Source organism: Streptomyces sp. ISL-43 (assembly GCF_018614195.1).
In the GTDB taxonomy this organism is placed as follows: domain Bacteria; phylum Actinomycetota; class Actinomycetes; order Streptomycetales; family Streptomycetaceae; genus Streptomyces.
In genome coordinates this window covers 1-57,278 of the sequence record NZ_JAGGOT010000025.1, presented here as the reverse complement: position 1 = coordinate 57,278, position 57,278 = coordinate 1, and the positions used below count along the sequence as shown (strand labels likewise).

Below are 57,278 nucleotides of genomic sequence, written 5' to 3'. Positions count from 1 at the left end.
GCAGCGCGCCGCGCAGCCGGCGGGCCTCCTCGAGGTGCTCCGGCAGGCCCACCACGCCCACGCTGAAGCGCACCCCGGCGGCCGCCAGCTCCCGGCACTTGCCGAGGAACCGGTCGTACGGGGTCTGCCCCGGGTGGTACGTGCACCACAGCGCGAGCGTGTCCGGGTCGGCTTCGGCGGTCCAGCCGGTGCGGCCGCTCAGGTTGGTCTGGATCGCGACCCGGCGCACGTGCGGCAGGTGCGACAGCTCCACGAGGGCGCGCCGGTACCAGGAGCGGACCAGGCCCTCGCCCCACGGCGTGAACAGGACGGACAGCCGGTCGCCGGTGTTCCCGGCCGCCCAGGCGGCGAACCGTTCCAGCGCGGCCCGGTCGGCCGTCAGCTGCTCCCGGCTGTCCCGCCGCTTGGCGAACGGGCAGTACGGGCAGTCGTAGTCGCAGGAGGACAGCGGGCCCCGGTAGAGGACCGTCAGGTCCATCGGCGCCTGGGCCCCCGTCACTTGCGCTCGTAGGCGGCCATCGCGGCCCGCACGTCCGCGGAGAACAGCGCCGGGCCGGCCGCGTCCGAGTGCGCCAGCCCCTCCGGGGTCAGCCGCAGCAGCTCCGCGTCGTCCACGAGCCAGCCGCTCTCCCCGAAGGCCGCCAGCTCCGCCGGGAAGTCCTCCCGCGGATCGCTCCCGAACCGCTCGCGGTACTCGGCCACCGGCATGCCCCGCGCCTGGAGCAGCGACTGCAGCAGGTGCCGCCGCCGCGCCTCCTCCGCGTCGATCCACCGGCCGTGATCGGCGCGCGCGAAGTCCGCCTCCGGGCGCCGCACGTACGCGTCGATGATGCCGCGGATCTCGCCCATGCCGACCGCGTAGTCGAAGGAGTAGTGCAGCTCGGCCGTGTAGGAGCGTGCCCCGCAGCCCAGGCCGATCATGCCGTCCGTCTGGCAGGCGTAGTCCTCGGCGCCCTGCGCCGGTGCGTCCGCCCGGCGGAACATCCGCATCGACACCTGCTCGTACCCGGCGGCCAGCAGGTGGTCGCGCCCGGCCCGGTAGAGCCGCAGCCGCTGCTCGTCCCACCCGGCGGCCGAGGACTCGCCCGGCCGGCGCCCCAGGCCCGTCAGGGGGCGCACGTACAGCGGGTAGAGGTAGAGCTCCTCCGGCCGCCACGCGAGGGCCGCGTCCAGGGACTGGCGCCAGCTCGCCTCGGTCTGCCCGTCGATGCCGTAGATCAGATCGATGTTGAGCACCGGTATCGCCGCGTCCCGTATCAGCGACAGCGCCGCCTCCACGGTCGCGCGCTTCTGCGGCCGGACCGCCGAACGCGCCTCCTCGGCCACGAAGCTCTGCACGCCCAGGCTCAGCCGCGTCGTACCCCGGTCGGCGAGGACGGCCAGCCGGTCCGCAGTGACGGTGGACGGCGAGGCCTCCACCGACAGCGGGACCGACCGCAGATCGGCGCCCGCGCGCTTCTCCGCGATGTCGCAGAGCCGCTCCAGCTCCGACGCCGTCAGGAAGGTCGGCGTTCCGCCGCCGAAGGCCGCCGCCGCGAAACGCACCGGCTCCGCGGGGTCCAGCGCCTCGCGGACCGCCGTCGCCTGCCGTTCCAGCGCGTCGAGATAGGCGGTGGTCAGCCCCTCCGGCGCGCCGATCCGAGTGAAGAGGTTGCAGAATCCGCAGCGCACCTCGCAGAAGGGGACGTGGAGGTAGAGCGAGAGGGCGTCCTTGGGCTGATCCGCCCACAGCTCGCGCAGCGCGGGCCGCTCGGGCAGAGGGCGGTACGCCGTCTTGTGCGGGTAGGCGTACACGTAACTCTCGTACGGGGTGGTGGATTCCATCAGCCGGTCGGCTCCTCGTGGCTCAGGGAGAACTGCGCGTACGGGACCGTCCAGACCGCCTCGTGGGCGAGCCGGTGGCCGGTGTACCCGTCGTCCCCGTACGTCGTCCCGTGGTCGGAGCAGACGATCACGAAGCAGCGGCGCCGCGAGCGCATCGCGTCGAAGAGCCGCCCGACGTGCCGGTCCACGTACTCCAGCGCGGCCGCGTGCGTCTCCGAGGAGTCCCCGTTCGCCGCCGTCGCCCCGGGGGAGTGGAACCAGTTGGGCTGGTGCATAGCCGACACGTTCAGGAAGAGGAACAGCCGCCGGTCGCGCGGCAGTCCGGCCACGACGCGCTCGGCGCACGCCACCTGAGCCTCGAAGGACGTCGGCGACGCCACCCCGAACTCGGGCTCCCAGTGGCTCTCCTGGAACATTCCGGGCAGTACGGAGCCCAGCGCGGCGGCCTTGTTGAAGAAGCCGACGCCTCCCACGCACACGGTCCGGTAGCCGGCCCCGGCCAGCCCCGACACCAGGTCCGGGGTGTCGAACACCCACGTGCGCCCGGCGGTCGTCTCGCTGCCGGGGAACCGGGCCGCGAACAGCCGCGGATGCGGGCCGGGCCCTTCGGGCGTGGGCAGGAAGCCGGCGAACATCGCCTGGTGGGAGGCGTAGGTGAAGCTCCCCGGCGCGTGCCGCCGCTCCCAGGCCCCGCCGGGCAGGTGCGCCGCCAGGTTCGGGATCCTCCCTTCGGCGGCCAGCCGGGCGGCGACGTCGTGGCGCAGCGTGTCGAGGGTGACGAGCAGCAGGTCGTCGCGGCCGACGACCTCGTTCATGTCGGGGGTGGGCGGGGGCGTGCCGCTTCCCGGATCGCCGACGGCGGATGTGGCCGCGGCGGGCGCCGTACGCATCACTCCGCCACCGCGATGTAGCGGTGCACGACGTCGCCGTGGACGCGTGGGGCCTGGACGTCGCCGAGGTCCACCTCCACGCCGTGCGGGGACAGCGCCTCGCGGATCCGCACCCGGAACGGCTCGGTGACGTAGTGGTGGTGGAGGTCGAGCTTGGTGAGGTGGGTGAGCGGGCGGCCGGCCAGCAGGGCTTGGACGCCCTCGTCGCCCAGGACGCCCATGGAGAGGTCCAGGACCTCCAGCCGCTCCACGACAGGAGCGGTGGCGAGCGCCGCCGCGATGTCGTTCTGGATCTCGCTGTTGCGCAGCGCGAGCCGGCGCAGGGCCGGCAGCCGCTCGCCGCTCAGGAACGGTGCCAGGTCGGTGACTTCCGCGTCCCCGCCGTAGTCGGGCGTGCCCAGCCACAGGTCGAGCTCGGTGAGCGCGGGGAAATCGCTCTGCGCGACCCCGCGCACCACCTCCCCCGGCAGCCCGCCGGTCTCGATGCGCAGCACGCGCAGCGCGTCGTGTTTCAGGGGTGGGAAGACCAGGCCGTCGCCGCCGCGCACCCCGAACTCCTCCAGTGCGGGATACGCCCGGAGCAGCGGGCTCACGTCCGACTGCTGGATCCAGGAGATCTCGCACTCCTCGGCCGTGGCGTCGCCGACGAACAGGGCCCGCAGCGCGGGGAACCGCTCGGCGGCATCGACGAGTGCCACGATGATTTCGGCGTCGGGGCTGTCGTAGGCATCGGACCAGCCGCCCACGATCAGGGCCCGCACCTGCCGGGTGTCCACGGAGTCGGCGAACCGGGCGAAGGCCTGCGGCCATTCCTCATCGGCGTCGTAGACGTCCGCCGAGATCCGCCAGGCCACGGCCGCGGCCCCGGGTAGCGCGCGGGTGTCCTCCGGCCCCGGGAAGTCGAAGGCCGGCAGGCCGCCCAGCTCGCTCAGGTGGTCCCCGATGGTCATGTGCGCTGCTCCTGCCGGTGTGGCGGGTGATGGCCCCGCCGTGCGTGTCGTCCGACAACAGTTCTACCAACCGCCACCGACAACCACCGACGGGCCCGGCGGCAGGCCCGCACGGGGAAGGCGCGCCCGAGCCACGGCGCCCTCCAGGAACGGCGCGTCCACGATCCGGGCGTCGTCGGGCAGCTGCTGAGCCCTACGCGGCGTCCTGCCGGTCGGCCTCGGCCGCCTCGGCCGCCTCGTCCGCCCCGGCCGCCCCAGCCGTTCCGTCCCCGGTCGCCCCGTCCGTCCGGGACGCCAGCAGCAGGGCGATGTCGTCCGGCCGGTCGGCGGAGTTCCCCGCCTCGGCGACCAGCAGGTCCGCCGTCTCCGTCAGCGGGGCGGGACCTGCGCCCGCCAGCGCGGCCCGCAACCGCTCCACCCCTACGTCGATGTCCGTGCCCGGGATCTCCACGAGCCCGTCGGTGTACAGGGCGAGCACCGCCCCCGGCTCGATCCGGAACCGCGTCACCGGATAGTCGGCTTCGGCGTCGATGCCGAGCACGACGCCGCCCGGCAGGTCCAGCACCTCGGTCCGGCCGCCCGGATGCCGCAGCAGCGGCTGCGGGTGCCCGGCCCGGACGGCGAGGACGAGGCCCGTCGCCGGGTCGAGGAGTACGTAGCAGCAGCTCGCGAACTGGCCCGGGTCGAGGTCGATGAGCAGCTGGTTCGTGCCGCGGAACACCTGCTCCGGGGTGTTGCCGCTGAGCGCGAAGGCCCGTACGGCGCTGCGTAGTTGTCCCATGGTGGCGGCAGCCGCCACCCCGTGGCCCTGTACGTCGCCGATGACCAGCGCGAGGCGTCCGCCGCCCGCGTCGAGGACGTCGTACCAGTCGCCGCCGACGTCCATCCCGGCGGTGCCGGGCAGGTACCGCCCCACCGTGACCACGTGCTCGCGCACCGGCAGCCGGTGCGGCAGCAGCGCCGCCTGGAGCCCACGGGCCAGCGCGGCCTCGCTGTCGTAGCGCCGCGCCCGCTCCAGGGCCTGCGCGATCAGCCCGGCCAGCGCCGTGAGTACCGTACGCTCCTCCGGGCTGAAGCCGCGCGGCGCGTCGAAGCCGAGGATGCACGAGCCGACCGGCCGGCCGGAGGCGATCAGCGGGAGGAACGCGCGGGCCCCGACGTCGGCGTCCAGCGGGATCCCCGGGTAGGCGGAGGCCAGGTGCTGCATCGACTCGAAGAACAGCGGCCGGCCCGAGGTGAGGGTCTCCACCCCCGGCAGCCGGACGTCCAGCGCGACCCCGTCGAACCGGTTGAGGAAGCCCCTGGGGAAGCCCGTCTCCCAAGCCAGGTGCAGATGTCCCTCGTCCAACAGGTAGATCGCCAACTGGCGCCCGCCGAAGGCCGGGAGCAGTTCCTCGGTGACCACCGCCGACACCTGGCGGGCCGTCACCGCCTCGGTCAGCGCGATCGCGAGGGCCACCGGGCGGTACAGGGCCGAAGCCCGGTCGGCGGGCGAGCCGAGGCCGGGCGAGCCGAGGCCGGGCGCTCCGAGGCCGGGGGGCCCGAGCCCCCCGCCGGGTCGCACGACCGACTCGGGTGCGTACGCGGGTGGTTCGGCCGCGGAGACGGTGACGGTGATCCCGTCGGGACCGGGGTGCAGGCCCACCGACAGCCACTGCGGGGGCGGTTGCCGGCGGCGTCGGAAGGCCTGGAAGTGCACCGGCGTGGGGGACAGGTACACGGCCCGGAAATGGTCCTCGTACGCGGGCTGCCCGAGCCAGGGCAGCACCTCCCACAGCACCCGCCCGGTCAGGCCGGCCCCTTCGGCGCCTTCTGTGCCTTCGGCGCCGAGCAGGGTCTCGGCGCCGGAGCGGGCGGCGGAGTTGGCGAACACGATCACGCCCTGCCGGTCCACGGACAGGACGGCGTGGTCCAGCCGGTCCACGGCCGCGCGGGCACCGCCCGGCGATTCGCCTGCCGAGTCGCCCGCCTGGCCGCGTACGTGCCCCACCGGGTCGGGCGCGTCACCCGCGGAGCGCGGCCCGTCCCGCGCCGGGCCGGAGCCGGCCACGCACACCGGGTCGCCCTCCCACACCACCGGGGCCCCGCCCGCGGCGAGCGCGGACAGCTCCCCGGCCAGCCGGTGCGCCACCGCGCGCAGCCGCTCGCGGTCGCCCGCACCGACCGGGACCCCGGGGGTGGCCGGGCGCAGGACCACCAGCACGCCGTAGCGCTCTGCCCCGCGGGTCACCGGCTCGTACAGCGACCCGAAGGGGAACGGCAGCCCGGCCATCAGCTGGGGGAAGCGCCGCATCGCCGATTCCGCGTCGGGCAGGTGCACGGACTGACCGGAGCGGTACGCCTCGGCGACGGGGTACAGGCGGTTCACGTGCATCCGCCACCAGGGGCGGAACAGCGCCCCCGGGATCCCGGTCAAGGAAGCCATCCGCAACAGGCCCTCGGTGCCGGAGCGCAGGTAGACCCCGCCCGCGTACCCGCCGACGGCCCCCACGGCATCGAGAGCGGCCCGCGCGAGCACCCGGGCCGTGGCGTCCGTGAGGGGGCCGTCGGTATCCGGTCTCGCCGTCACCCCTCCAGGATGCGCCCGGGCGGACGGGTTCGCCCTCACACCTCAGGCCGACGGCCCGGTTCCGGCCGGCGCGCGGTCCCGGTAGCCCGCCACCACGGCGACCGCCGACACCGGCAGCACCGCGGCCGCCGTACGCAGTCCCGCCCCCATGGCGTCCGTGAAGGCCGTGACCTGGGCGGAATCGTGCGGCACCCCGTGGAAGCGGGAGGCCGGCACCGTGCCGACCACCGCGACCCCGAGGGCCGCGCCGATCTCGCGGGCCGCGGTGTTCAGGCCGGAGCCCAGCCCCGCCTGGTGCGCGGGCAGCTCGGCCACCACGGTCAGCGTCAGCGCGGGCGCGCACAGCCCGGTGCCGACCGACAGCACCAGCAGGTAGAGGGCGTACGGGGTGCCCGCGTCGGCGGTGGAGACCAGCAGCAGGCCGCCGCCGATCAGGCCGAGCCCGGCGCCGACGGGCAGCCGGGGCCCGGTCCGCTCCTGGAGCCGGGCGCCGTACTCGGGCACCAGGGCCATGCCGACGGTCAGCGGGACGATCGCGAAGCCCGTCTGGGCCGGGGAGAAGCCCTTGGCGCGGGGGCTGCGCGCCGGGGCGCTCGGCCCAGAACAGGGCCCGCCAGATCGGGTGGCGGGCCGGCGGCGGATGCCGGGGCGGGCGGCCGTCCGGTCGCGGCCCCCTGTCCCGTGTTCACCGTAGGGTTGGACCGACCTGCTTTCCAGTGCAAGTCATGCAAGGGGTCCATGCGCGTGACGCAATCCGGCGCCCCTGGGCTCGATCTGAACCTCCTCGTCGCCCTGGACGTCCTCGTCGAGGAGCCGAGCGTGTCCCGGGCGGCGGCCCGGCTGCACCTGTCCGAGCCCGCCATGAGCCGCACCCTCGGCCGGATCCGCAAGGCCCTCGGCGACCCCGCCCTGGTCCGGGCCCTGGCCGAGAGCCACATCGACGTGCCGGCGCTGCGCGAGGGCGTCGCCGACTTGGAACTCGGCATGATCGACACCCGTTCCCCGGAAGTGCGGATCGAGCACCTCGCCGACGAGCGCATGCCGGCCGTCGCGCGCTCCGGACACCCGCTGCTGCGGGGGCCCGTCACCGCGCGCCGGTTCGCCGCCGCCCGGCACCTGATCGTCTCCCGACGCGGCCGCCTGGAGGGCCCCGTGGACACCGCGCTCGCCGAACAGGGGATCACCCGGCAGGTGGTGGGCAGCGTCGGAACCTTCCCCGCCTCCCTCTTCGTGCTCCGTGAATCCGACCTCGTCGGGCTGATCACCAGTCAGGCCGAGTCACTCGCCACCGCATTGGGTCTGGAGGTCTTCGAAGTCCCCCTCGATCTACCGCCGTTGCCCTTCGGCATGGCCTGGCATCCGCGCCACGACGCCGACCCCGGCCATGCGTGGCTGCGCGACTGCGCCCGCGCGCTGATGCGGCCGGGCCAAGGCTTTCGCCGGAGCCAGGTACCCCGCTCAGTGCGGTGACGGCATCGGGTCCAGTGCGTTGCCGATGGTGCAGCCGCCCTCTCCGGGCATCCGCTGGATCCGGGGCGGCACCCACACCTTGGTGGCGCCGGGGCCCACACGGGCGAGAAGGCAGTCCTGCGCGTCGAAGTGGTTGCCCTTTACCGACAGGAGAACGCCGACCCGGTCGCCGTCCGCCTTCACCTCGATACGGATCGCCGGATGCAGGTCCAGGGCGGCGAGCGTACGGCGCACCTCGGCCTCGTCCACCCGGCCGCCCTCCGGCACCCGGGGGAGTTTCGCCTGGAGCTCCTCGTACGGCAGCCGAGGCGGTTCGGGCGGCGGGGCGAAGGTCAGCGGAGGGCCATCCGGGCAGTCCACGTCACGGGGATCCTCGCGCCACTCCGACTTGGGCGACACCCGCACCGCGAAACAGCGCCGCACGAAGACCTCCTCGGCGTCGAGCCATTCGTTGAACGCCGAGCCGGACGTGCGGACGACCACGTCGACGCCGTCCCCGTCATGTGTCGAGGTACCCGTCACCCGCAGTACCTCCACCCCGTCGATACCGGAAGCGGAGCGCCCGACCTCCTCCGCCGTGCGCGGACGCTGGCTGTGGAGCCGCTCGCCCGCCTTCCTGGCCACATCCCGTGCGGCGTCCGTCGCATCGTCCTCGGAGGACTGCACCACCCCGCAGCCGGCGGTGAACAGCAACAGCGGGGCGAGCAGCAGCAGTCGGCGCATGCGTTCACCTTTCCGGCGCCGCGCGCGGCGGGCAACTGTTCGCGTACTCAGACTGGCGTAGGTGATCGTACTCAGCCGGTGCGGCGATCAGACGTGGGTGCACCCCGTGAGGTTCCGGCGGCGGGCGTACGCCTCGATCTCGATCCTCATCCGGGGGTCGGCGAGGACCCACGGCGAAACCCACCGTGCCATCGCCGCCCCGGTCTCCGACCGCGCCGCCGAACGCACCACCCGCCGGCACGCCCGTCGCCGCCCTCACCATGACCGACGTGGCCGCCCGGAGCGCCCCGAACGCCGTAGGGACTGACCCGAACGCCTCCCCCGTCCGGGGGAGGTCCGGCCCCGGAACCGTCCTGCGGCCCCACCATCCGGGCAGGCTTGCGGACATGCGACAGCAGTACGACACGTCAACGCCCCCGCCGGCCTTCTCGGTCGCCGACGCCTTCACCCTGCGCACCGCGCTGGACGCCCTCGGCGGAGTCCGCGGCCTCGACACCCTCGACGCGGCCTGCGGGCACGGGTCCACCACCCGGCTGCTGGCCAGCGGCGGAGCCCGCCGGACGGTGGGCGTCGACAGCTGCCCCGAACGCATCCGGCAGGCCAGGCAGGGCGGGGGCGATGTCGAGTACGTCGTCGCCGAAGCCGCGGACATCGCGGCACTGGGCCCCTTCGACCTGGCCACCGCCGTCTACCTGTTCAACCAGGCCCACGACCGGACCGCCCTGCACGCCATGTTCCGGGCCGTGCGCGCCGGCCTGCGCCCCGGGGGACGGCTCCTCGCCATCGTGCCGAACCCGGGCGCCTTCCCGTACGCGGACTGGACGCCGTACGGGATCAGCGTCGTCGAGCGGGCTCCGGGCGGCGACGCGCCCCTGCTGCGGGCCCGGCTGGAGACCGATCCGCCCGTCCCCTTCGAATGCCGGGAATGGGCCCACGCCGACTTCGCGGAGGCCGCGGCCGACGCCGGCTTCACGACGGTCGCCTGGCAGCCGACCCGGACCCCGCCCGCGTGCGCGAACCGGGACGAGACGTACTGGGCCCGCTACCGCACGGCTCCGGTGGGCTCCCTGATGAACTGCGTGGCCTGACCGCCCGGACGCCGGCCGGCCGGCAGCGCGGCTGCCGCGAGGCGCGTTCGGCGGCGGCTCAGGCCTCAGCCGCCGCGGTGTGGATCAGCTCCACGATCCGGTCGCGGGCCGCCCTGCCCTCCGGGACGGGCAGCAGCGGGTACACGTGCGGGAGCCCCGGCTCCTCGTGGAACTCCACCTCCGCGCCGGCCGCCCGGGCCCGGCGCAGCAGTTCGCGGCTGTCGGTCGTCAGGACGTCCCGGGTGCCCGTGAACACCGTCAGGGGGGCCAGCCCCGCGAACGACCCGTGCAGCGGGCTCACCCGCGGATCGTCGACCGCCAGGTTGCCCGCGTACAGCCGCCCGGCCTCCCGCAGTCCCGGGCGGGCCAGCATCGGGTCGCCCGCCTCGATGGCCGCCTGGTCCGGGTGGCTCATGGAGACGTCCAGCCAGGGCGAGATCAGCACGATCCGGGAAGGCTGCGCCCCGCTACCGTCGCGCAGCCGCTGGGCCGCCGCCAGTGCCAGTCCGGCACCGGCGGAGTCCCCGATGAGCACCGTGCCGCCCGCGCCGCCGCCCGCGATCAGGCCGCTGAGCAGGTCGGCGGCGACCGGGACGGTCCGGTCGGCGGTCCCGCGCGGGGCCAGTATGTACGCCGGGACGACGACCCGGGCGTGGGCCTGCGTGACCAGCGTCCTGATCAACGACCAGTGCGGCCGGACCAGTTCGTTGATGTACCCGCCGCCGTGCAGGTAGAGCACCTGGGCGGCCGGCTCGGTACCGGCCGGCGAGACGTCGTACACGGGCCAGGCCCCGACGAAGGTCCGCGAGACCTCCGCGATCCGCCCCAGCGAGCGCGGCGGCAGATGGGACGCCGGCCGCCGGGCCGACTCGGCCACCCGGATGCGGACCGCCTCCGCGCTCCCGAACCGTCTTCGCCGTCCCGCCGCGATCAGCGCGACCGAAAGCGCCCTGCTGCGCAGACTCGGCACGCCCCTCACCTCCCCATTCCCGGCCCGGACCACTCCCCGGCCCCTGCCCGACACCCCAGGAGCATAGGCGTGAAGCTGGCCTGTGGACCCGCTTAAGAAATCCTCGATGGACTGATCACCTCGCGGGTCGGCAGATTGGTGACGTCCGCACGCTGCCCGGCCCGCACGCCCCGTAGCGCTTCCTTCCGCATGCCTGGAGCCACCCCATGAAGGCACTCGTCAAGCACAAGGCCGAGCCCGGGCTGTGGCTCATGGACGTTCCCGAGCCCGAGTACGGCCCCGGCGACGTGCTGATCAAGGTGCTGCGCACCGGCATCTGCGGGACGGACCTGCACATCCGCTCCTGGGACGGCTGGGCGCAGGGCGCCGTCAAGACCCCGCTCGTGCTCGGCCACGAGTTCGTCGGCGAGGTGGCCGCGCTCGGTGCGGACGTGTCCGACATCGAGATCGGCGCGCTGGTCAGCGGCGAGGGCCACCTGGTGTGCGGGAAGTGCCGCAACTGCCTGGCCGGTCGCCGCCACCTGTGCCGCAGCACGATCGGGCTCGGAGTGGGACGCGACGGGGCGTTCGCCGAGTACGTGGTGCTGCCCGCGCAGAACGTGTGGGTGCACCGGACCAAGGTCGACCTCGACGTCGCGGCGATCTTCGACCCGTTCGGCAACGCCGTGCACACCGCGCTCTCCTTCCCGCTGGTCGGCGAGGACGTGCTGATCACCGGCGCGGGCCCGATCGGGATCATGGCGGCGGCCGTGGCCCGGCACGCGGGCGCGCGCAACGTCGTCATCACCGACGTCAGCCCGGAGCGCCTGGAGATCGCCCGCAAGGCCGGCGCGACCCTCGCCCTCGACGTCTCGAAGGCGACGATCGCCGACGCGCAGGCGCAGCTCGGCCTGCGCGAGGGCTTCGACGTCGGCCTGGAGATGTCCGGCCGCGGCGAGGCGATGCGCGACATGATCGACAACATGACGCACGGCGGCCGGATCGCCATGCTGGGCCTGCCGGCGCAGGACTTCGCCGTCGACTGGGCCAAGGTCGTCACCTCGATGATCACGATCAAGGGCATCTACGGACGCGAGATGTTCGAGACCTGGTACGCGATGACCGTGCTGCTGGAGGGCGGGCTCGACCTCAGCCCCGTCATCACCGGCCGGTACGCCTACGGGGACTTCGAGGCCGCGTTCGACGAGGCGGCGACCGCCCGCAGCGGCAAGATCATCCTGGACTGGACGCAGGCGTAACCGGCGCCATCCGCCCGTTCGCCCGTCCGTCCCCACAAGCCATTTCCCTCCGGCCGGGCCCCGCCCACCCTCCCCCTCCGCGGGGCCCGGCCCCCCTCCTTCCTTCCGCCGCACCAGGAGAAAGAGAGCACCGCACATGTTCGAGACCGTCCGCGCGGACCTGCGTACCACCCTCGACGAGATCCGCGCCGCGGGCCTGCACAAGCCCGAGCGCGTCATCGGCACCCCGCAGAACGCCGCCGTCGCCGTGACCTCGGGCGGCGCGGCCGGTGAGGTCCTCAACTTCTGCGCCAACAACTACCTCGGTCTCGCCGACCACCCCGAGGTCGTCACCGCCGCGAAGGAGGCCCTGGACCGCTGGGGCTACGGCATGGCCTCCGTCCGCTTCATCTGCGGTACCCAGGAGGTGCACAAGGAGCTGGAGGCGCGCCTCTCCTCCTTCCTCGGCCAGGAGGACACGATCCTCTACTCCTCCTGCTTCGACGCCAACGGCGGAGTCTTCGAGACGCTGCTCGGCCCCGAGGACGCGGTCATCTCCGACGCGCTCAACCACGCCTCGATCATCGACGGCATCCGCCTCTCCAAGGCCCGCCGCCTGCGGTACGCCAACCGCGACCTGGCCGAGCTGGAGACGCGGCTCAAGGAGTCGCAGGACGCCCGCCGCCGGCTCATCGTCACCGACGGCGTGTTCTCCATGGACGGCTACGTCGCCCCGCTGGCCGAGATCTGCGACCTCGCGGACCGCTACGACGCCATGGTCATGGTCGACGACTCGCACGCCGTCGGCTTCGTCGGCCCCGGCGGGCGCGGCACCCCGGAACTGCACGGGGTCATGGACCGTGTCGACATCATCACCGGCACCCTCGGCAAGGCGCTGGGCGGAGCCTCCGGCGGTTACGTCGCCGCGCGCACCGAGATCGTCGAGCTGCTGCGCCAGCGCTCGCGCCCGTACCTCTTCTCCAACTCCCTCGCCCCGGTCATCGCGGCCGCCTCGCTGAAGGTCCTCGACCTGCTCGAGTCGGCGGGCGACCTGCGCGAGCAGCTCGCCGCGAACACCGCGCTCTTCCGTACGAAGATGACCGAGGCCGGCTTCGAGATCCTCCCCGGCGACCACGCCATCGCCCCGGTGATGATCGGCGACGCGGCGGAGGCCGCCAAGATGGCGGAGCTCCTGCTGGAGCGCGGGGTCTACGTGATCGGCTTCTCCTACCCGGTGGTCCCGATGGGCGCGGCGCGGATCCGCGTCCAGCTCTCGGCCGCCCACTCCACGGCCGACGTGGAGCGCGCGGTGGCGGCGTTCATCGACGCGCGCTCGGCGCTGGCGGCCCTGGCGGGCGCCGAGTCCTGAGCTGGGCCCCGGCCGGGGCGGCTCCGGCTCCGGCCCTTGCCCCGCCGGGCTCCGGCCCCGGCCTTCGTCCCGGCGGGCCCGCGCGGGCCGACCGACCGGCCGATCGGGGCGGCCGGGCCCTGCGGCCTGCGAGAATGGTGGGGTGATCGACCCCCGCCGGCTGCGCATCCTGCGGGCCGTGGCGGACCACCGTACGGTGACCGCCGCGGCCGCAGCCCTGTACCTGACCCCCTCCGCCGTCTCCCAGCAGCTCGCGGCGCTGGAGCAGGAGACGGGCCACGCGCTGCTGACCCGCAGCGGCCGGGGCGTACGGCTCACCGCGGCCGGCGAGATCCTGCTCGGGCACGCCCACGAGGTGCTGGCCCAGCTGGAGCGCGCCGAGGCCGAACTCGCCGCCTACGCGGGCGGTTCGGCGGGTGAGGTCACCGTCGCGGCCTTCGCCACCGGCATCGCCGAGGTGCTGGCCCCGGCCATCGCCCGGCTCGCCCTGGACCGCCCCGGGATCCGGCTGCGCGTACGCGACGCCGAGGGCGACCAGAGCCTGCCGCTGCTGCTCGACGGCGAGGCGGACCTCGCGCTGGCCGTCGAGTACCGGGGCGCCCCCGGCGCAGGTGACGGCCGGCTGTCCGTACTCCCGCTCTACGCGGAGCCCTTCGACGCGGTCCTCCCCGCCGGCCATCCCCTCGCCGACCTGCCCGAGGTGTCGCTGGCCGACCTCTCGGACGCGGACTGGGTGGGCCAGTACCCCGGCAACCCCTGCCACGACGTGATGCAGCTGGCCTGTGAACTGGCGGGCTTCCAGCCCCGGTTGGTGCATTCCTCCGACGACTTCAGGGCCGTGGTCGCGCTGGTCGGTGCGGGCGCCGGCGTCGCCCTCGTACCGCGCTCGGCGCTGCGCGGCATGGACCTCAAGGAAGTCCAGGTGCGCCCGGTGGCCGGCTCGGCGCCGACCCGCCGCGTCTTCGCGGCCACCCGGCGCGGAGCCGAGGCGCACCCGCTGATCGCCCCGGTCCTGGCGGCCCTGGCCCGCGAGGCGGGCCGCCTCCCGGCGCACTGACGGGTCCCGGACCCCTGGTCCGGCCGCTCAGACGCGGATGACCTCCACGCCCGCCGCCTCGAAGGCCCCGGCGACCGACGGCGCCAGGCCGGTGTCCGTCACCAGGACGTCCACGGCGTCGGTCGCGACGATACGGGCGAAGGCGCGGACGCCCAGCTTGCTGGAGTCGGCCGCGATCACCACGCGGCGGGCGCGCTCGCACAGCAGCCGGTTCATGGCGGCCTCGTCCTCGTGCCGGGTGGCGGCACCGTCGGCCGGGTCGAAGGCGTCCACACCGACGACGGCGGTGTCCACGGAGAGCTGCCCGAGCACCTCCATGGCCAGGGGGCCGGTGAGCTCGTAGGACTGGGGCCGGGCCACGCCGCCCGTCAGCACGATCTTGAACTGCGGCCTGATGACCAGTTCGCTCGCGATGTTGAGGGCGTTGGTGACGACGGTGAGCGCGGGGGAGCCGGTGGCGAGGTCGGGGCGGGCGGCCAGCGCGCGGGCCACTTCGGTGGTCGTGGTGCCGCCGGTCAGGCCGATCACCTCGCCCGGGACGATCAGTCCCGCGACCGTCTCGCTGATCCGGCTCTTCTCGGCGGCCCGGCGCGAGGTGCGGTAGCGCAGGGGGAGTTCGTACGAGACCCCCTGCAGGACCGCTCCGCCGCGCGTGCGCACCAGCAGCTGCTGTTCGGCGAGCTGGTCGAGGTCGCGGCGGATGGTGGCGGCGGACACGCCGAGGGCCTCGGCGGCGGGCTCCACCTCCAGCTCTCCCCGCTCCACCAGCAGGTCCAGCAGTGTCTGCCAGCGTTCCTTGCGGGTCATCGGCCGCCCCTTCGGTCTCTGATTCGAGCGTCGCTTGGCTGTTCGCTTCGGCGTGCCCTCTTGGCCTACGTATCGACATTAACGCAGGAGATCATCCCTGAGATGCTTGAAGTTGCGTGAAAGGCCGCAGTATCTTGCAGGAACACGCATTCAGGGGTGCACGCACCGCGCTAGGGAGCCGCCATGAGCCATGTCGCGTACGAGTTGGGCACGCAGCCCGCATGTTGGGAACGGGCCGCCGAACTGGCCCCGGAACGGCGGGCGGTGCTGCCGCGGCCGGGGGAGCGTACCGCGATCGTCGGCTGCGGGACCTCGTACTACATGGCCCAGGCCGCCGCCGTACTGCGGGAGGAGGCCGGAGCGGGCGAGACCGACGCCTTCCCCGCCTCCGAGTTCCCCCGCCACCGGCGCTACGACCGGGTCATCGCCCTGACCAGGTCCGGGACCACCACCGAGGTGCTCGACCTGCTGGCCGGACTGCGGGACGCGGGCGTACCCACCACCGCCGTCATCGGGGACCCGGCCACGCCCGTCATGACCCTGGCCGACGAGCTCGTCGTACTGGACTTCGCCGACGAGCGGTCCGTCGTCCAGACCCGGTTCGCCACCACCGCCCTCACCCTGCTGCGCGCCCACGTCGGCCTGCACAGCCCCGCCGTCGTCGCCGACGGGCGCACCGCGCTCGCCGAGCCGCTCCCCGCGGAGCTGGAGACCCGGGGGCAGTTCACCTTCCTCGGCCGCGGCTGGAGCGTCGGACTCGCCCACGAGGCCGCGCTGAAGATGCGCGAGGCCTCCCTGTCCTGGGCCGAGTCCTACCCGGCCATGGAATACCGGCACGGACCCATCAGCGTCTCCGCGCCCGGCACCGCCACCTGGTCGCTCGGCGACGCGCCCGAGGGCCTCGCCGAACAGGTCCGGGGGACCGGGGCCCAGTGGGTGGCCGGACACCTCGACCCCCTCGCCGAACTGGTCCGCGTACACCGCCTGGCCATCGCCGTCGCCGCCCACCAGGGGCTCGACCCGGACGCGCCGCGCAACCTGACCCGCTCGGTGATCCTCACCACCGGCGAGGAGGCGGTCCGATGAGCCTGGTCCCCGCCGGCACGCTCGTCCTGGAGGCGGCCGCCCGGGGCCGCGCCGTCGCCGCCTTCAACATCATCACGCTGGAGCACGCCGAAGCCGTCGTCGCGGGCGCCGAGTCGGCCGGACTTCCCGTCGTCCTCCAGCTCAGCGAGAACGCCGTCAAGTTCCGGGGCGGGCAGCTGCTGCCCATCGCCCGCGCGGCCGTCGCCGTCGCCGAGGCCGCCGGGGTCCCCGTCGGCCTGCACCTGGACCACGTCAAGAGCTCCGAGCTGCTGCGCCAGGCCGTGGACGCCGGTTTCAGCTCCGTCATGTACGACGCCGCGCACCTGCCCTACGCCGAGAACCTGGAAGCCACCCGCTCGGCCGCCGACTGGGCGCACGTCAACGGGCTCTGGATCGAAGCCGAGCTGGGCGAGGTCGGCGGGAAGAACGGGGCCGCGCCGCTGGACCCGCACGCGCCGGGCGCCCGTACCGACCCGGACGAGGCGCGGCGGTTCGTCGCCGACTCCGGCGTGGACGCGCTGGCCGTGGCGATCGGCAGCAGCCACGCCATGACGAGCCGGACCGCCGCCCTGGACCACGTGCTGCTCGCCCGGCTCGTCAAGACCGTCGACGTCCCCCTGGTCCTGCACGGCTCCTCCGGCCTGCCGGACGCGGAGCTCGCGGCGGCCGTAGCCTGCGGCATCCGCAAGGTCAACATCGGCACCGCCCTCAACGTGGCGATGACCGAGGCCATCCGAACCCATCTGACGCCGGCGGACCCCCGCCCGTATTTGACCGCCGCACGGGAGGCGATGACGGCGACGGCCGCCGCTATGATCAGCGCCCTGAACTGACGGGCACGGGTACCGGGGGCACTTCATGGAAACGCAACGGGGCCGCACCAGCAGACGTGGGCTGCTTCTGGGACTGGGGGCCCCGCTGCTCCTCGGCGGAGCCGGGCTCGGCTACGCGCTGTGGCCCGAGGAGGCGGGCGGCCCGACGGTCCGTACCGACGTGGAGCCGCTGAACCGCCGCTTCTGGACCGCGCTGGGCGACGTGTCCAACGCGCACTGGCTGGGCTACAACATCGAGGAGGCCGGCAAGGACCGGGTGACGGTACCCAGCCCGGAGACCCGCGTGCGGCTGGTCGGGCTCGCCCGCCTCGCGTCGGGCAAGGCGAAGGCCATCATGCGCGATCCCGCCCACAGCTTCGAGGCCGCGGCGCTGTCCACCCTGCCCGGCCCGCTGAAACCGTACGTCCCCTCCAGCGCGGGCTGGCGCCAGAGCGCGACGTACGACAAGCGCGCCCTGGAGGAAGGCCTGAACGTGGTCCCGTCGGGCACGTTCCACTTCGATGGCATACGCGACCTCGTGTACTTCGACTTCGTCTTCCACTACAGCTGAGCCGCGGTCCGGGCGGGACGTCCCACTCAGCGGGAGGACGGCGGCGCGGGCATTGAAGGTGCGGCGGGAGCGGTGTTTCGTCGGATGCCGAAGCAGGCGCCGACGAGGGAAGGCCACCGCACATGCCGCAGCTGCAGCCGTTTCTCCCCCACCGCTTCGGGGTGTTCCTCGCCCCCTACCACCGGCCCGACCGGGATCCCGCCCTCCAGCTGCGGCGGGACCTCGACCTCGTCACCGTCCTCGACCGGCTCGGGTACGACGAGGTGTGGGCCGGGGAGCACCACTCCGCCGGGTACGAGATCATCGCCTCGCCCGAGCTGTTCCTCGCGGCCGCCGCCGAGCGGACCGCCCGGATCAGGCTGGGGACCGGAGTCAACTCCCTCCCGTACCACCAGCCGCTGATCCTCGCCGACCGGATCTGCCAGCTCGACCAGCAGTCCCGGGGCCGCGCCATGCTGGGGGTCGGGCCCGGTCAACTGCCCTCCGACGCCTTCATGATGGGAGTCGACCCGCTCCGCTCCCGCGAGATGACGGCCGACGTCCTCGACGCGATCGTCCGGCTGCTGCGCGGTGAGACGGTGACGGCCGCCACCGACTGGTTCGCCCTGGAGGATGCCCGGCTCCAGCTCGGCCCCTACCGGGGGCGGGAGCTGGAGGTCGCCGTCGCCTCCGCCGTATCGCCCACGGGGGCGGTGCTCGCAGGCCGCCACGGGCTCGGGATGCTGTCCCTGGCCGCCGCCGACCCGGCCGGATACGAGGCGCTCGGCACCAACTGGGCCGCCCACGAGCGGGCCTGCGCCGAAGCGGGCCGCCCCGCAGACCGCGACGCCTGGCGCCTGGTCACCCCGGTGCACCTCGCCGAGACCCGCGAACAGGCCCTGCGCGAAGCCGAGTACGGTACGCCCGACCTCGTGGACTACATCGAGAAGCTCGGCGGGACCCGCCTGGAAGGCTGCGCCACACCCGCCGGCGCCGTCGGGCGGTGGACCACCGACGGGCTGCCCACCTTCGGCCGGGCCGTCATCGGCACCCCCGAGGACGCCGTCGAGCGGATCGGTCAACTCGCCGACAAGACCGGCGGTTTCGGTACCTTCCTCATCCTCCAGCTGGACCTCGCCGAGCCCGCCGCCGCCCTGCGCAGCGTGGAGCTCTTCGCCGAGCGCGTCGTCCCCCGGCTCACCGGCCACGCCGACTCCCGCCGCGCCAGCCTGGAGTGGGCCGCGAGCAAGAGCGAGCGGTTCGTCGGAGCCGTGCGCCGATCCACCATGGAGGCCATCGCCCGCAAGGGAGAGGTCCGTTGAGGGCCGCGGTGCTCGAAGGCGGCCGGTTCACCGTACGGGAGCACCCCGATCCGGTACCCGGCCCCGGGCAGGCCCTCGTGGAGACCGCCGCCTGCGGGATCTGCGGCTCCGACCTGAGCGCGGTCGCGCACACCGCCGACTTCCTGCGGGCCTCCCGGGACAGCGGCACCACCAGCTTCCTCTTCGACCCGGACCGTCCGCTGGTGATGGGCCACGAGTTCTCCGGCCGGGTGCTGTCCTACGGGCCCGGCGCGACCGGGCCCGAACCGGGCACTGGGGTGGTCGGCCTGCCCTGGGCGGTCGACCCGGGCGGGGTCGTGCGCACCGTCGGCTACAGCAACGCCTTCCCCGGCGGCTTCGGCGAGCGGATCGTCGTACAGGCACAAGCCCTGCTGCCGGTCCCGGACTCCCTGGACCTCGAACTCGCCGCCCTCACCGAGCCGTTGGCCGTCGGCTTCGGCAACATCGCCCGCAGCGCGGCCGGCAAGGACACCCCGGCCGTGGTCGTCGGCTGCGGCCCGGTCGGTCTCGGCGCCATCGCCGCCCTGCTGGAGCGCGGCGCCGGACCCGTCGTCGCCTCCGACCCCTCCGCGCTGCGGCGGGCCGCGGCCCTGCGGCTCGGCGCGCACGCGGTGGTGGACCCCGCCGAGCGTGACCCCGTAGGCCTCTGCGCCGAACTGGCGGGCGCGCGCCCGCGCCCCACCGTGGTCGTGAACTGCGTCGGCGTGCCCGGCATGCTCGACCGGCTGCTGCACACCGTCCCGCGCGGGACCGAGATCCTGCAGATCGGCGGGGTGATGACCGAGGACGTGATCCGCCCGCTGGTGGGCATCTACAAGGACGTCACGATCCGCATGTGCCTCGCCTACCCGCCCGAGGAGTTCGGCGCCACCCTCGACCGCCTCGCCGACGGCCGCATCGACGCGGCCTCCCTGATCACCGGGGAGGCCGGGTTCGCCGGCCTCGACGCGGCCTTCGCGTCCCTGCGCCGGCCCGGGGAGCACGTCAAGGTGCTGATCCGCCCGGGGCTCGGGGGAAACGGGGTGGTGGCCCGCTGACCCTTCCGGATTCTTGGAACAGGTTCTAGTCTGCCCCCGCGGCGGCGGCGGACGGCCGCGAGACCTTGAGCCACGAGAGACCCGGAGGGGCCGTGCACCTCGAATACACGCCTGAGCAGCAGCAGTTGCGCACCGAGCTGCGCGCCTACTTCGCCGAGCTGATCCCCGAGGACGTCTACGCCCGGTACGAGGATCCCGCCGAGCAGAAGCGCTTCTACCGGGAGACCATCCGCCGGCTCGGAGCCGACGGCTGGCTCGGGGTCGGCTGGCCGAAGGAGTACGGCGGGCGCGGGATGTCGCCCATGGACCAGTTCATCTTCTTCGACGAGGCCGCGCAGGCCGTCGTACCGCTGCCGCTGATGGCGCTCAACACCGTCGGGCCGACCATCATGCAGTTCGGCACCGACGAGCAGAAGGCGTACTTCCTCCCCAAGATCCTCGCGGGCGAGATCGACTTCGCCATCGGCTACAGCGAGCCGGACGCCGGCACCGACCTCGCCGCCCTCAAGTGCAAGGCCGTGCGCGAGGGCGACGAGGAGACCGGCACCTACGTGGTCAACGGGCAGAAGATCTGGACCACCAACGGCGACACCGCCGACTGGGTCTGGCTCGCGGTCCGCACCGACCCGGACGCCCCCGCGCACAAGGGCATCACCATGCTCCTCGTACCGACCGCCGACCCCGGCTACTCCTGCACCCTCATCAACACCCTCGCCTCGCACGACACCACCGCCAGCTACTACGAGGACATCCGCGTCCCCGCGACCCGCCGCGTCGGCCAGGAGAACAAGGGCTGGCGCCTGATCACCAACCAGCTCAACCATGAGCGGGTCACCCTCGCCGCCCACGGCACGATGGCCATCCGCGCCCTGCACGACGTCCAGCGATGGGCCGCCGAGACCAAGCTCGCCGACGGCCGCCGCGTCATCGACCTCTCCTGGGTCCGCGGCCGCCTCGCCCGCACCCACGCCCGCCTCGACGCGATGAAGCTGCTGAACTGGCAGATGGTCAACGCCGTCCAGGACGGCACCCTCACCCCGCAGGACGCCTCCGCCGTCAAGGTCTACGGTTCAGAGGCGCGCCGGGACGCGTACGCCTGGCTGATGGAGGTGGTCGGCGCGGCCGGCTCCCTCAAGGACGGCTCCGCGGGCGCGGTCCTGCACGGCGAACTGGAGCGCGGCTACCGCAGCGCGGTCATCTTCACTTTCGGCGGCGGCAACAACGAGATCCAGCGCGAGATCATCTCGTGGATCGGCCTCGGCATGCCGCGCGTGCGCCGCTGACCTGGCGGGGCCCGCGGGGCCTTCGGCGGCGCCCGGTCAGACCTGGCGGGCGCCGCCGTCCACGAAGAGTTCGATACCCGTGATGAAGCTGCTCTCCCGTGAGGCGAGGAACAGCGCCGCCGCGGCCACCTCCTCCGGGCGCCCGGCCCGGCCGAGCGGAACCCCGGCGGTCGCCCGCTCCCGTACGCCGGCCGGTGTCTGGGCCAAGGAGGGGGTGTCGACCGGTCCCGGGCTGAGGGTGTTCACCCGGATCCCGCGCCCCGCGAGCTCCAGCGCGAGGCTGCGCGCGAGGGACCGTACGGCCGCCTTCGTGGCGGCGTACACGCCGAACCGCGTGGACGCCGAGGATCCGGCCGCCGAGCCGAGCAGCACGACCGAGGCGCCGTCCCGCAGCAGAGGCAGGGCCCGCTGAACGGTGAAGTAGGTGCCCCGGAAGTTCAGGTCCGAGGTCGCGTCGAACTGCTCCTCCGTGAACTCGGCGATGCCGCCCGCCGGTCCACCGCCCGCGTTGGCCACCAGGACGTCGATCGGGCGGCCCTCGTCCGCGACGGCCGCGTACAGCCGGTCCAGGTCCTCGACGCGGGACGCGTCACCGGGTACGGCGACGGCGCTCCCGCCCAGCTCCCGCGCCGCCGAGGCGAGTTCGTCCGCCCGCCTGCCGGTGATGAAGACCCGGGCGCCTTCCCGCACGAAGCGGTGCGCGGTCGCCAGGCCGATGCCGGCCGACCCGCCCGTGATCACCGCGACCTGCCCGTCGAGCTGTCCCGTACGCATGACCGTGCCTCCTCTTTCCGAAGGGGAGGCGGGTGCGGTCCGCCGACGGGAAATCCTAGTGGCGTACGGGCGGCCGCCGGGTGGAATGCTGGAAGGGCACGAAGGCAGGGTCGGTGAGGGGGAGGAGCGGCCATGGGTGAGAGCGGTGCACCCGATCCCGGGTTCTACGGCCCCGGATCCGTCACCTGGCAGTGCCACGGCGACCCCGTGATGTGGATCGCCGGGGTCCGGGCGCTCTACCTCCAGGCCCTGCACCCGCGCGCCGTCCGCGGGGTCATGGAGAACAGCACCGCCTTCAGCGGCGAGAGGGGCCCGGGCGACGCCTGGGGCCGGCTGATCCGCACCGCCGACTTCGTCGGCACCGTCACCTACGGCACCACCGAGGCCGCCGAGCGGGCCGGCGCCCGCGTCCGCAAGATCCACAGCATGCTGTCCGCCACCGACCCCGCCACCGGGACGCGCTTCCCCGTCGACGACCCCGAACTGCTCCTGTGGATCCACTGCGCGCAGATCGACAGCTTCCTGCACATCCTGCGCCGCTCCGGGATCCTCCTCAGCCCCGCCCAGGCCGACCGCTACGTAGCCGAGAACATCGTCAATGCCCGCCTCGTCGGACTCGACCCGTCCGGTGTACCCGCCGACACCGCGCAGCTGGCCGCCTACTTCGAGCGGATCCGCCCCGAGCTCGCCGTCGGCTCCGACGCGCGCGCCGTCGACGCCTTCCTGTGCGCCCCGCCCGTCCACCCCCTCCTCGTCCCTGGCCGAAACCTGGTGTGGCGCCCGCTCGCCGCCCTCGCCTACGGATCCCTCCCGGCGTACGCGCACCAGCTGTACGGCCGCCCCGCACCGGCCCCGCGCAGCGTCACCCGCCGCCTGCGCCTCACAGGTAGCCTGCTGCGCAGTATTCCCGCAGGTCTGCGCTGGCAGCTGCCTCCAGGTCACATCTTGAAAGCGATGCGCCGCATGGGCACCGGGAGCCGCCCCGCGCCGCACACACTGCGTACATCAGCGGCCATACTGGACCGGCCGGGGAGGGCGTAGCACGACACACGGGGGCGACTTCAAGACATGGCGGAGTCCAGACTGATCCAAGGCCGGTACCGGTCGCTCGATCTCATCGGCCGTGGCGGCATGGGCGAGGTGTGGCGGGCCCGCGACGAGTCGCTGGGCCGGCAGGTCGCCGTCAAATGCCTCAAGCCCATAGGGCCGGAGCAGGACGCCCACTTCACCCAAGTGCTGCGCGAGCGCTTCCGCCGCGAGGCGCGCGTCGCCGCGTCCCTCCAGCACCGGGGCGTCACCGTCGTCCACGACTTCGGCGACGACAGCGCCGCCGGCGGCCCCCTCTACCTCGTCATGGAGCTGCTCGAAGGCCGCAACCTCAGCCAGCTCCTGGATGACAACGAAGCGCGCCCGCTCCCCGTGGACGTGGTCGTCGACATCGCCGAGCAGATGGCCGCCGCCCTCGGCTACACCCACGACCAGGGCGTCGTGCACCGGGACCTGAAGCCCGCGAACATCATGCGGCTCACCGACGGCACGGTGAAGATCTGCGACTTCGGCATCGCCCGCCTCGCCGCCGACATCGGCTTCACCGCGAAGCTGACCGGCGGCGGCATGGCCATGGGCACCCCGCACTACATGTCGCCCGAGCAGATCGCGGGCGGCGAGGTCGACCACCGCAGTGACCTCTACTCGCTGGGCTGCGTCCTGTACGAGATCGCCACCGGCGCCCCGCCCTTCGACCTCGGCGACTCCTGGTCCGTCCTGGTCGGCCACCGCGACACCGAGCCCGTGCCCCTGCGCGAGCACCGCCCCGAGCTGCCCGGCTACTTCGAGCGGCTGGTTCTCGACCTGCTCGCCAAGCGCCCCGAGGACCGCCCGGGCGACGCCCGTCACCTGCACCGGCGGCTCGTCGAGGCCCGGCTCGGCCCCGGCGCGGCGCCCGGCGCGCACCCGCCGCTGCCCGAGTGGGCCGGCGGCATGACCGCCGGGCGCAAGGCCGGCACCGAGGCCCGCCCCGCGAGCGGGGAATGGGCCGTGCTCACCGGCTCCTGGACGGCCGCCCGCCCGAGCGGGGAGCAGCCCGCCCCCGCCCCGGGCGCCCGTGCCGCCGGTGACCGGCCCGCCGGAACCCCCGCCCCGCCACCCGCCGGAACCCCGGCGGAGCAGGCCGCCGCACGCCCGGCCGGACCGTCCGTGACAGGCCCGGCCGCTTCGTCCGCCGCGGCCTCGGCCGCTCCGTCCGCCGTAGCCTCGGCCGCTCCGTCCGCCGTACGCCCGCGCCCCGCCGAGGACCCGCGCCTCACCGCGGCGTACGGGGTCCCGCGCGCCCCCGGCACCGACCCCACGGGCCGCGACGCGCTCGCCGCCGGGCACGCCCGGGCCTTCGCCCTGAGCCGGGCCGGCCGCACCGAGGAGGCCCTCGCCGGGTACACGGCCGTGGCCGAGGGCCGGGCCCGGGTGCTCGGCCCGGACCACCCCGACACGCTCTCCGCGCGGCAGGAGGCGGCGTACGAGACGGGCCTCCTCGGCCGTCACCAGGAGGCCTACGAGGGCTACCGCGCGGTGCTCGCCGGCCGCGAGCGGACGATGGGACCGAGCCACCCCGACACCCTGCGCTGCCGGCACAACCTGGCCTGCGCGCTCGGCGCCCTCGGCCGCTTCGCCGAGGCCCACGCCGTCGCCGCCGAGGTCGCCGCCGACCGGGCGACCGCCTTGGGGGCGGAGCACGCGGACACGCTGCTGACCCGCTACGAGGCGGCGTACGCGCTCGGCCGCCTGGAGCGCTGGGAGGAGGCCCTGGAGGGATTCCGGCACATCGCCGCCGTCCGCGAGCGGGTCCTCGGCCGCGACCATCCCGACACGCTGGCCGCGCGGTACGAGGCCGGCATCGCGCTCGGCCGGACCGGCCGCTGCGGCGAAGCCCTGGAGCTGTTCGGGGAGCTGGTCCGCGACCGCACCCGCGCGTACGGGGCCGCCGACCCTGAGACGCTGCGCGCCCGGCACGTCCTCGGCGTCAACCTCGGGCGGCTGGAGCGCTGGGAGGAGGCGGTGGCCGAGGCCCGGCAGGTGGGCGAGGCGCGGGCCGGGGCGCTCGGCGCCGAACACCCCGACACCCTGGTCAGCCGCCGGGAACTCGCCGTCGGACTCGGCCGGCTGGGCCGCTGGGACGAGGCGCTGCCGGTGTACCGGGAACTCTCCGGGATCCGCGAACGGTCGCTGGGCGACGCCCACCCCGACACGGTCGCCGCCCACGCCGACGAGGCGCACTGTCTGGAGCGGCTCGGGCAGGTGTGCTACCAAGAGCCATGACGACCTCTCGGGGCTTCGGTTCGGACGTGTACGACGCGGTGATCGTGGGCGGCGGCCACAACGGCCTGGTCGCCGCCGCCTACCTGGCGCGGGCCGGCCGCTCCGTGCTGGTCCTGGAGCGGCTCGGCCATACCGGCGGGGCCGCCGTGTCCACCCGGCCGTTCGCGGGCGTCGACGCCCGCCTGTCCCGGTACTCCTACCTCGTCTCGCTGCTCCCGGCGAAGATCGTGCGAGAGCTGGGGCTGCGCTTCGAGGTGCGAAAGCGCGCGGTCTCCTCGTACACCCCCGTGGAGCGCGCCGGCCGGCCCGGCGGTCTGCTGGTCGGCGGCGGCGAGACGCGCACGCGGGAGTCCTTCGCGCGGCTGACCGGCTCGGACCGGGAGTACGAGAGCTGGCGCGCCTTCTACGGGACCACCGGGCGGGTCGCCGAGCGGGTCTTCCCGACGCTGACCGAGCCGCTGCCCACCCGCGCCGAGCTGCGGGCCCGCGTCGACGACGAGGCGGCCTGGCGGATGCTGTTCGAGGAGCCCATCGGGCAGGCGGTGGAGCGGGAGTTCGCCGACGACCTGGTGCGCGGGGTCGTCCTCACGGACGCTCTGATCGGCACGTTCGCCGACGCCCACGACCGCTCGCTCGCGCAGAACCGCTGCTTCCTCTACCACGTGATCGGCGGCGGCACGGGGGACTGGGACGTCCCGGTCGGCGGCATGGGCGCGCTCACCGACGCCCTCGCGGGCGCCGCGCTGACGGCCGGCGCGGAGATCGCCACCGGGCACGAGGCGCTGCGCATCGACACGGACGGTACGACCGCGCCGGCCGAGGTGACCTTCCGGACGGCGACGGGGGAGGGCCGGGTGGCCGGGCGGGTGGTGATCGTCAACGCCTCGCCCAGGGCGCTGGCCGAGCTGATGGGAGAGGAGCCCGCCGAGCCGTCCCCCGAGGGGGCCCAGCTCAAGGTCAACATGCTGCTGCGGCGGCTGCCCCGGCTGCGCGACACCTCCGTGGACCCGCGCGAGGCCTTCGGCGGGACCTTCCACATCGCGGAGGGGTACGAGCAGCTCGCCCGGGCCTACGCGGAGGCCCGCGCGGGCGAACTGCCCTCCGTACCGCCCTCGGAGATCTACTGCCACTCGCTGACGGACCCGTCGATCCTGGGACCGGAGCTGGCCGCGCAGGGCCATCAGACCCTCACGCTCTTCGGACTGCACACCCCGGCGCGGCTGTTCGAGAAGGACAACCAGGGGGCGAGGGAGGTCCTGCTCACCGCCACCCTCGCCCAGCTCGATGCCCACCTGGCCGAACCGCTCACCGACTGCCTGGCCTTCGACGCCGACGGCCGCCCGTGCATCGAGGCCAAGACCCCGCTCGACCTCGAACGCGAACTGCGCCTGCCCGGCGGGCACATCTTCCACCGGGACCTGTCCTGGCCGTACGCGGAGCCGGGCCGTGACGGGGGTCGATGGGGAGTGGAGACCGCCCACCCGGGCGTCCTGCTGTGCGGCGCCGGCGCGGTGCGCGNNCGCGCACCGCGCCGGCGCCGCGTCGCGCCGTCGGCTCCGCTCAGGAGGCGGGGTCGATCACCACGATCGGGATCTCCCGGTGGGTCTTGGCCTGGTACTCGTCGTACGAAGGCCAGTGCTTGACCATCAGCGGCCAGAACGCGGTGCGCTCCTCGGAGTTCGCGGTGCGCGCGACGCCCTGGACGACCTTGGGGCCTACCTGGACCCGCACTTCGGGGTGCTCGGTGAGGTTGAGGTACCAGAGCGGGTCGGCGGGGTCGCCGCCCTTGGACGCGACGATGAGGTAGCGGCCGTCGTCCTCGCCGTAGATGAGCGGGGTGCGCACCGGCTTCCCGGACTTGCGGCCGATGGTGGTGAGGAGCAGGGTCTGGGTGTTGTTCCAGTACTGCCCCTCGGTCCCGCCCGACCCGATGTACAACTTGACGTGGTCCAGGGTCCAGCCCGGCTTGGGGTCGATCGGGTTGTCCCAGTCGATGTCGCTCATGGCGCTCTGCCCGCCTTCGTGTCGTCGGTGTCGTATGCGGTTGCGTGTTGAATGGTCAACAACTCCGCCCAACGAATAGGAACGCTCCGGGGCACGGTTCCCATACCCCGTCGCGGCTATCGGGGCGTCCGGCAGGATCGGTGTCGTGGAGACGGTCGGCTGCCGGCGGCCGTCGCCGAGACCGGCTCGGACGCCGGTGTACGGCTGGACGAGGCGGCGGGGATGCTGCGGGTCCTGCCGGCCGTGAACCCCTACGGGAGTGGCGGCCTGGGTCTTCCACACCACCACCCCCACCCGTCGGGTCGACGAGCGGGCCGTGCCGCGCCGACGGGCCGGGTCCGGTCGTCCGGGCTAGTCCGAGGAGCGGGACCAGCCGGTCGCTTCGATGCGGGACGCGTCGGCGGGACGGTCCTCGGCGAAGAGGAGGCGGGAGGGCTCCGATACGCGCAGGATGTCGACGTAGACGCCGCGGCCCACGTAGCGGCCCTGCGCGGTGTGGCGGAAGCGGAGGCGGACCTCGCGGCCGGCCCAGGCCGTGAGCGGGGCTTCGAGGCGGTGCCAGATGCGGCCCGACCAGCCGGTGAGGGAGCCGCGCGGCCACTGTTCGGCGGTCCCGCCCGTGGTGCGGACGGTGGTGAAGGGGAGCGGCTCCCAGGTCTGCCCGTCGGCGGAGGCTTCCAGGTGCAGGGCTCCCTCGCCGGGCACGGTGTCCCACCACAGCGCGCAGCGCAGCCGGGCGGCGTCCGTGGACGGGGTCAGGGGAGGGAGGGCCAGGGTGCCGGAGCCGCCGGTCTCCATGCCGGAGAACCAGGCCGGGCCGCCGTGCTTCGTGCGGACGGGGACGGCGCGGGCGAATCGGTTGCCGGTGGCGACGCGGGGGGCGCTGCCCGCGCGCCAGGTCCGCACGGGGTGCACGGAGTTGCCCAGCAGGATCAGGAAGGAGTCGGTGGAGGGGTCCAGGACCAGGGACGTGCCGGTGAAGCCGGTGTGGCCGGCGGAGTGCGGGGTGGCCATGGCGCCCATGTACCAGTGCTGGTAGAGCTCGAAGCCGAGGCCGTGGTCGTCGCCGGGGAAGGCGGTGTTGTAGTCGGTGAAGAGCAGCTCGACGGAGGCGGGGCGCAGGATGCGCTTGCCGGCGTAGACCCCGCCGTCGAGGAGGGTGCGGGCGAGGATGGCCAGGTCCCAGGCGGTGCCGAAGACGCCGGCGTGGCCGGCGACGCCGCCCAGCGCGTGCGCGTTCTCGTCGTGGACCTCGCCCCAGACGAGCCCGCGGTCGAGCCCGGACCAGGGCGGGCGCTGTACTTCGGTGGCGGCCGTGACGCGGCGCCAGGAGAGCGGTGGGTTGTAACGAGTGCGGTGCATCCCGAGTGGAGCGGTGATCTCGTCTTGGAGCAGGAGGTCCAGAGTGTGACCGGTGATCCGTTCCAAGAGCAGCTGGAGGGCGATGAGATTGAGGTCCGAGTACCGGTAGACCGTCCCCGGGGTTTCCTGTGGTCTCACCGACCACAAGAGCCTCAACTGACCCGCCCGGGTGGGCTCCTGGTAAAAGGGGGCCCAGGACCGCAGCCCCGAGGTGTGGGTGAGGAGCTGACGGACGGTGATCGTCTCTTTGCCCCCGCCGATGAACTCGGGCAGGTACCGGTTCACCGGCGCCTCCAGCTCCAGGCGGCCGCGCTCCATCTGCTGCACGGCCAGCAGCGAGGTGAACAGCTTCGACAGCGAGGCCAGGTCGAAGACGGTGTCCTCCGCCATCGCGATGCGTTCGGCGGACGGGAGCTCCCGCACCCGGTCGGTGCGGCCGTCGTAGTCGGCGTACCGGACGGCGTCGCCCATCGCCCGGTGCAGGGCCACGGTGCGGCCCCGGCCGGCGAGGACCACGGCCCCTGCGTAGTAAGGATGTTCGGGGGAGGGGCCGAGGAACCGCCGCGCCTCGTCCGCGACACCTTCGAGGTGCTTCTCCACCAGTCCGGCCTGGCGGGCGGAGCCGTAGCGCAGCCGCAGTCCCTGGAGCGAGCGCCGCTCGGCGGGCCCCCCGGCGGCCCCCGCGGACCCGGGCAGCGCGGCCTGGAGCACGAGCACACCGCCCAGCGCCAGCAACCGCGCACCGAGCCGGCGCCGACTGAGCCCGCTGTTGCCGCCGCTGCTGCCGGCATCGGCGCCTTGACCGAGACCGCTGCCGCTACCGCTGCCGCCGGCGCCGGCGCCTTGACCGTGACCACCGCTGCCGGGAGCGTCTCGACCGCCGCCGCCCCCGCCCGCCCCCGTCACGCCGCCCCCGCCGGAGTCCTCCGCGTCACCGTCGTCGCCGGCTGCCTTCCGTTCCTCCATGACCGGTCCTCCCGTCCACCGTCCCGTCGCCCTCCCGAAGTATCTGCCCGCCCGTCGCGCACCTCCCGCAGCGACCGGCCCCCAAAGAATCTGACGCTGCATCAGAAAATCTCTTCCCTCGGCGGCCCGGCTGCGGCATCCTGCCGCCCATGGAGACGGAGCTGAGCAAGAAACTGGGAGTCGAGCACGCCATCTTCGGCTTCACGCCCTTCCCGGCGGTCGCCGCTGCCATCACCCGCGCGGGCGGGTTCGGGGTCCTCGGAGCGGTGCGCTACACCGCCCCCGACGACCTCAAGCGCGACCTCGACTGGATGCAGGAGCACACCGACGGCAAGCCCTACGGCCTCGACGTCGTCATGCCCGCCAAGAAGGCCGTCGACGGCATCAGCGAGGCCGACATCGAGGCGATGATCCCGGCCGCGCACCGCGCGTACGTCCGCGACGTCCTCGCCAAACACCACGTGCCCGAACTCGCCGAGGGCGAGGCCTCCGGCTGGCGCATCACCGGCTGGATGGAGCAGGTCGCCCGCAACCAGCTCGACGTCGCCTTCGACTACCCCATCAAACTCCTGGCGAACGCCCTCGGTTCCCCGCCCGGCGACGTCATCGCGCGCGCCCACGACCACGGGGTCCTCGTCGCCGCCCTCGCCGGCAGCGCCAAGCACGCCCGCCGCCATGCCGAGGCCGGCATCGACATCGTCGTCGCCCAGGGCTACGAAGCCGGCGGCCACACCGGCGACATCGCCACCATGGTGCTGGTCCCCGAGGTCGTCGAGGCCGTCGCCCCGCTCCCGGTCCTCGCCGCCGGCGGCATCGGCAGCGGCGAGCAGATCGCCGCGGGCCTCGCCCTCGGCGCCCAGGGCGCCTGGCTCGGCTCGCTCTGGCTCACCACCACCGAGGCCGAGATGCACTCCCGGGCCCTGACCGCGAAGCTCCTCGCCGCGGGCTCCGGCGACACCGTCCGCTCCCGGGCCCTCACCGGCAAGCCCGCCCGCCAGCTGCGCACCGAGTGGACCGACGCGTGGGACGACCCGGAGGGTCCCGGCGCGCTCCCGATGCCGTTGCAGGGCCTGCTCGTCGCCGAGGCCGTGTCCCGCATCCAGAAGTACGAGGTCCAGCCGCTGCTCGGCACACCCGTCGGCCAGATCGTCGGCCGGATGAACAGCGAGCGCGGCGTCCAGGCCGTCTTCGACGACCTCACCAGCGGCTTCGAGCGCGCCATCGACCGCATCACCCGCATCGCCGGCCGAGCCTGAGAGGCGTGAGCAGCGACATGACCGACTCACCGAGCAAGCGGCCCGCGCCGGCCGCGCCGAACGTCCCCACCGCGCCGGCCGCGCAGCCCCCCAACGGCTTCTGGGCCCAAGCCGCGGCCGACCCCGACCGCACCGTCCTGGTCACCCCCGAGGGCGAGGAGTGGTCCGCGGCCCGGCTGCACGCCGACGTCAACCGCCTCGTCCACGGCCTGCGCGCCGCCGGCCTTGAGAAGGGCGACGTCTTCGCGGTCGTCCTCCCCAACAGCGTCGAGTTCTTCACCGCCTACCTCGCCGCCTCCCAGGCCGGGTTCTACCTCGTCCCGGTCAACCACCACCTCGTCGGCCCCGAGATCGCCTGGATCGTCTCCGACTCCGGGGCCAAGGTCCTCATCGCCCACGAGCGGTTCGCCGAAGCCGCCACCGCCGCGGCCGACGAGGCGGGCCTGCCCGCGAGCCACCGCTACGCCGTCGGAGCCGTCGCGGGCTTCCGCTCGTACGGCGAGCTGCTCGACGGGCAGCCGGACACCGTCCCCGGGGACCGCACGCTCGGCTGGGTCATGAACTACACCTCCGGCACCACGGGCCGGCCGCGCGGCATCCGCCGTCCGCTGCCCGGCAAGCTCCCGGAGGAGACGTACCTCGGCGGCTTCCTCGGCATCTTCGGTATCCGCGCCTTCGACGACAACGTCCACCTCGTGTGCTCGCCGCTCTACCACACGGCCGTCCTGCAGTTCGCGGCCGCCGCCCTGCACATCGGGCACCCGCTGGTCCTGATGGACAAGTGGACCGCCGAGGAGATGCTCCGCCTGATCGACCGGCACGCCTGCACGCACACCCACATGGTCCCGACGCAGTTCCACCGGCTCCTCGCGCTCCCGCAGGGCGCGAAGGACGCGTACGACGTCTCCTCGATGCGGCATGCCATCCACGGCGCCGCGCCCTGTCCCGACCACGTCAAGCGGGCGATGATCGACTGGTGGGGCGGCTGCGTGGAGGAGTACTACGCGGCGAGCGAGGGCGGCGGCGCCTTCGCGACCGCCGAGGACTGGCTCAAGAAGCCGGGAACCGTCGGCAAGGCCTGGCCGATCAGTGAGCTCGCCATCTTCGACGACGACGGCGAGCGGCTGCCCGCCGGCGAACTCGGCACCGTCTACATCAAGATGAACACCGGCGGCTTCAGCTACCACAAGGACGAGGGCAAGACGAAGAAGAACCGCATCGGCGACTTCTTCACCGTCGGCGACCTCGGCCTGATGGACGAGGAGGGCTACCTCTTCCTCCGCGACCGCAAGATCGACATGATCATCTCGGGCGGGGTGAACATCTACCCGGCGGAGATCGAATCGGCGCTGCTCACCCATCCGGCCGTGGCCGACGCCGCCGCCTTCGGCATCCCGCACCCCTCCTGGGGCGAGGAGGTCAAGGCGGTCATCGAGCCCGCCGAGGGCTTCGCGGCGAGCGACGCGCTGGCGGCGGAGATCCTGAACCACTGCGAGCGCCAACTGGCCGGGTACAAACGGCCCAAGACCGTGGACTTCATCGAGACGATGCCGCGCGACCCCAACGGCAAGCTGTACAAGCGCCGGCTGCGCGACCCGTACTGGGAGGGCCACGCGCGCGCGATGTGACGGCCGGGCCGCCCTGCCGGGCCGCCCTGCCGGGTCGGCCCTGCGGGGTCGGCCCGCCACGCCCGGAGATTCGTGAGAAGCGCCACGTCAGGGCCTTGCGGGCGACTGTTGCACCGCACAATGGGAACAGTTCTGGCAAGTTGGCTGATATGAGTACGGCAACGCACAGAACCCCCCTGACCGACTGGACCGTCGTGGTCCCCGTGGTGGCGCTCGCCGCGCTCGCCTTCAGCTGGGGACGCGATCTGCCCTCGCTCGCCGTGGCCCTGGTGGCCCTCTGCCTGGCCGGCGCGGTCCTGGCGGCGGTCCACCACGCAGAGGTCGTCGCGCTCCGGGTCGGAGAACCCTTCGGCTCCCTCGTCCTCGCCGTCGCCGTCACCGTCATCGAAGTGGCCCTCATCGTCACCTTGTTGGCCGACGGCGGCGACAAGACCTCCTCCCTCGCGCGCGACACCGTCTTCGCCGCCGTCGTGATCACGTGCAACGGCATCGTCGGCGTGTCCCTGCTGGTCGGGGCCCTGCGCAACCGCGTCGCCGTCTTCAATGCCGAGGGTTCGGGCGCGGCCCTCGCCACCGTCGCGACCCTCGCCGTGCTCAGCCTCGTGCTGCCCACCTTCACCACCACCAAGCCCGGGCCCGAGTTCTCCACGGCCCAGCTGACCTTCGCGGCCACCGCCTCCCTCGCCCTCTACGGCCTGTTCATCGCCGTCCAGACCGTCCGCCACCGCGACTACTTCCTGCCCGTCGACACGAAGCGGATCCGCAGGGAGGCCGCGAAGGCGGCCGCCGCGGCCGCGGCCGGCGAGGAGGACGAGCACGCCGAACCGCCCACCGCCCGCGCCGCCGTGATCAGCCTGGGCCTGCTGCTCGTCGCGCTCGTCGCCGTCGTCGGCAACGCCAAGGCGGTCTCCCCCACCATCGAACGGGGCGTCGCGGACCTCGGCCTGCCCTACGCCGTCGTGGGTGTGATCATCGCCCTGCTCGTCCTGGCGCCCGAGACCCTGGCCGCCGTCCGCGCCGCCCGCCGCGACCGCGTGCAGACCAGCCTCAACCTGGCCTACGGCTCGGCCATCGCCAGCATCGGCCTGACCATCCCGGCCATCGCGCTCGCCTCGGTCTGGCTCTCCGGGCCGCTGATGCTCGGCCTCGCCCCGGTCCACATGGTGCTGCTCGCGCTGACCATCGTCGTCAGCGCCCTCACCATCGTCCCGGGCCGCGCCACGCTGCTCCAGGGCGGCGTCCACATCGTGCTGCTGGCGGCCTACCTCTTCCTCGCCGTCAGCCCCTGAGCGCACTTCGGTCCGTACGGCGGACGCCCGCGCCCCGCCGCGTACGGCCGGCCGCCTCCCCACCCGGGGAAGCGGCCGGCCGTACGCGCGAGCGGTGGTCAGCGCCGCTCGCGCGGCCAGACCACCTTCAGCTGCGGCGAGGTGAGGATGTCCCACTCGCAGAACCGGGCCTTCACCCAGCGCTCCTGCGAGAACAGCCGGGTCTGGTCGGCGAAGTGCGCGGAGTTCGGGTTCGAGGACTGGCCGTACGTCAGCAACGTGCGCGCCACCGGGCAGCGGCCGCCGTCCCAGCCGACGGCCTGGATGTGGCTGGAGCCGTGCAGGACCTCCGGATAGCCGCCGGCCGCGGCGTTCCACGGCGCCTCGATCTTGTTCCAGACGCCCAGGGCCTCGGTACCGCCGCCCACCGGCAGCCTCTGCCCGCCGCGCACCACGAACTGGTTGTCCCCGAGCGGGGCGTCCAGCGCGATGCCCGCGGCCTTCAGCTCGGTGACCGTGTCGGCCAGGGCCCGCCCGATCCCGGGCGCCGCCTGGTTGAGCGTATGGGGCGTCGCCACCGGATCGGCCGCCGAGAACGGCACCAGCCACAGGTCCTTGACCGCCGTGTTCGCGGTCAGCTTCCGCCAGAACCGGTCGAAGAGCAGCGCCCCGCGGCTGGAGGTGTCGGCCGTGCGGTCCCAGGCCGCCAGCACCCCGCAGGCCGTCGACACGTCCACGGCCGCGCCGTCGCTGCCCGCGGCCGAACCGCCCGGCAGGGCGGCGCAGGCCTTCGCCGCGTCGGCCGCCGCCAGGTCACCGGCCGGGACCCGGTTCGCGAACTGCTGCTCCTGCAGGTCCGCCACGGTCAGCCCGCCGCGCCCGGCCATCGCGGACACGTCCTGCACCGCGCCCCGGGTACGCAGCGAGCGGGGCGTGGAGACGTTGCCCCAGATCCGCTCGTAGCCGGTGAGCGGGCGCTCGGCGTTGGCCAGCCAGGCACTGTCGTTGGAGTTCTCCGCGTACGGGGCGTCGCGCAGCGTCGGCGCCTTCCCCGGGCCGAACACCCCCGGCTGTACGGCGTCCGGGTCCGAGTCGAGCGCGCAGTCGCCCCGCGAACCGTCCAGCACCGCGAGCCCCGAGGCCGGGTACGTGGCCCTGCCGAGCGGGGTCGAGCAGCGGGCGGCGAGCTCGTCGGTGATCCGGGGGAGCACCTGGGACTGGGTGAAGAGGGTGCCGCCCGCCGAGTCGGCGGCGACGGTGTTGACCCATGGCAGGCCCTGGGTGCGGCGCAGGGCTTCCTGGACCCCGGCGACCGAGCGGGCCTTGCCCATGGCGAGCGCGGTGTCGGAGCCGCGCAGGTTGGCGGCGTTGGGGTCGTTCAGCGCGTAGGCGGTGGCCGCCGTCCAGGGCAGCGGGAGGCCCCCGCCGAGGTGGGAGACGACCGGGCCGTAGCGGGTCCACCACTGCGTGCGGGTGACCGCGGCGCCGCCCGCGACCTGGACGCTGACCTTGCGTTCGGTCATCTTCTCCGGCTTCCCGTCCACCAGATAGGCGGTCGGGTCGGCGGGATCGAGAGTGAGCTGGTGCAGGTTGAGGGGGGTGCCGGTGGCCACCGTGTGGCTCCAGGCCACCTTGTCGTTGAAGCCGATGTTCACCACGGCGGTGCCGAGCAGCGAGCCGCCCGAGACGTTCAGCTCGCCGGGGATGGTCTGCTGTGACTGCCAGAACCGGCGGCCGCCCTGCCAGGGGTAGTGCGGGTTTCCGAGCAGCAGGCCCCTGCCGTTCGCGGTGGTGGAACCGGCGAAGGCCACCGCGTTGGAACCCATGTCGTAGCGGGTCGTGTCGAAGAGCTCCCGGGCCGCCTCGGCCGCGTCGGCCGGATCGACCTCGCCGGCGCCGCCGCGGGCGGCCGCGACCGGGGGCTGCGCCGCCGTGATGCCGTCCACGGCACGGCCCTGGCCGCCGAGCACCGAGACGGCGAAGCCGCGGGCGGCGACGTCGGTGACGGTGACCGGGCGGACCCAGGCGGCGCCCTTGCACGCCGGGTCGGTGATCTTGTTCTGGGCGAGCCAGGCGTTGTAGCCGGCGGCCCAGCCGCGCATCAGCTCCTTCACGTCCTTGCCCGGCCCGGCCGGCGCGGGCGCGGAGAGCAGCTTCTCCACGGCGCCGGAGTCGCGGACGCCCTTGAAGTACAGGTCGCTGGAGAGGTTCCTGGCGGCCGAGGAGAGCGAGCCGTCGTGCGCGGCGTCCGGGCCGAACCAGCGCGAGCGCTCCCCGGACACGGTCAGGAACCCGTCGGCGAGCACGCACACCTGGTCGGCGGCCTGCGCCCAGCCGGTGCCGAAACCGAGGTGGGCGTAGTCCTGGGCCAGGATGTGCGGGATGCCGTTCTCGGTGTACCGGATGACGGCCGACAGGCCGCCGCCGGACGGGCCGGAGCCCCGTTCCTGGGCGGCGGCCTCGGGTATCGCGGCGGTGGCGGCCAGCAGCGTGGCGCCGATGAGGGCGACGCGGCGGAGGAGCGGGCGGGTGCGACGGCGCCCGTGAAGAAAGCGCAACATACCTCCCAAGTAGCCTGCGGATGGGCAGGATTGCCCGTGCGGGTGGGCGGTGCTTCTGTGCTCCCACACTCACGCAGGCCGACTGACACCCTGTCAACATCCCGTTTGGTATCCATGGGAGCCGCGGACCGGCATCCGGGGCGCTGCGGTCATTGACCCGGCGCGTACGAGGAGACGAGGATCCCGGTATGACGCCAGTGCGGAACAACACGGTCGACGGCCTGGTCCACGACAGCGCGCGGCGCGTCCCGGACCGGACGGCTGTCCGCTACCGGGAGCGGACCTGGACCTACGCGGAGCTCGACGCCGCCGTCTCCACGGGCGCGGCCGTGCTGCGCGACCGGTACGGGCTGGCCGAGGGGGACCGCGTCGCGACCTTCGCGCACAACAGCGACGCCTATCTCCTCGCCTTCCTCGCCTGCGCGCGGGCCGGGCTCACCCACGTCCCCGTCAACCAGAACCTCACCGGCGAGGACCTGGCCTACATCCTGGAGAACTGCGCGAGCTCCCTCGTCATGGCGGACCCGGACCTGGCCGGGCGGATCCCCGACGGGTTCACCGTACGGCCGCTGCGCGACGCGCCCGGCTCCTTCCTCGCGGAGCTGGCCGAACCCGCGCCCTTCGCCCGGACCGGGAACCCCTCCGAGCTGGCGCAGCTGCTGTACACGTCCGGGACGACGGCCCTGCCCAAGGGCGCGATGATGACCCACGAGGCGCTCTGCCACGAGTACGAGAGCGCGATCGAGGCCCTGGACCTGCTGGAGGAGGACCTGCCCGTCCACTCGCTGCCGCTGTACCACTCGGCGCAGATGCACGTCTTCCTGCTGCCCTACCTGGCGGTGGGTGCGCGGAACACGATCGTGGACGCCCCGGTCGCCGCGGAGATCTTCGACCTGGTCGAGGCGAGGGCGGCGGACAGCCTGTTCGCGCCGCCGACGCTGTGGATCGCCCTGGCGAACCACCCCGACTTCGCCGTCCGCGACCTGACCGCCCTGACCAAGGCGTACTACGGGGCGTCGATCATGCCGGTGCCGGTCCTGGAACGGCTGCGCGCGCGGCTGCCCGGGCTCGGCTTCTACAACTGCTTCGGGCAGAGCGAGATCGGGCCGCTGGCCACGGTGCTCGGGCCGCTGGAGCACGAGGGGCGGATGGACTCCTGCGGTCGGCCGGTGCGCCACGTGGAGGCGCGGGTCGTCGACGAGGACGGGGCGGACGTGCCGGACGGCACCGCCGGCGAGGTGGTCTACCGGTCCCCGCAGCTCTGCCGGGGCTACTGGAACGACGCGGAGGCGACGAAGAAGGCCTTCCGGGACGGCTGGTTCCGCTCGGGGGACCTGGCGGTCCGGGACGCGCAGGGGTACTTCACGGTGGTGGACCGGGTGAAGGACGTCATCAACTCGGGCGGCGTACTGGTGGCCTCCCGGCAGGTCGAGGACGTGCTGTACACCCACCCGGGCGTGGCCGAGGCGGCGGTGGTCGGCCTGCCGGACGAGCGGTGGATCGAGGCGGTCACGGCGGTGGTGGTCCCGCGCGACGGGGTGACGGAGGCGGAGCTGCTGGCCTACGCCCGCGAGAAGCTCGCCCACTTCAAGGCACCCAAGCGGGTTCTCTTCGTGGACGCCCTGCCCCGCAACGCGAGCGGAAAGATCCTCAAGCGCGCCCTCCGCGACCGCTTCTCGGCCCCCGCCTGACCGGCCCCGCCCGACGGCCCCTCCCGCCGGGCCGGGAGCCGGGGGAGAGGCCCTACTCCGTCAGGAGGCCGGGAGGTCGTCGTCCTGGAGGCGGCGCAGGACGAGGTGCTCGTGGACGAGGCGCCCGACGAGCGCGCCGCCGTAGACCACGAAGCCGACGCCGACCAGCCAGGACTGGACGACCAGGAGCGTGCCGAAGGGGCCGTACGTCACGGCGTTGGAGGCGATCAGCGGGGAGAACACCAGCTGCGAGAAGACCCGCAGTCCGAGGAGCCCGAGGCTCGTGGCGGCCGCGCCCGGGAGCAGGGCGCGCCAGCGGACCCGGCCGCCGAGGAGCAGCCGCTGCGAGGTCCAGAAGAACAGGCAGGTGCCGATGAGATCGCCCGTGGTCCCCGTGACGGTGCCGACCGCGTCGTTCGAGGGGGCGGGGATGAGGACCAGCAGCGCGAGATAGCAGACCAGCAGGGCGAGCCACACCACGTGCCGCCACATGGTGTGCCAGCGGGCCGTCGGAAGGTCCCAGACCTTCTCGTACCCGGTCTGCACGGCGGAGCCGAAGGTCAGGCCGAAGACGGCCAACGCGGCCAGGCCGAACGCGGTGGTCCGCTCCAGCGCCAGGTCCGCGGCGCCGAACAGCATCTCGACCCGCTCCCGGGAGAGCTCCGTCACCCCGAGGGCCTGGCCGAGCCAGCGGCCGAAGCCCGAGCCGCTGCCGGGCGCGGCGGCCGCGACGACGACCAGCAGCGGCACCAGGGTGAGGAAGCCGAGGGCGGCGAAGCCCATCGCCCGGTGCATCAGCTCCATCTCCCGGCCACGGCTCCACGCCAGCCCCGCCGAGGAGCCCTGGAGCCGGTCGTGGAGCAGCCGGAAGATCGAAGTCACGCCTCTTCCCCTACCCGGACGGGCCCGCCGCTTCCCGGGTGGCCCCCCGAAGTGGGCCCGAAGGGGTGGCTTCCGCGACGGATCCGGCGGTGCGGCCCCGGCGGTGCGCGGCTCAGGCCTCCCGGAGGTCCACCACGCGCTTGATCTTGCCGACCGACCGCTCGAGGGTCTCCGGATCCACCACCTCCACGGCGACCGAGACGCCGACGCCCTCCTTGACGGCCCTGACCACGGCGGCCGCCGCGGCCTCCCGCCGGCCGGCGTCGCTCTCCCGGCGCGCCTCCACCCGTACGGTCAGGGCGTCCAGACGGCCCTCCCGGGTCAGGCGGAGCTGGAAGTGGGGAGCCAGGGCCGGTATCCGCAGGAGGACTTCCTCGATCTGTGTGGGGTAGAGGTTCACCCCGCGAAGGATGATCATGTCGTCGCTGCGGCCCGTGATCTTCTCCATGCGGCGGAACGCCGGCCGGACGGTACCGGGCAGCAGCCGGGTCAGATCCCGGGTGCGGTAGCGGACGACGGGCATCGCCTCCTTGGTGAGCGAGGTGAAGACCAGCTCCCCGGCCTCTCCCTCCGGAAGCACGGCACCCGTCAGCGGGTCGACCACCTCCGGATAGAAGTGGTCCTCCCAGATGTGCAAGCCGTCCTTGGTCTCGGCGAACTCCTGTGCGACGCCCGGCCCCATCACCTCCGACAGGCCGTATATGTCCACCGCGTCGATGTCCAGCCGCTCCTCGATCTCGCGGCGCATCTCCTCCGTCCACGGCTCGGCCCCGAAAATCCCGGTGCGCAGGGAGGTGGCGCGGGGGTCCAGGCCCTGGCGCTCCATCTCGTCCAGCAGGGTCAGCATGTAGGACGGGGTGACCATGATGACCTCCGGCCGGAAGTCCTGGATCAGCCGGACCTGCCGGTCCGTCATCCCGCCCGAGGCGGGCACGACCGTACAGCCCAGGCGCTCCGCGCCGTAGTGCGCGCCCAGGCCGCCGGTGAACAGGCCGTACCCGTACGCCACGTGGACCATCTGGCCCGGCCTGCCGCCCGCCGCCCGTATCGAGCGGGCGACGACGTCCGCCCAGGTGGACAGGTCGCCCTCGGTGTATCCGACGACGGTCGGCCGGCCCGTGGTGCCGCTGGAGGCGTGGATCCGGCGCACCTCGGAGCGCGGCACGGCGAACATTCCGAAGGGGTACTGGTCGCGCAGGTCGGCCTTGGTGGTGAAGGGGAAGAGGGCGAGATCGGAGAGGGAGCGGCAGTCGTCGGGATGCAGGCCTGCCTTGTCGAAGGCCTGCCGGTGGAAGGGCACCTGCTCGTACGCCCGGCGCAGGGTGGCGCGCAGCCGCGTCAGCTGCAGCGCGGCCAGCTCGTCCCGGCCCAGCCGCTCGCCCTCGTCCGTGCCGGCCTCACTGTGGAAGCCGCCGCCGTGGCCCTTCGCGTCGTGCCCCTTTGCGTCGTGCCCCTTTGCGTCGTGCCCCTTTGCGTACGTGTTCATGCCGCCCACCCCTTCACGAGTCAACCGACCGATCATTCGGTAGATTGCCGGACGGCGGCGGCCAAATCAATTACTCGAACGGGTGATCGTCTGCTGAGATTGCCCCCATACGACGGAACCGAACTCGCGTACCACGTCCAGGGCGAAGGGGAGCCGCTCGTCTGTCTCCCCGGCGGCGCCATGCGGGCCTCCGCGTACCCGGGCGATCTCGGCGGGCTGTCCACCGGGCGCCGGCTGATCCTGCTCGACCTGCGCGGCACCGGGGACTCCGCGATCCCGGCGGACCCGTCGACCTACCGGGTCGACCACCAGGTCGCCGATGTCGAGGCGCTGCGGATCCACCTCGGTCTGGAGTGCGTGGACCTGCTCGCCCACTCCGCGTCCGGCAACCTCGCCCTGCTCTACGCGGCGGCGCACCCGCGGCGCGTGCGCCGCCTCGCCCTCGTCACCCCGACCAGCTGGGCCGTCGACCTCGCGGAGTCCCCGGACGTCCGCCTGGCGGACGTTCGCCGGCGGGCCGGCAGCGAGCCCTACGACACGGCCATCGCGGCCTACGAGCGGGCGCTCGCCGCCTTCGCCGCCGGAGGCACCCCCGACGAGGCCGACTGGGCGGCCTCGATGCCGCTCGCCTACGGACGCTGGGACGAGCGGGCGCGCGCCCACGCGGAACTGAGCCCGGCCCAGAAGAACGCCGAGGCGTCCGCCGCCTTCGCCGGCCCCGGCGCCTTCGACCCGCCCGCCACCCGGGACGCGCTGCGCGGCGTGGACGGCGAGGTGCTGGTGCTGGCCGGGGAGCTGGACTCCAACCGTTCTTAAAGACTGAGCGGGAGTGAGTCCTGTTGCCAGGACTCATGCTCAGCCGCGTGCCCCGGACGGTGTTGGGCACGCTGGTCTCCCGCTTTCGCTCCGGGTCCGGGCCCGGCGCATCGTGTGCGCGGTCCGGGAACGCGGGGGCGGGTTTCCTCACGCCCAAGAGCCTCCGGTCGGGCCTGGACGATCCGATGCCCCTGCTCATCACTCCGGTGAGCAGGGGGCGGTGCCGTCCGACGCCGGACCGGATGCCCTTGGGCGCGCCTGCCGATCGCGATGCTCGCGGCATCGTGTCGGGTGGTCTTGCGGTTGATGGTGGTGAGGGGTTTCTGCCAGTGCTGGGCGCCCCATTTGCTGGTGTAGGCGGGGTCGACCGCGATGATTGCGATACCCGTCTGGTCGGCCATGGAGGTCAGGCGGGCACGAAGCCGGCCGGTGGGCATGCCGGAGATCAGCTGCCGGAAGCGCCGCTTGCCGCCGTGCTTCTCCCTCGTCTTCTCCGTCGTGAAGTCGAGGTCTTCGACCGCGATTGCTTTGACGCCGCACGCTTTGGCCCAGTTGAGGAGGCGGGTGAGGGCGTGGCGGACCTGCGCGTCGCGGTGGCCGGTGGTGCCGGTGAGGTCGTAGGTGAAGCGGCGGGGATTGCCGGTGGGGTTGCCGTGCCGGTCCAGACGCCAGGCGGCGAGGTGATCGGCGTTGGTGTCCACCCCGATCACACCGTGCGCGAGAGCGGCGGCGATCGGGATGGTGGGGGTGGGTGGGTACTGCCAGGAGGCGGTCAGGTACCAGCGGCCACGCTCCACCTCGAGGTGGATGCGGTAGGCGACGGCCCGATTGGCTTCGACACGGTCGGCCCACTCGGTGCCCCGGTGTGGGAACTCGACACGGCAGGCGAGGACATATCGGCCGTGCTTGCCGTTGGCCAGACCGGCGAGCGGGGTGGGCAGCTTGATCGAGACTTCGCCGTCCGGGGTGACGCGGATCGTCTCGTTCCCGAACCTCTTCCCGGACTCGCCATCGGCCTGAAGGAACCGGCGTGCGGCCTCCCACTGCTGGCGCCACTCCTCATCGCTGAGCTGGGCGGCGTCGAGGTTGTGCCGGGTACCCAGCAGGCGCCTACCGCCCCGGACCACCCGGACACGGCCCGCTTCATGGTCGGCCCGCACAGAGGCGAGCCGGTCCTCCAGCACGTGCAGGCGCCGTGCCTTCTCGTGCCACTCCTGCCGGGTGCGGTAGCCGCCCGGAGCCCGCTTGCTGCCCTTCTCCCCGATGGGCAGGGACAGCCGGTGGCGGATCGTCTTGATGCCTGCTTCCAGGTTCTGGAGGTGTGCCGTCTGCCCGCGCCGGGCCAGCGCCCACTGATCGTGCGTGGCCTTGGTGATGCTGCCCGCCCACCGCGACGACGACCCGGCGGTCAGCCCACGCTTCCGCATCGCCCACGTGTCGGTGGAGTGGTCCAAGCCGTCACGGCACCGCACGGCGAGGTCCTTCGAGGCGAGCGACCCCAGATGCGCGCCGACCAGGACCAGTACTTCCTCATCCCCGCCCGTCAGGCCCTTCAGCCGGGTCCGCACCGCAACACCCGCAGGCCCGAGCGCGACGAACGGAGCCGACAACACCCGCACCCCACCCACCACCCCGATATCGAAGAACCTGCCCCCCACCCAACGACCACCACTCACAAGTCACCCATGCGATGCAAGAACTCCCGTTCCCACCCAGCACCAACCCACCACCACGAACCAGGTACTCACCCATGCATGCCAGAACACACTCACACTCAGCTGACAGGCAGCAGCTCCAACCCCTCCCCGGCCCTCGCTGCCCGTCTCGCGGAGCTCTTCCCGCGCGGCGTCGTCGACGTACAGCGGGGCGGCGGGCACCTCCCGTGGCTGGACGGCGAGGCGTGGTTCGCGGCCCGCGTCGAGCGGTTCCTGGCCACCGGGGCCTGAGCGGCGGCCGCCCGCGCGTATCTCGAACACCCGTGCCGCGTACGTACGCACGTGCGGGCCGGAACCCCGATGGGTTCCGGCCCGCGAGCGTGCGCGTACGAAGGGTCAGCCCGTGGATTCGCCGTCCGCGTCCGCCTCCGTGGCCACCGACTTCGCCCACCGGTAGTCCGCCTTGCCGCTCGGGGAGCGCTGGATGGCGGGAGCGATGACCAGCTGGCGCGGGATCTTGTAGCCCGCCAGCTTGGTGCGGCAGTGGGCCTGGATCTCGTCCAGCGTCGGTTCGGCCGCGCCCGTCCGGACCTGGACCACGGCGGCGACGTGGCTGCCCCACTTCGGGTCGGCGACCCCGGCGACCAGGGCGTCGTAGACGTCCGGATGGGACTTCAGGGCCTGCTCGACCTCCTCGGGGTACACCTTCTCGCCGCCCGTGTTGATGCACTGCGAGCCGCGGCCGAGCACCGTGACGATGCCCTGCTCGTCCACGGTCGCCATGTCACCGAGCAGCACCCACCGCTCGGAGCCCTTCTGGAAGAAGGTCTCCGCGGTCTTGACGGGGTCGTTGTAGTAGCCCAGCGGGACGTGCCCGCGCTGCGCGAGGCGCCCCGGTTCGCCTACCGGCACCGGCTCGTGGGTCACCGGGTCGACCACCTGCGTACGTTCGTTGACCTCCAGCCGGAAGCCGTTCTCCGGGCTGGAGTCGTTCGTGGCACGGCCGTTGGAGCCGGATTCGGACGAGCCGAAGTTGTTCAGCAGCATCACGTTCGGCACGAGTTTCTGGAACTCGGCGCGCACGGTCTCCGACATGATCGCGCCGGACGAGGAGACGCTGAACAGGGAGGACAGGTCCGTGCCCTTCAGCGGTCCGTTCAGGGCGTCGATGAGCGGCCGCAGCATGGCGTCGCCCACCAGCGACACGCTGGAGACCTTCTCCTTCTCGATCGTGCGCAGCACCTCCTCCGGCGCGTACTTGCGGTGGATGACCACCCGCTGGCCGTAGTTGAAGGCGATGAAGGAGGTCAGCGTGGACGTGCCGTGCATCAGCGGCGGAGCGGGGAAGAAGGTGAGCCCGGCGCCGCGCGCCGCGACCCGCTCGGCCAGCTCCTCGGGCCGCTTCACCGGCTCGCCGGACGGTTCCCCGCCGAAGAGGCCGGCGAAGAAGAGGTCCTCGGCGCGCCACATGACGCCCTTGGGCATGCCGGTCGTACCGCCCGTGTAGATGATGAAGAGGTCGTCGGGGGAGCGGGGCGGGAAACCGCGCCCGGGCGAGCCGGCCGCCTCGGCGTCGGCGTACGCGACCGGCGCGATCGACGGCTCCGGGGCGCCCTCGGGAGTCGGCCCGACCCGGATCAGGTGGCGCAGCTTCGTCGTCTGCGGCAGCGCCGCGGCGACCCGCTCGGTGAACTCGCCCTCGAAGACGAGCGCGGCCAGGTCGGCGTCGTTGTAGAGGTAGACCAGCTCCTCCTCCACGTACCGGTAGTTCACGTTCACCGGTACCAGGCGGGCCTTGAGGCAGGCCAGCACGGTCTGCAGGTACTCGATCCCGTTGTAGAGGTGCAGGCCCAGGTGCTCGCCGGCCGTCAGCCCGCTGTCCAGCAGGTGGTGCGCGATGCGGTTAGCCGCCGCGTCCAGCTCCGCGTACGTGAGACGGCGCTCGGCGCCGGTCCCGGGGTGGTCCACGTACACGAGGGCCTCGCGGTCCGGGACCACGTCCACGACCGACTCGAACAGGTCGGCAATGTTGTACTCCACCGGTCCTCCTGACCCAGAAAATCCCATGGCTGGTCTGCTCGGCGGTCATTAGAGCGTCGCCAACCCCAACAGGGAAGGGGGCCGCCCAAGAAATCTGACTGGGTGTCAGAAAACTATTGAACTGCACCCGCCCCTCCTGCAACCTGTTCTAGGTCTTGAGACGGGAGGACGGCAATGGGTGGGACAGAACACCTGACCGTGGAACGCCACGGCGCCACGCTGGTGCTCACCATGAACAGGCCCGAGGCGAAGAACGCGCTCTCGCTGCCACTGTTGGTGGGGCTGTACGACGGCTGGCTGGAGGCCGACGCGGACGACACGATCCGCTCGGTGGTGCTGACGGGCGCGGGCGGGGACTTCTGCGCCGGCATGGACCTGAAGGCCCTGGCCGGCAAGGGCATGGCGGGCGACCAGTACCGGGACCGGCTCAAGGCCGACCCCGACCTGCACTGGAAGGCGATGCTGCGCCACCACCGCCCGCGCAAGCCCGTCATCGCGGCGGTGGAGGGGTACTGCGTGGCCGGCGGGACGGAGATCCTGCAGGGGACCGACATCCGCGTCGCGGGGGAGGGCGCCACGTTCGGCCTGTTCGAGGTCAAGCGGGGACTCTTCCCGATCGGCGGCTCCACGGTCCGGCTGCCCCGGCAGATCCCGCGCACGCACGCGCTGGAGATGCTGCTGACCGGTCGGCCCTACGCGGCCGAGGAGGCGGCGCGGATCGGGCTCATCGGGCGCGTGGTGCCGGACGGCACGGCGCTCGAGGCGGCCCTGGAGATCGCGGAACGGATCAACGCGTGCGGGCCGCTCGCCGTGGAGGCGGTGAAGGCGTCCGTCTACGAGACCGCGGAGATGACCGAGACGGAGGGGCTGGCCTCCGAGCTCCTGCGGGGGTGGCCGGTCTTCGACACGGCGGACGCCAAGGAGGGGGCGCGGGCTTTCGCGGAGAAGCGGCCCGCGATGTATCGGCGGGAGTAGTCGGTCGCGGCGCCGTGCCGCGCCGCGCCCTGCCCGTGCCCGCGCCCGTGTTCCGGTGGTGCCGGTCGGGACCCGGGTGCGGCGCCGTTGCCGGGGCTCTGCCCCCGGACCCCCGCGCCTCAAACGCCGGCGGGGCTCGACTTGCCCCGTCCCGACCATCGGAGACCCACCCATGACAGCCGCGTCCCCACCCGAGATCCTCCGTGCGCCCCTCGTCGTCGAGTTCCCCTTCACCCGGTCCCTCGGGCCCGTGCAGAGCGCCTTCCTCACCGGGCTGCGCGAAGGTGTCGTCCTCGGCGTCACGACCGCCGACGGCAAGGTGATGGTGCCGCCCGTCGAGTACGACCCCGTCACCGCCGAGGAGATCCGCGACCTGGTCGAGGTCGGTACCTCCGGGACCGTCACCACCTGGGCCTGGAACGGCACCCCGCGCCCCAACCAGCCGCTCGCCACGCCTTTCGCCTGGGTCCTCGTCCGCCTCGACGGCGCCGACACCGCGATCCTGCACGCCCTCGACGCCCCCGGCCCCGAGGCCGTCGCCACCGGTATGCGGGTCCGTGTGCGGTGGGCCGCGGAGCGGACCGGGGCGATCACCGACATCGCCTGCTTCGAGCCCGCGGACTCCCGTGACGGGGACGTGGCCGCGCAAGCGGCCCCGCACGGCGGGGAGTTCGCCGACGCCGTCACCGGCATCGTCGCCCCGGCCCGCCTGGACTACACGTACAGCCCCGGCCGCGCGCAGACGGCGTACATCACCGGCCTCTCCGAGCAGAAGACCATCGGCGAGCGCTGCCCCTCCTGCCGCAAGGTGTACGTGCCTCCGCGCGGTGCCTGCCCCACCTGCGGGGTCGCGACCACCGACCAGGTCGAGGTCGGCCCGGCCGGCACGGTCACCACGTACTGCATCGTCAACATCAAGGCCAGGAACCTCGACATCGAAGTCCCCTACGTCTACGCCCACATCGCCCTCGACGGCGCCGGCCTCGCCCTGCACGGCCGGATCGGCGGCATCCCGTACGACCAGGTCCGCATGGGCCTGCGCGTCGAGCCCGTCTGGACCGAAGGCGGCCGCTACCCCGACCACTACCGCCCCACCGGAGAGCCGGACGCGGACTACGACGTGTACAAGGAGCTCATCTGATGGCCCGATACGCCCGTGAGGTCGCGGTGGTGGCCTTCGCGCAGAGCGACCACCTGCGGCGCACCGACGAGCTCAGCGAAGTCGAGATGGTCATGCCGGTCCTGCACCAGGTGCTGGCCCAGACCGGCCTGAAGGCGGGCGAGATCGGCTTCACCTGTTCCGGTTCCAGCGACTACCTCGCCGGCCGGGCCTTCTCCTTCACCATGACCCTCGACGGGGTCGGCGCCTGGCCGCCCATCTCCGAGTCGCACGTGGAGATGGACGGGGCCTGGGCCCTGTACGAGGCCTGGGTCAAGATCCAGACCGGCGAGGCGGACACCGCGCTCGTGTACTCGTACGGGAAGTCCTCCCCGGGATCCGTACGCGATGTCCTGACGCGCCAGCTCGACCCGTACTACGTGGCTCCGCTCTGGCCCGACTCGGTGGCCCTGGCCGCCCTCCAGGCGCAGGCGCTCATCGACGCGGGCGAGACCGACGAATCCGCGCTCGCCGCGATCGGCGCCCGCAGCCGGGCCGACGCGAGGGCCAACCCGCACGCCCAGCTCAGCGGCGCCGTCGCGCAGGGCGACTACCAGGTCGCCCCGCTGCGCACCGGGGACTGCCCGCCCATCGGCGACGGCGTCGCCGCCGTCATCCTGGCCGCCGGCGACGAGGCGCGACGGCTGTGCGAGCGGCCCGCCTGGATCACCGGCATCGACCACCGCATCGAGGCGCACAGCCTCGGACTGCGCGACCTCACCGACTCCCCGTCGACACGGATCGCCGCCGAGCACGCGGGCGTCTTCGAGGCCCCGGTGGACACGGCCGAACTGCACGCGCCGTTCTCCTCGCAGGAGGTCGTGCTGCGCAAGGCCCTCGGGCTCGACGAGAGCGTGTCCGTCAACCCGTCGGGCGGGGCGCTCGCCGCCAATCCCGTCATGGCCGCGGGCCTGATCCGGATCGGCGAGGCGGCCGCCCGGATCCACCGCGGCGAATCCGACCGGGCCGTCGCGCACGCCACCTCAGGCCCCTGCCTCCAGCAGAACCTGGTCGCCGTCCTGGAAGGGGACCGAGCATGAGCAAGGAGCCAGTTGCCGTCGTCGGCATCGGCCAGACCAAGCACGTGGCCGCCCGCCACGACGTCTCCATCGCCGGACTCGTACGGGAGGCGGCGGTGCGGGCACTCGCGGACGCCGAGTTGACCTGGGCGGACATCGACGCGGTCGTCATCGGCAAGGCCCCCGACTTCTTCGAGGGCGTGATGATGCCGGAGCTGTACCTGGCGGACGCCCTCGGCGCCGTCGGCAAGCCCATGCTCCGCGTGCACACCGCCGGTTCGGTGGGCGGCTCCACGGCGCTGGTCGCCTCCAACCTGGTGGCCGCCCGCGTCCACCGCACCGTGTTGACCCTCGCCTTCGAGAAGCAGTCCGAGTCCAACGCCATGTGGGGGCTGTCGCTGCCCGTCCCCTTCCAGCAGCCGCTGCTGGCCGGGGCCGGCGGGTTCTTCGCCCCGCACGTGCGCGCGTACATGCGGCGCACCGGCGCCCCCGACACCGTCGGCTCGCTCGTCGCGTACAAGGACCGCCGCAACGCGCTGAAGAACCCGTACGCGCACCTGCACGAGCACGACATCACCCTGGAGAAGGTCCAGGCGTCCCCGATGCTGTGGGACCCGATCCGGTACTCCGAGACCTGCCCGTCCTCCGACGGCGCGTGCGCGATGATCCTCACCGACCGGGCGGGCGCGGCCCGTTCGCCGAGGCCGCCGGCCTGGGTGCACGGCGGGGCGATGCGCAGCGAGCCGACCCTCTTCGCGGGCAAGGACTTCGTCTCCCCGCAAGCGGGCAAGGACTGCGCGGCCGACGTCTACCGGCAGGCGGGGATCACCGATCCGCGCCGCGAGATCGACGCGGTGGAGATGTACGTGCCCTTCTCCTGGTACGAGCCGATGTGGCTGGAGAACCTCGGTTTCGCAGAGGAGGGCGAGGGCTGGAAGCTCACCGAGGCCGGGGTCACCGAGCTCGACGGGGACCTGCCGGTCAACCCGTCCGGCGGCGTGCTGTCCACCAATCCGATCGGCGCCTCCGGCATGATCCGCTTCGCTGAGGCGGCCCTCCAGGTCCGCGGACAGGCCGGTGAGCACCAAGTCCCCGACGCGCGGCGGGCGATGGGGCACGCCTACGGCGGCGGCGCGCAGTTCTTCTCGATGTGGCTGGTCGGGGCCGAGCAGCCGGCCTCCTGAACGGGATCCGGGTTCCGGGGCGGGGTGGCGTACAGGCCACGAGTGACAGATCGTGGCCTGTGCGTCGCCGCGTGCGATGGCTAACCTGACCCCGGGACGACGACGTACCGGGAGGAGCACGCACGTGGCCGAGAGCATGACTTCGCAGGCGCCGGCCGGCTGGGGAAAGCCGGATCTCGATCTGACCGAGGCGGACTGGCAGTCGAGCAGCCGAGGGGAGGGTGACGTCCAGATCGCCTTCGTGGAGGGTTTCATCGCGATGCGCAACGGCGACCGCCCCGAAAGCCCCTCGCTGATCTTCGCGCCGGACGAGTGGCGCAGGTTCGTCCTGAACGCGCGGGGCGGGGAGTTCGACCTGACGTAGCGGGCACCCGCGCGGTCCGGCCCGGCCACGCCCCCCTTCCGCTTGTGGGAGGGCGGCCGGGCCGGGAGCCGGGGCCGGGAAATCCGGGGCGCGCCGGCGGCTGAGCTGCCATCATCGGCACCGTGACGATCAACCGCCGCAAGGGCGATGCCGCGTAGTCGGCCCGGCGCGCTGCGCGCCGTACGGAACACCGCGGGGGACGGCCGGCTGCCCGCATGGGTGCGGGAGCTGCCCCGCGTCGACCGGCTCTCCGCGCGCGCGAGCGCCGAGGTCCACGCGCTGGAGAGCGCGACCGCCGCCCATGCCCGCGGGCTCAGCGAGACGCGGACCCTCCTGGCTGCGTACCGCGCCTTCCTGGCGCAGCCCGGATCCCGGCTGCGCCGTCGAAAGGCGTGGTGCAGCTGCCCCGGATGCGAGGACGAGGACGTCGCGCTCGTACGGGACAAGCTCGCGGACCGGTACCGCGCCCTGTCACCCCGGGCGCGCGCCGAACTCGGGCCGGTCCTCGCGGACCTCGACGCGGAGTTCCGCCGGCGCACCGAGCCCGACCCCCATCCGCCGCCCGAGCACCGGGCCGACCGGAGCGGCCGGCCGCGGTCCTGGTGGCACCGCCGCCGCTTCGAGGACGCCTAATGGGCCACGGCAGGACCAGCGGCACGCAGGAGCCACGGCGCCGCCGATCCGGTCATATCGGGATGATAGGTAAGGTGGCCGCATGAGTGGAGAGAGCGACCTGCGGAAACTGCTGAGCGCGATGCGCCCCGAACTGAACGACGGGCTGTACGTGTTCTGCACCATCCCCGGAGACACCGACCCCGAGGCCCTGGCCGGGCTCACCCCCGTCGCCAGCATCCTCGAACCCGAGGGGCTCACCCTCGTCCTGGGCCAGGAGGAGGCAGACGAGGCCGGCTTCCCCTACGAGTACACCGCCGGGTGGATCACCCTGCGCGTCCACTCCTCCCTCGACGCCGTCGGCCTCACCGCGGCCTTCGCCACCGAACTCGGCGTGCACGGCCTGAGCTGCAACGTCATCGCCGGCTACCACCACGACCACCTCTTCGTGGCCGCCGACCGGGCCGCCGAGGCGGTGGCCGTCCTGGAAGCGCTCGCGGCCCGCTCCGCGGAGGGCTGAGCCGCCCGGGCGGGCCCCCGCCGGCACTCCCGAAAGGAAGATCGGCTTCTTTTGCCACACGGCCTTCCCGCGCGAGTGCGCGGGCGTACGCTGTTTCCCCGAACCGGCCTGGGGGGTACCAGCCATGACGGAACGCCGCCGCAAACGGCGCACGATGTTCGAACGCGACACGGAGCTCGCCGCCGTTGACGAGGCCCTGGACCAGCTCACCGGGCCCGGCCCCGACGCGGACGGCGCCCTGCTGGCCTTCTCCGGACCCGCCGGCCTCGGCAAGACCACGCTCCTCGCCGAGGTCCGCCGCCGCGCCCACGCCGCCTCCTGCACCGTCCTCGCCGCCCGGGGCGGCGAGCAGGAGCAGAGCCAGCCCTTCCACGTCGCCCGCCAGCTCATCCAGCCCCAGCTGGCCGGCACCTCCGACGCGGAACTGCGCGCCGCCCTCGGCAGCTGGTACACGATCGTCGGCCCCGCCCTCGGCCTCTGCGCCGCCGAACAGGGCGGCCCGCCCGACCCCCAGGGGCTGCGCGACGGACTCGACTGGGTCCTCACCCACCTCATCGTGCAGCGCGCCCCCGTCGCCCTCGTCCTCGACGACGCCCACTGGGCCGACCCCGAATCCCTCTCCTGGCTCGCCGCCTTCGCCCCGCGCGCCGAACACCTCCCGCTGCTCCTCGTCGTCGCCTACCGGCCCGACGAACTGCCCGCGCACGCCGAGGCCTTCCGTACGCTGCCCGGCCGCGCCGGACACCGCCCGCTCACCCTGGCACCGCTCACCGAGGACGCCGTCTGCACCCTGGTCCGCGAGGCCGTCGGCGAGCACGCCGACGACGCCTTCTGCCGGGAGGCCTGGACGGTCACCACCGGCAACCCCTTCGAAGCCGTCGAACTCACCGCGAAGGTGCGGGACAAGGGCCTCGCCCCCGTCGAAGCCAGTGCCCCGCTGCTGCGCGACCTCGCCGCCGCCCAGCGCGGCAGCGGACTCGTCGCCCGCCTGCACAGCCTCGGCCCCTCCACCGTCCGCTTCGCCTGGGCCTGCGCCGTCCTCGGCACCGCCATCCCCCGGGACCTCGCCGCCCGCGTCGCGGGCCTCGGCACCGAGGAGGCCTTCGACGCCACCCGGCGGCTGCGCGACGCCCGCATCCTCTCCGCGGCCGCCGAAGCCGTCGCCGGTGAGGCCGCCGGACCGGGCGGATCCGGCGGCCTCGGCGGTGTCGGCGGCCTCGGCGGTGTCGGCGCTGTCGGCGAAGAGGACGCGGCCGGGCTGGAGTTCGTCCACCCGCTCATCGCCACCGCCATATACCGCGCCATCCCCGACGCCCTGCGGGTCGCCCTGCACGGCAAGGCCGCCGCGGCCGTCGTCGACGCCGGGCTCGGCCCCTCCGCAGCCGCCCGGCACCTGCTGGAGACCCACCCCGAGAACGACCCCTGGGTGGTGCGCACCCTGCGCGAGGCCGCGGGCGAGAACCTCCGGGCCGGTGCCCCCGAAGCCGCCCGCCGCCAGGTCGCGCGGGCCCTGCGCGAGCCCCCGGACTTCGACGAGCGCGCGGCCCTGCTCTACGAGCTCGGCTGCGCCTCCCTGCTCACCGAGCCCGCCAACACCGTCAACCACCTGCGCGCCGCCCTCGCGGAGCCCTTCGAGGACCCGGTGCTGCGGCACGGCATCGTCATCCGGCTGGCCCAGGTGCTCTCCCACAGCGACCGCCTCGCCGAAGCCTCGGAATCCCTCGCGCGGGAGATCCCGTACACCCAGGACGTGCGCGCCCGGCTGCGCCTGCAGTCCGAGCAGTTCATGTGGGATGCCTTCAACGCCGCCGAGACCGACTCCCCGGCGCGCTCGCGGCGGCTCGCGAAACTCGCCGACCGGCTGACCGGGCGGGACCTCACCGAGCGGTATGTGATCGGGCTGCGCGCGTGGGACGCCTGCCTGCGCGGGGAGCCGGTCGACGTGGTCCTCCACCACGCGGGCCGCGTGCTCGAAACCGAGTTCAGCTGGGCGTACGAGGACCGGGGCTTCGAGGTGCCCGTGCTGGTCGCGATGGTCCACATGTACGCCGACCGGCCGGGGCGGGCCGAGGAACTGTTCGAGGCCGGCACCGCCGAGTTCGAACGGCAGGGTTGGCGCGGGGCGCACCTGTCCTTCGCGTACAGCCTGCGCGCCTACATCCGCTACCGGCGCGGACGGCTGGTGGAGGCGGAGGAGCTGGCGTGGGCCGGACTGCGTCTCGCCGAGCGGGTCGGGCGGCGCACCCCCGTGCACTGGTACGCCATCGCGATCCTCGTCACCACGCTGCTGGCCAGGGGCCGGGTGGACGAGGCCTGGGAACTGGCCCGGGAACACGAGTACGGGGAGCCCTTCCCGGCGGCCGTCGTCTTCCCGGACTCCCAGACGGTCTACGCGGAGCTGCTGCTCGCACGCGGCCAGGCGAAGGCCGCGGCGGCGGAGCTGGAGGCCGTGGACCGCAGGCTGAGCCCTCGGGGGATCCAGAACCCGACCTGGTGCCCGTGGCGCCTGCACCTCGCCCGCGCGGTGGCCGAGCAGGACCCGGCCCGGGCGCGTGAGCTGGCGGCGGACGCCTTACGGCGGGCCCGCGCGTTCGGGGCTCCCTCGGGCATCGGCCAGGCCCTGCGGGTGGCGGCGGAGGTGGCGCCGGCGGGGCCCGGGCGGGTGGCCCTGCTGGAGGAGGCGGTGGAGCTGCTGTCGGCTTCCCCGGCGGGCTACGAGCTGGCGCTCGCGCTGACCGCGCTGGGGGAGGAGCGGGCGGACGGGGACGTGCTGCTACGGGCGGTGGTGGCGGCCCGCCAGTGCGGGGCGGACGGTCTGGTGACCACTGCCATGGAGGCGCTGATGGCAGCGGGCCGCCTCTGGCCCTGCGGGGTCTTCTGGGAGGACGCGCTGGACGGGGACGACTGGGAGGTGGCGGAGCGGCTGCTGGCCGGTGACGAGACCGTCTCCGAGGAGGAGCAGTCGCCGGTCTACCGGAAACTGGGCACGGACCGTGCGGGCCTGCGCGACGCGGTGGCCCGCCGGCGCTGAACCGTCTCCGCCCGAATCCAGCCCCGCCGGCGTTTGAGGCGCGGGGCCGGGGGTGGCCCGGCGCGGGGCCCGGGGCCTGGCGGGTCAGGGCGGAGCCCGGGGCGGAGGGCCGGGAACGGCGGGCGTGCACGTACCATTGCGGCATGTCCTTCCTCCGCCGCCACCGCGCCGCCACACCCGCCGGCCCGGACTTCGACGTCCTGGCCATGGACCCGGGGGACTGGCCGGGCAATCTCGGGGCCGGGCTGCTGCCCGCGCCCGACGGCAGCTGCCAGGGTGTCTTCCTCCGCTACGACCTCTTCGGCGGACGCGGCCCCGCGATGATCATCGGAAACCTCCCCGAGGGTTCCCCCGCACGCGACCTCTCCGACGGCCAGGTCCCCTTCGAGGTGGCCCAGCTCCTCGACGCCCTCGAGAACGACGAGGACGTCGAGGTCACCGGCGCCGAGGACTGCCCCGTCATGCAGGGCGACAACCTCCTCATCGTCCGGAAGATCAAGCTCTCCGAGAGCCGGATCAGCTGCGTGCAGTTCGACCGCAGCGACAACGTGCTGGTGACCATCGCGAGCTGGGACCGCCCGATCACCGACGACCTGTACGCGCTGCTGAAGCCGCTCCCGGCCGAGCTCTTCCAGCAGGGCTGAACCTGCGGCAGGGCCAACCCGCGGGCGGGCCGGCCCGTCGCAGCACCCGGGCCGGAAGGCGGCCCGGGGCCCACGGGCAGCCCAGCCGCCGTCACGCGTCCGCGATGTCGTTCGCCGCCACGTAGCCGAACGTCATCGCGGGGCCGATCGTCGACCCGGCCCCCGCGTAGCTGCGGCCCATCACGGCCGCACTCGCGTTGCCCGCCGCCCACAGGCCCCGGATCACCGATCCGTCCGCCCGCAGCGCGCGGGCCCGCGCGTCCGTGACGATGCCGCCCTTCGTGCCCAGGTCACCCGGCACGATCTTGAAGGCGTAGAACGGCGGTGCCCAGATCGGGGCCAGGCACGAGTTCGGGTGGACGCCCGGGTCCGTGTAGTAGTGGTCGTACGCCGTGTCGCCCCGGTGGAAGTCGGCGTCGGTGCCGTTCCACGCCTGCGCGTTGAACCGGTTGAGGGTGGAGCGCAGGGCGGCCGCCGGCACCCCGATCTGGTTCGCCAGGGCGTCCCACGTCCACGCCTTCTTCGCCGCCCCCACCTCGTACCACGAGTCGGGGAAGACGATCGTCGGCAGGATGTCCTTGAACAGGTACTTGTTGCGGTAGTTCTGATCCACGATCAGCCACGCGGGGATGTGCGAGCCGGTCGCGCCCCGGTCCTTGTCGTACATCACGTGCACCACATCGCTGTACGGGGCCGCCTCGTTGACGAAGCGCGCGCCGTTCCCGTTGACCATCAGGCCGCCGGGCAGGGTCCGTTCGGCCAGGCAGAAGTACGGCTCGTTCGGCAGCGGGATCGACGGACCCCACCAGGCGTCCTCCATCAACGACAGAGCCGCACCTGCCCGTTGGCCCGCCCGAATGCCGTCGCCCGTGTTCTCCTTCGCGCCGACCGACCACTGGGTGCCGATGGGCTGCTGCTGGTACTGGGCCCGCATCTGCGCGTTGTGCTCGAAGCCGCCCGAGCCGATGACGACACCCTTGCGGGCGCGCACGACGCCCCGTACGCCCTCCTTCTCCACGACGACGCCGGTGACCGCGCCGCCCTCCTGGACCAGGTCGACGAGGGGACTGTTCAGCCACACCGGGACCCCGGCCTGCATCAGCCCGGCCCGCAGGCCGGCCGCGAGGGCCTGGCCCATGGTCAGCGGCTTCTGCCCGCACAGCGCGGCCGCCGTGCCGCGCGCCAGGCATTCGGTGGACACCGCGAGGCCCTTGGCGTTGACGGCGGCGAGGTTGAGCCACTTGTAGTCCTGGCTGAACACCACCATTCCGGCCGGCACGGGCATGTACGCCGGGTTCAGCCGGGCCAGTTCGGCGCCGAGGATGTTGCCGTCGATCTGGTCCGGCTCGATCGAGCGGCCGTTCGGGAGCCCGCCGGGGAGATTGGGGTAGTAGTCGCTGTAGCCGTCCATGAAGCGGAAGCGCAGCGGGCTGTTGGCCATCACGAAGTCCAGCATCCGGGGCCCGTTGGCGAGGAAGGCCGCCTGTCGGGTGGCCGAGGAGCCGTTGCCGACGACGGCCGCCAGATAGGTCGCCGCCTTCTCCGGGGTGTCCGGGACGCCCGCGCCCAGGATCACGGAGTTGTTCGGCAGCCAGATCCCGGCGCCCGAGCGGGCGGCCGAACCGCCGAAGGTCGGTGCCTTCTCGACCACGAGCACGCTCAGGCCCCGTTTGGCGGCGGTGAGCGCGGCGGTCATCCCGGAGGCCCCGGATCCGACCACGACGACGTCGTACTCGCCGAGCGGGGTGCCGTCCGCGGCGCGCGCGGCGGCGGACGGCAGCACGGTCGCGGCGAGCACCCCGGCGCCGGTCCCGGCGAGGACCGTCCGGCGGGAGGGAAGGGCGGAACTCGGTTGGGAGCGCGCGGCGGAGGCGGTTCTCGCGGTCATGGGCAGGCTCCAGCGAAGAGGGGGGAGTGGGGGGTGGATCCAGCATTCTGATGCTGAGTCAGAAAAGGTCTTCGGGGGATCATGTGAAGTCAAGGCATACGCGCCAGTCGTACCGGCGCGAATCGGCCGACGGGGACCCGGCCCGGACATGAGAGATCCCGTGGCGCGCACACCGGATGTGCGCACCACGGGATTTCGAAAGCGGGACCGTCGCGGACCGGAGGCAACCCGGTGGACCCTTCCGGTCAAAGCACTGGCTGACTCCGGTTGGGGGTGTAGTCCTCCACGTGTGCCGCCCCGTCCCCGTCCGCAGACGGGGCGTAGTTGGCATACGGAGTGGGGCCGCCGACCACCTGCCCGCTCCCGTCCGCCGCCCCGCCACCGGCGATCACGACCGCCGCGACGGCGGCACCCGCCGCCATCACGACGGCCACCGCGTTGCGCATGCGCATGCTTTGCCTCCCCTGTCCGCTCCCGCGAGCGCGGGAGCGACCACCAGACTGCCTTCGGCTTCGCACACGTCGCCAGTGGCCCCGGGTTGTCCGGAAAGCCAGTGGTTGGTGGGCGTCCGGGAGGCCCGGCGGCGCTCCCGCCAAACGCTCCTCGGCGTCCGTGACGCGCCGGGCCCAAGGTGCCCCCTTGAGCGCCGTATTGCCCGTCCCACCAGGGGTGTTGTCCCCCGTAGCCTGCAGCTTTAACGGGCGTTTAGCTCTGGAGGGTGCACTCCGGGTGTCTGCCGCAGGGGTGCGGCTGGATTCGTTTCACGCCGGGTCGGGGATCCGGTGTCACTTGGGGAAGTTGACAACATGCCTTCAGATAGAGGCCGGCTTTGGCGTGCCGTGGCCACGGTGCTCGGCGCGGTGCTCGTGGTGAGTGCCGCACCGTCGTTCACTGCGGTGGCTGACGCCGCCGCGCCACCCGTCAGCGAGAGCGACAAGGCGCTGAAAGACGCGAAGAAGTCCGGGAAGCCCGTGGAGGTGGTGGGCGAGCGCACGGATTCGTCGACGACGTTCGCGAATCCGGACGGGAAGTCGTTCCGTCTGGACACTTCGGCCGTTCCGGTCCGGGTGAAGGCGAAGAGCGGCTCGGGCTGGGTCGCGCCGGACGCGATGCTTGAGGTCCGTGCGGACGGGACG

48 protein-coding genes and 1 pseudogene (1 of these 49 running past the window's edge) are annotated in these 57,278 nt (G+C 73.4%); 30 read left to right on the top strand and 19 right to left on the bottom strand.

The annotated features are described in order from the left end of the window. The 6 genes from J7F03_RS14695 to J7F03_RS14670 form a co-directional block, all read right to left on the bottom strand. Positions 1-478 carry the 5' portion of an STM4011 family radical SAM protein gene (locus tag J7F03_RS14695; protein ID WP_214949615.1) on the bottom strand. Its footprint begins 428 nt before the window's first position, so 478 of the gene's 906 nt are visible here — the first part of the coding sequence; the start codon lies at positions 476-478; its stop codon lies off the left edge, out of view. Between the two features lie 17 nt (positions 479-495). Beyond that, a complete protein-coding gene (locus J7F03_RS14690; protein ID WP_214949575.1) occupies positions 496-1,824 on the bottom strand; it encodes an STM4012 family radical SAM protein in 1,329 nt (442 codons plus the stop codon). Continuing rightward, a complete protein-coding gene (locus J7F03_RS14685; protein WP_214949614.1) occupies positions 1,824-2,639 on the bottom strand; it encodes an STM4013/SEN3800 family hydrolase in 816 nt (271 codons plus the stop codon). The genes J7F03_RS14690 and J7F03_RS14685 overlap by 1 nt, the downstream gene beginning before the upstream one ends. 74 nt (positions 2,640-2,713) lie before the next feature. Beyond that, complete coding sequence (locus tag J7F03_RS14680; RefSeq protein ID WP_214949574.1) at positions 2,714-3,664, bottom strand: STM4015 family protein; 951 nt, start codon at positions 3,662-3,664, stop codon at positions 2,714-2,716. A gap of 193 nt (positions 3,665-3,857) precedes the next feature. Further along, the gene (locus J7F03_RS14675) at positions 3,858-6,233 is read right to left on the bottom strand and encodes a SpoIIE family protein phosphatase (RefSeq protein WP_308379526.1); all 2,376 of its coding nucleotides are present in this window, start codon (positions 6,231-6,233) and stop codon (positions 3,858-3,860) included. Positions 6,234-6,275: 42 nt separating this feature from the next. Further along, positions 6,276-6,746, bottom strand: a complete 471-nt coding sequence (locus J7F03_RS14670; RefSeq protein ID WP_214949572.1) for a hypothetical protein — start codon at positions 6,744-6,746, stop codon at positions 6,276-6,278. 225 nt (positions 6,747-6,971) lie between these two features. On the opposite strand from J7F03_RS14670, the gene J7F03_RS14665 reads away from it, so the two are divergent. After that, entirely contained in the window at positions 6,972-7,703 is a 732-nt protein-coding gene (locus tag J7F03_RS14665; RefSeq protein WP_214949571.1) for a LysR family transcriptional regulator, read from the top strand. Here the strand turns inward: J7F03_RS14665 and J7F03_RS14660 are convergent. Continuing rightward, entirely contained in the window at positions 7,692-8,426 is a 735-nt protein-coding gene (locus tag J7F03_RS14660) for a translation initiation factor IF-2 (protein ID WP_214949570.1), read from the bottom strand. The genes J7F03_RS14665 and J7F03_RS14660 overlap by 12 nt on opposite strands. A gap of 386 nt (positions 8,427-8,812) precedes the next feature. Here J7F03_RS14660 and J7F03_RS14655 point away from each other — a divergent pair, with 386 nt between their 5' ends. After that, on the top strand, positions 8,813-9,514 hold the full coding sequence (locus J7F03_RS14655) for a trans-aconitate 2-methyltransferase (protein ID WP_214949568.1): 702 nt from the start codon (positions 8,813-8,815) through the stop codon (positions 9,512-9,514). Between the two features lie 58 nt (positions 9,515-9,572). Here the strand turns inward: J7F03_RS14655 and J7F03_RS14650 are convergent, their stop codons facing one another. Next, positions 9,573-10,484: an alpha/beta hydrolase gene (locus tag J7F03_RS14650; protein ID WP_308379524.1), complete on the bottom strand. Its 912-nt coding sequence runs from the start codon at positions 10,482-10,484 to the stop codon at positions 9,573-9,575. A 206-nt stretch (positions 10,485-10,690) separates the two neighbouring features. Here J7F03_RS14650 and tdh point away from each other — a divergent pair, with 206 nt between their 5' ends. The 3 genes from tdh to J7F03_RS14635 all read left to right on the top strand — a co-directional run bounded on the left by tdh (position 10,691) and on the right by J7F03_RS14635 (position 14,127). Further along, complete coding sequence (gene tdh, locus J7F03_RS14645) at positions 10,691-11,722, top strand: L-threonine 3-dehydrogenase (RefSeq protein ID WP_214949564.1); 1,032 nt, start codon at positions 10,691-10,693, stop codon at positions 11,720-11,722. Between the two features lie 136 nt (positions 11,723-11,858). Further along, positions 11,859-13,070, top strand: a complete 1,212-nt coding sequence (locus J7F03_RS14640) for a glycine C-acetyltransferase (protein WP_214949562.1) — start codon at positions 11,859-11,861, stop codon at positions 13,068-13,070. 142 nt (positions 13,071-13,212) lie between these two features. Continuing rightward, positions 13,213-14,127 (top strand): LysR family transcriptional regulator, encoded by a 915-nt coding sequence (locus tag J7F03_RS14635; RefSeq protein ID WP_214949560.1) that lies wholly within the window; start codon positions 13,213-13,215, stop codon positions 14,125-14,127. A 27-nt stretch (positions 14,128-14,154) separates the two neighbouring features. On the opposite strand, the gene J7F03_RS14630 is transcribed toward J7F03_RS14635, so the two are convergent. Continuing rightward, a complete protein-coding gene (locus J7F03_RS14630) occupies positions 14,155-14,934 on the bottom strand; it encodes a DeoR/GlpR family DNA-binding transcription regulator (RefSeq protein WP_214949559.1) in 780 nt (259 codons plus the stop codon). Positions 14,935-15,117: 183 nt separating this feature from the next. On the opposite strand from J7F03_RS14630, the gene J7F03_RS14625 reads away from it, so the two are divergent. From J7F03_RS14625 to J7F03_RS14600, 6 genes are all read left to right on the top strand, one after another. Continuing rightward, positions 15,118-16,020, top strand: coding sequence for an SIS domain-containing protein (locus J7F03_RS14625; protein ID WP_214949558.1), 903 nt, complete (start codon positions 15,118-15,120; stop codon positions 16,018-16,020). Next, complete coding sequence (locus tag J7F03_RS14620) at positions 16,017-16,853, top strand: class II fructose-bisphosphate aldolase (protein WP_214949557.1); 837 nt, start codon at positions 16,017-16,019, stop codon at positions 16,851-16,853. The genes J7F03_RS14625 and J7F03_RS14620 overlap by 4 nt, the downstream gene beginning before the upstream one ends. A 25-nt stretch (positions 16,854-16,878) precedes the next feature. Continuing rightward, positions 16,879-17,403, top strand: coding sequence for a hypothetical protein (locus J7F03_RS14615; RefSeq protein ID WP_214949556.1), 525 nt, complete (start codon positions 16,879-16,881; stop codon positions 17,401-17,403). 122 nt (positions 17,404-17,525) lie between these two features. Continuing rightward, positions 17,526-18,704, top strand: coding sequence for an LLM class flavin-dependent oxidoreductase (locus J7F03_RS14610; protein ID WP_214949555.1), 1,179 nt, complete (start codon positions 17,526-17,528; stop codon positions 18,702-18,704). After that, positions 18,701-19,762, top strand: coding sequence for a zinc-binding dehydrogenase (locus tag J7F03_RS14605; RefSeq protein ID WP_214949554.1), 1,062 nt, complete (start codon positions 18,701-18,703; stop codon positions 19,760-19,762). Before J7F03_RS14610 ends, J7F03_RS14605 begins: the two co-directional genes overlap by 4 nt. Before the next feature lie 92 nt (positions 19,763-19,854). Beyond that, complete coding sequence (locus J7F03_RS14600) at positions 19,855-21,045, top strand: acyl-CoA dehydrogenase family protein (RefSeq protein WP_214949551.1); 1,191 nt, start codon at positions 19,855-19,857, stop codon at positions 21,043-21,045. Positions 21,046-21,081: 36 nt separating this feature from the next. Here the strand turns inward: J7F03_RS14600 and J7F03_RS14595 are convergent, their stop codons facing one another. After that, positions 21,082-21,819 carry an SDR family NAD(P)-dependent oxidoreductase gene (locus tag J7F03_RS14595; RefSeq protein WP_214949549.1) on the bottom strand — a complete coding sequence of 246 codons (738 nt, stop codon included), beginning with the start codon at positions 21,817-21,819 and terminating at the stop codon, positions 21,082-21,084. A 132-nt stretch (positions 21,820-21,951) separates the two neighbouring features. Here J7F03_RS14595 and J7F03_RS14590 point away from each other — a divergent pair, with 132 nt between their 5' ends. Genes J7F03_RS14590 through J7F03_RS14580 form a run of 3 tightly spaced genes read left to right on the top strand, consistent with a single transcriptional unit; the run spans position 21,952 to position 26,774 of the window. After that, entirely contained in the window at positions 21,952-22,860 is a 909-nt protein-coding gene (locus J7F03_RS14590) for an oxygenase MpaB family protein (RefSeq protein ID WP_214949547.1), read from the top strand. A 27-nt stretch (positions 22,861-22,887) separates the two neighbouring features. Beyond that, positions 22,888-25,131 carry a serine/threonine-protein kinase gene (locus J7F03_RS14585; RefSeq protein WP_214949546.1) on the top strand — a complete coding sequence of 748 codons (2,244 nt, stop codon included), beginning with the start codon at positions 22,888-22,890 and terminating at the stop codon, positions 25,129-25,131. Next, positions 25,128-26,774 carry an NAD(P)/FAD-dependent oxidoreductase gene (locus tag J7F03_RS14580; RefSeq protein ID WP_214949545.1) on the top strand — a complete coding sequence of 549 codons (1,647 nt, stop codon included), beginning with the start codon at positions 25,128-25,130 and terminating at the stop codon, positions 26,772-26,774. The genes J7F03_RS14585 and J7F03_RS14580 overlap by 4 nt, the downstream gene beginning before the upstream one ends. Here J7F03_RS14580 and J7F03_RS14575 read toward each other — a convergent pair. Beyond that, positions 26,692-27,135, bottom strand: a complete 444-nt coding sequence (locus J7F03_RS14575; protein WP_214949544.1) for a nitroreductase family deazaflavin-dependent oxidoreductase — start codon at positions 27,133-27,135, stop codon at positions 26,692-26,694. The genes J7F03_RS14580 and J7F03_RS14575 overlap by 83 nt on opposite strands. A gap of 351 nt (positions 27,136-27,486) precedes the next feature. After that, the gene (locus J7F03_RS14570) at positions 27,487-29,463 is read right to left on the bottom strand and encodes a serine hydrolase domain-containing protein (protein WP_214949543.1); all 1,977 of its coding nucleotides are present in this window, start codon (positions 29,461-29,463) and stop codon (positions 27,487-27,489) included. 149 nt (positions 29,464-29,612) lie between these two features. Here J7F03_RS14570 and J7F03_RS14565 point away from each other — a divergent pair, with 149 nt between their 5' ends. The 3 genes from J7F03_RS14565 to J7F03_RS14555 all read left to right on the top strand — a co-directional run bounded on the left by J7F03_RS14565 (position 29,613) and on the right by J7F03_RS14555 (position 33,636). Further along, complete coding sequence (locus J7F03_RS14565; RefSeq protein WP_214949542.1) at positions 29,613-30,719, top strand: nitronate monooxygenase; 1,107 nt, start codon at positions 29,613-29,615, stop codon at positions 30,717-30,719. A 17-nt stretch (positions 30,720-30,736) separates the two neighbouring features. Next, on the top strand, positions 30,737-32,347 hold the full coding sequence (locus tag J7F03_RS14560) for an acyl-CoA synthetase (protein WP_251071939.1): 1,611 nt from the start codon (positions 30,737-30,739) through the stop codon (positions 32,345-32,347). A gap of 149 nt (positions 32,348-32,496) precedes the next feature. Further along, positions 32,497-33,636, top strand: coding sequence for a calcium:proton antiporter (locus tag J7F03_RS14555; RefSeq protein ID WP_214949541.1), 1,140 nt, complete (start codon positions 32,497-32,499; stop codon positions 33,634-33,636). A gap of 98 nt (positions 33,637-33,734) precedes the next feature. On the opposite strand, the gene J7F03_RS14550 is transcribed toward J7F03_RS14555, so the two are convergent. Further along, positions 33,735-36,176, bottom strand: coding sequence for a penicillin acylase family protein (locus J7F03_RS14550; RefSeq protein WP_214949538.1), 2,442 nt, complete (start codon positions 36,174-36,176; stop codon positions 33,735-33,737). A gap of 188 nt (positions 36,177-36,364) precedes the next feature. On the opposite strand from J7F03_RS14550, the gene J7F03_RS14545 reads away from it, so the two are divergent. After that, a complete protein-coding gene (locus J7F03_RS14545) occupies positions 36,365-37,867 on the top strand; it encodes a fatty acyl-CoA synthetase (protein ID WP_214949536.1) in 1,503 nt (500 codons plus the stop codon). 60 nt (positions 37,868-37,927) lie between these two features. Here J7F03_RS14545 and J7F03_RS14540 read toward each other — a convergent pair whose 3' ends face one another. Together J7F03_RS14540 and paaK are read right to left on the bottom strand one after the other, a co-directional pair. Next, on the bottom strand, positions 37,928-38,749 hold the full coding sequence (locus J7F03_RS14540; RefSeq protein WP_214949535.1) for a YhjD/YihY/BrkB family envelope integrity protein: 822 nt from the start codon (positions 38,747-38,749) through the stop codon (positions 37,928-37,930). Positions 38,750-38,861: 112 nt separating this feature from the next. Continuing rightward, on the bottom strand, positions 38,862-40,235 hold the full coding sequence (paaK, locus tag J7F03_RS14535; RefSeq protein WP_251071935.1) for a phenylacetate--CoA ligase PaaK: 1,374 nt from the start codon (positions 40,233-40,235) through the stop codon (positions 38,862-38,864). 99 nt (positions 40,236-40,334) lie between these two features. On the opposite strand from paaK, the gene J7F03_RS14530 reads away from it, so the two are divergent. Then, entirely contained in the window at positions 40,335-41,051 is a 717-nt protein-coding gene (locus tag J7F03_RS14530) for an alpha/beta fold hydrolase (protein ID WP_251071934.1), read from the top strand. Here the strand turns inward: J7F03_RS14530 and J7F03_RS14525 are convergent. Continuing rightward, positions 41,048-42,679 (bottom strand): annotated as a pseudogene (locus J7F03_RS14525) (IS200/IS605 family accessory protein TnpB-related protein). The gene J7F03_RS14530 and the pseudogene J7F03_RS14525 overlap by 4 nt on opposite strands. A gap of 126 nt (positions 42,680-42,805) precedes the next feature. Here J7F03_RS14525 and J7F03_RS14520 point away from each other — a divergent pair. Then, positions 42,806-42,997, top strand: a complete 192-nt coding sequence (locus J7F03_RS14520) for a hypothetical protein (protein ID WP_214949533.1) — start codon at positions 42,806-42,808, stop codon at positions 42,995-42,997. Between the two features lie 105 nt (positions 42,998-43,102). Here J7F03_RS14520 and J7F03_RS14515 read toward each other — a convergent pair whose 3' ends face one another. After that, positions 43,103-44,746, bottom strand: a complete 1,644-nt coding sequence (locus tag J7F03_RS14515; RefSeq protein ID WP_214949531.1) for an acyl-CoA synthetase — start codon at positions 44,744-44,746, stop codon at positions 43,103-43,105. A gap of 174 nt (positions 44,747-44,920) precedes the next feature. On the opposite strand from J7F03_RS14515, the gene J7F03_RS14510 reads away from it, so the two are divergent. The 9 genes from J7F03_RS14510 to J7F03_RS14470 all read left to right on the top strand — a co-directional run bounded on the left by J7F03_RS14510 (position 44,921) and on the right by J7F03_RS14470 (position 54,254). Beyond that, entirely contained in the window at positions 44,921-45,721 is an 801-nt protein-coding gene (locus J7F03_RS14510; RefSeq protein WP_214949529.1) for a crotonase/enoyl-CoA hydratase family protein, read from the top strand. A gap of 172 nt (positions 45,722-45,893) precedes the next feature. Continuing rightward, entirely contained in the window at positions 45,894-46,862 is a 969-nt protein-coding gene (locus tag J7F03_RS14505) for a Zn-ribbon domain-containing OB-fold protein (protein ID WP_214949527.1), read from the top strand. Further along, positions 46,862-47,920 (top strand): thiolase domain-containing protein, encoded by a 1,059-nt coding sequence (locus tag J7F03_RS14500; RefSeq protein WP_214949525.1) that lies wholly within the window; start codon positions 46,862-46,864, stop codon positions 47,918-47,920. The genes J7F03_RS14505 and J7F03_RS14500 overlap by 1 nt, the downstream gene beginning before the upstream one ends. Beyond that, complete coding sequence (locus J7F03_RS14495; RefSeq protein WP_214949524.1) at positions 47,917-49,083, top strand: thiolase domain-containing protein; 1,167 nt, start codon at positions 47,917-47,919, stop codon at positions 49,081-49,083. The genes J7F03_RS14500 and J7F03_RS14495 overlap by 4 nt, the downstream gene beginning before the upstream one ends. Before the next feature lie 136 nt (positions 49,084-49,219). Then, positions 49,220-49,447: a DUF397 domain-containing protein gene (locus J7F03_RS14490; protein WP_374104333.1), complete on the top strand. Its 228-nt coding sequence runs from the start codon at positions 49,220-49,222 to the stop codon at positions 49,445-49,447. A gap of 147 nt (positions 49,448-49,594) precedes the next feature. Next, positions 49,595-50,080, top strand: coding sequence for a hypothetical protein (locus J7F03_RS14485; protein ID WP_214949523.1), 486 nt, complete (start codon positions 49,595-49,597; stop codon positions 50,078-50,080). 82 nt (positions 50,081-50,162) lie between these two features. Beyond that, on the top strand, positions 50,163-50,579 hold the full coding sequence (locus tag J7F03_RS14480; protein WP_214949522.1) for an ACT domain-containing protein: 417 nt from the start codon (positions 50,163-50,165) through the stop codon (positions 50,577-50,579). A gap of 124 nt (positions 50,580-50,703) precedes the next feature. Next, positions 50,704-53,610 carry an AAA family ATPase gene (locus tag J7F03_RS14475; RefSeq protein WP_214949521.1) on the top strand — a complete coding sequence of 969 codons (2,907 nt, stop codon included), beginning with the start codon at positions 50,704-50,706 and terminating at the stop codon, positions 53,608-53,610. Positions 53,611-53,753: 143 nt separating this feature from the next. Further along, a complete protein-coding gene (locus tag J7F03_RS14470) occupies positions 53,754-54,254 on the top strand; it encodes a hypothetical protein (protein ID WP_073918350.1) in 501 nt (166 codons plus the stop codon). A 91-nt stretch (positions 54,255-54,345) separates the two neighbouring features. On the opposite strand, the gene kstD is transcribed toward J7F03_RS14470, so the two are convergent. Both kstD and J7F03_RS14460 read right to left on the bottom strand, forming a co-directional pair. Beyond that, positions 54,346-56,142: a 3-oxosteroid 1-dehydrogenase gene (gene kstD, locus J7F03_RS14465; protein ID WP_214949520.1), complete on the bottom strand. Its 1,797-nt coding sequence runs from the start codon at positions 56,140-56,142 to the stop codon at positions 54,346-54,348. Positions 56,143-56,387: 245 nt separating this feature from the next. Then, positions 56,388-56,594 carry a hypothetical protein gene (locus tag J7F03_RS14460; protein WP_214949518.1) on the bottom strand — a complete coding sequence of 69 codons (207 nt, stop codon included), beginning with the start codon at positions 56,592-56,594 and terminating at the stop codon, positions 56,388-56,390. A 387-nt stretch (positions 56,595-56,981) separates the two neighbouring features. On the opposite strand from J7F03_RS14460, the gene J7F03_RS14455 reads away from it, so the two are divergent. Beyond that, the coding region (locus J7F03_RS14455; protein WP_214949517.1) for a hypothetical protein at positions 56,982-57,278 on the top strand (297 nt) is incomplete at its 3' end.

Coding starts and splice junctions, on each gene's coding strand:
- J7F03_RS14565 (WP_214949542.1), top strand. CDS start 29,613: ATGGAGACGGAGCTGAGCAAGAAACTGGGAGTCGAGCACGCCATCTTC.
- J7F03_RS14500 (WP_214949525.1), top strand. CDS start 46,862: ATGGCCCGATACGCCCGTGAGGTCGCGGTGGTGGCCTTCGCGCAGAGC.
- J7F03_RS14630 (WP_214949559.1), bottom strand. CDS start 14,934: ATGACCCGCAAGGAACGCTGGCAGACACTGCTGGACCTGCTGGTGGAG.
- J7F03_RS14655 (WP_214949568.1), top strand. CDS start 8,813: ATGCGACAGCAGTACGACACGTCAACGCCCCCGCCGGCCTTCTCGGTC.
- J7F03_RS14620 (WP_214949557.1), top strand. CDS start 16,017: ATGAGCCTGGTCCCCGCCGGCACGCTCGTCCTGGAGGCGGCCGCCCGG.
- J7F03_RS14490 (WP_374104333.1), top strand. CDS start 49,220: ATGACTTCGCAGGCGCCGGCCGGCTGGGGAAAGCCGGATCTCGATCTG.
- J7F03_RS14610 (WP_214949555.1), top strand. CDS start 17,526: ATGCCGCAGCTGCAGCCGTTTCTCCCCCACCGCTTCGGGGTGTTCCTC.
- J7F03_RS14550 (WP_214949538.1), bottom strand. CDS start 36,176: ATGTTGCGCTTTCTTCACGGGCGCCGTCGCACCCGCCCGCTCCTCCGC.
- J7F03_RS14485 (WP_214949523.1), top strand. CDS start 49,595: ATGCCGCGTAGTCGGCCCGGCGCGCTGCGCGCCGTACGGAACACCGCG.
- kstD (WP_214949520.1), bottom strand. CDS start 56,142: ATGACCGCGAGAACCGCCTCCGCCGCGCGCTCCCAACCGAGTTCCGCC.
- J7F03_RS14625 (WP_214949558.1), top strand. CDS start 15,118: ATGAGCCATGTCGCGTACGAGTTGGGCACGCAGCCCGCATGTTGGGAA.
- J7F03_RS14545 (WP_214949536.1), top strand. CDS start 36,365: ATGACGCCAGTGCGGAACAACACGGTCGACGGCCTGGTCCACGACAGC.
- J7F03_RS14495 (WP_214949524.1), top strand. CDS start 47,917: ATGAGCAAGGAGCCAGTTGCCGTCGTCGGCATCGGCCAGACCAAGCAC.
- J7F03_RS14505 (WP_214949527.1), top strand. CDS start 45,894: ATGACAGCCGCGTCCCCACCCGAGATCCTCCGTGCGCCCCTCGTCGTC.
- J7F03_RS14585 (WP_214949546.1), top strand. CDS start 22,888: ATGGCGGAGTCCAGACTGATCCAAGGCCGGTACCGGTCGCTCGATCTC.
- J7F03_RS14575 (WP_214949544.1), bottom strand. CDS start 27,135: ATGAGCGACATCGACTGGGACAACCCGATCGACCCCAAGCCGGGCTGG.
- J7F03_RS14560 (WP_251071939.1), top strand. CDS start 30,737: ATGACCGACTCACCGAGCAAGCGGCCCGCGCCGGCCGCGCCGAACGTC.
- J7F03_RS14460 (WP_214949518.1), bottom strand. CDS start 56,594: ATGCGCATGCGCAACGCGGTGGCCGTCGTGATGGCGGCGGGTGCCGCC.
- J7F03_RS14685 (WP_214949614.1), bottom strand. CDS start 2,639: ATGAACGAGGTCGTCGGCCGCGACGACCTGCTGCTCGTCACCCTCGAC.
- J7F03_RS14690 (WP_214949575.1), bottom strand. CDS start 1,824: ATGGAATCCACCACCCCGTACGAGAGTTACGTGTACGCCTACCCGCAC.
- J7F03_RS14570 (WP_214949543.1), bottom strand. CDS start 29,463: ATGGAGGAACGGAAGGCAGCCGGCGACGACGGTGACGCGGAGGACTCC.
- J7F03_RS14640 (WP_214949562.1), top strand. CDS start 11,859: ATGTTCGAGACCGTCCGCGCGGACCTGCGTACCACCCTCGACGAGATC.
- J7F03_RS14555 (WP_214949541.1), top strand. CDS start 32,497: ATGAGTACGGCAACGCACAGAACCCCCCTGACCGACTGGACCGTCGTG.
- J7F03_RS14590 (WP_214949547.1), top strand. CDS start 21,952: ATGGGTGAGAGCGGTGCACCCGATCCCGGGTTCTACGGCCCCGGATCC.
- J7F03_RS14660 (WP_214949570.1), bottom strand. CDS start 8,426: ATGCGCCGACTGCTGCTGCTCGCCCCGCTGTTGCTGTTCACCGCCGGC.
- J7F03_RS14680 (WP_214949574.1), bottom strand. CDS start 3,664: ATGACCATCGGGGACCACCTGAGCGAGCTGGGCGGCCTGCCGGCCTTC.
- J7F03_RS14480 (WP_214949522.1), top strand. CDS start 50,163: ATGAGTGGAGAGAGCGACCTGCGGAAACTGCTGAGCGCGATGCGCCCC.
- J7F03_RS14595 (WP_214949549.1), bottom strand. CDS start 21,819: ATGCGTACGGGACAGCTCGACGGGCAGGTCGCGGTGATCACGGGCGGG.
- J7F03_RS14470 (WP_073918350.1), top strand. CDS start 53,754: ATGTCCTTCCTCCGCCGCCACCGCGCCGCCACACCCGCCGGCCCGGAC.
- J7F03_RS14510 (WP_214949529.1), top strand. CDS start 44,921: ATGGGTGGGACAGAACACCTGACCGTGGAACGCCACGGCGCCACGCTG.
- paaK (WP_251071935.1), bottom strand. CDS start 40,235: ATGAACACGTACGCAAAGGGGCACGACGCAAAGGGGCACGACGCAAAG.
- tdh (WP_214949564.1), top strand. CDS start 10,691: ATGAAGGCACTCGTCAAGCACAAGGCCGAGCCCGGGCTGTGGCTCATG.
- J7F03_RS14615 (WP_214949556.1), top strand. CDS start 16,879: ATGGAAACGCAACGGGGCCGCACCAGCAGACGTGGGCTGCTTCTGGGA.
- J7F03_RS14665 (WP_214949571.1), top strand. CDS start 6,972: ATGCGCGTGACGCAATCCGGCGCCCCTGGGCTCGATCTGAACCTCCTC.
- J7F03_RS14475 (WP_214949521.1), top strand. CDS start 50,704: ATGACGGAACGCCGCCGCAAACGGCGCACGATGTTCGAACGCGACACG.
- J7F03_RS14520 (WP_214949533.1), top strand. CDS start 42,806: ATGCCAGAACACACTCACACTCAGCTGACAGGCAGCAGCTCCAACCCC.
- J7F03_RS14670 (WP_214949572.1), bottom strand. CDS start 6,746: ATGGCCCTGGTGCCCGAGTACGGCGCCCGGCTCCAGGAGCGGACCGGG.